At 67.7% G+C, this 57,671-nt stretch carries 44 protein-coding genes and 2 pseudogenes (2 of these 46 running past the window's edge); 28 read left to right on the forward strand and 18 right to left on the reverse strand.

Annotated elements, in window-relative coordinates; genetic code table 11:
- Together UAA55_RS07445 and UAA55_RS07450 are read right to left on the reverse strand one after the other, a co-directional pair.
- Positions 1 to 266: the 5' end (the start) of a hypothetical protein gene (locus UAA55_RS07445; RefSeq protein ID WP_322952046.1), read on the reverse strand. Its footprint begins 466 nt before the window's first position; the window shows 266 of its 732 coding nt (coding positions 1-266); the start codon lies at positions 264 to 266; its stop codon lies off the left edge, out of view.
- Positions 263 to 730, reverse strand: coding sequence for a hypothetical protein (locus tag UAA55_RS07450; protein WP_322952047.1), 468 nt, complete (start codon positions 728 to 730; stop codon positions 263 to 265). The genes UAA55_RS07445 and UAA55_RS07450 overlap by 4 nt, the downstream gene beginning before the upstream one ends.
- 261 nt (positions 731 to 991) lie before the next feature.
- Here UAA55_RS07450 and UAA55_RS07455 point away from each other — a divergent pair, with 261 nt between their 5' ends.
- The gene (locus tag UAA55_RS07455; protein ID WP_322952048.1) at positions 992 to 2,254 is read left to right on the forward strand and encodes a glycosyltransferase; all 1,263 of its coding nucleotides are present in this window, start codon (positions 992 to 994) and stop codon (positions 2,252 to 2,254) included.
- Positions 2,247 to 3,404, forward strand: coding sequence for a UDP-galactopyranose mutase (gene glf / locus UAA55_RS07460; protein ID WP_322952049.1), 1,158 nt, complete (start codon positions 2,247 to 2,249; stop codon positions 3,402 to 3,404). The genes UAA55_RS07455 and glf overlap by 8 nt, the downstream gene beginning before the upstream one ends.
- Here the strand turns inward: glf and UAA55_RS07465 are convergent.
- Positions 3,401 to 4,444, reverse strand: coding sequence for a patatin-like phospholipase family protein (locus UAA55_RS07465; protein ID WP_322952050.1), 1,044 nt, complete (start codon positions 4,442 to 4,444; stop codon positions 3,401 to 3,403). The two genes, glf and UAA55_RS07465, sit on opposite strands and share 4 nt — an antisense overlap.
- A 410-nt stretch (positions 4,445 to 4,854) precedes the next feature.
- On the opposite strand from UAA55_RS07465, the gene UAA55_RS07470 reads away from it, so the two are divergent.
- Entirely contained in the window at positions 4,855 to 6,354 is a 1,500-nt protein-coding gene (locus UAA55_RS07470) for an ATPase domain-containing protein (protein ID WP_322952051.1), read from the forward strand.
- Positions 6,351 to 8,819: a response regulator gene (locus tag UAA55_RS07475; RefSeq protein WP_322952052.1), complete on the forward strand. Its 2,469-nt coding sequence runs from the start codon at positions 6,351 to 6,353 to the stop codon at positions 8,817 to 8,819. The genes UAA55_RS07470 and UAA55_RS07475 overlap by 4 nt, the downstream gene beginning before the upstream one ends.
- Positions 8,820 to 8,890: 71 nt before the next feature.
- On the opposite strand, the gene UAA55_RS07480 is transcribed toward UAA55_RS07475, so the two are convergent.
- The gene (locus tag UAA55_RS07480) at positions 8,891 to 10,798 is read right to left on the reverse strand and encodes a hybrid sensor histidine kinase/response regulator (RefSeq protein WP_322952053.1); all 1,908 of its coding nucleotides are present in this window, start codon (positions 10,796 to 10,798) and stop codon (positions 8,891 to 8,893) included.
- A 358-nt stretch (positions 10,799 to 11,156) separates the two neighbouring features.
- Positions 11,157 to 11,567, reverse strand: coding sequence for a general stress protein (locus UAA55_RS31465; protein ID WP_322952054.1), 411 nt, complete (start codon positions 11,565 to 11,567; stop codon positions 11,157 to 11,159).
- A gap of 368 nt (positions 11,568 to 11,935) precedes the next feature.
- On the opposite strand from UAA55_RS31465, the gene UAA55_RS07490 reads away from it, so the two are divergent.
- Complete coding sequence (locus tag UAA55_RS07490; protein ID WP_322952055.1) at positions 11,936 to 12,445, forward strand: YciE/YciF ferroxidase family protein; 510 nt, start codon at positions 11,936 to 11,938, stop codon at positions 12,443 to 12,445.
- Positions 12,446 to 12,495: 50 nt separating this feature from the next.
- On the opposite strand, the gene UAA55_RS07495 is transcribed toward UAA55_RS07490, so the two are convergent.
- Together UAA55_RS07495 and UAA55_RS07500 are read right to left on the reverse strand one after the other, a co-directional pair.
- A complete protein-coding gene (locus UAA55_RS07495; protein ID WP_322952056.1) occupies positions 12,496 to 13,566 on the reverse strand; it encodes an alpha/beta hydrolase in 1,071 nt (356 codons plus the stop codon).
- 36 nt (positions 13,567 to 13,602) lie between these two features.
- The gene (locus UAA55_RS07500) at positions 13,603 to 15,726 is read right to left on the reverse strand and encodes an alpha-N-arabinofuranosidase (RefSeq protein WP_322952057.1); all 2,124 of its coding nucleotides are present in this window, start codon (positions 15,724 to 15,726) and stop codon (positions 13,603 to 13,605) included.
- 257 nt (positions 15,727 to 15,983) lie between these two features.
- Here UAA55_RS07500 and UAA55_RS07505 point away from each other — a divergent pair, with 257 nt between their 5' ends.
- Positions 15,984 to 17,639, forward strand: a complete 1,656-nt coding sequence (locus UAA55_RS07505) for a GH39 family glycosyl hydrolase (RefSeq protein ID WP_322952058.1) — start codon at positions 15,984 to 15,986, stop codon at positions 17,637 to 17,639.
- A gap of 49 nt (positions 17,640 to 17,688) precedes the next feature.
- A complete protein-coding gene (locus UAA55_RS07510; RefSeq protein WP_322952059.1) occupies positions 17,689 to 20,361 on the forward strand; it encodes a glycoside hydrolase family 3 C-terminal domain-containing protein in 2,673 nt (890 codons plus the stop codon).
- Positions 20,362 to 20,408: 47 nt separating this feature from the next.
- Here UAA55_RS07510 and UAA55_RS07515 read toward each other — a convergent pair whose 3' ends face one another.
- From UAA55_RS07515 to UAA55_RS07525, 3 genes are all read right to left on the reverse strand, one after another.
- Positions 20,409 to 21,146 carry a FadR/GntR family transcriptional regulator gene (locus UAA55_RS07515; RefSeq protein WP_322952060.1) on the reverse strand — a complete coding sequence of 246 codons (738 nt, stop codon included), beginning with the start codon at positions 21,144 to 21,146 and terminating at the stop codon, positions 20,409 to 20,411.
- Positions 21,147 to 21,253: 107 nt separating this feature from the next.
- The gene (locus UAA55_RS07520; protein ID WP_322952061.1) at positions 21,254 to 21,484 is read right to left on the reverse strand and encodes a tautomerase family protein; all 231 of its coding nucleotides are present in this window, start codon (positions 21,482 to 21,484) and stop codon (positions 21,254 to 21,256) included.
- A 1-nt stretch (position 21,485) separates the two neighbouring features.
- Entirely contained in the window at positions 21,486 to 21,884 is a 399-nt protein-coding gene (locus tag UAA55_RS07525; RefSeq protein ID WP_322952062.1) for a (R)-mandelonitrile lyase, read from the reverse strand.
- 653 nt (positions 21,885 to 22,537) lie between these two features.
- On the opposite strand from UAA55_RS07525, the gene UAA55_RS07530 reads away from it, so the two are divergent.
- The 4 genes from UAA55_RS07530 (at position 22,538) to UAA55_RS07545 (ending at position 28,850) form a co-directional block, all read left to right on the forward strand.
- The gene (locus UAA55_RS07530; protein WP_322952063.1) at positions 22,538 to 25,375 is read left to right on the forward strand and encodes a TonB-dependent receptor; all 2,838 of its coding nucleotides are present in this window, start codon (positions 22,538 to 22,540) and stop codon (positions 25,373 to 25,375) included.
- A 174-nt stretch (positions 25,376 to 25,549) separates the two neighbouring features.
- Complete coding sequence (locus UAA55_RS07535) at positions 25,550 to 27,085, forward strand: tryptophan halogenase family protein (RefSeq protein ID WP_322952064.1); 1,536 nt, start codon at positions 25,550 to 25,552, stop codon at positions 27,083 to 27,085.
- A gap of 15 nt (positions 27,086 to 27,100) precedes the next feature.
- Positions 27,101 to 27,814 (forward strand): SapC family protein, encoded by a 714-nt coding sequence (locus UAA55_RS07540; protein ID WP_322952065.1) that lies wholly within the window; start codon positions 27,101 to 27,103, stop codon positions 27,812 to 27,814.
- 28 nt (positions 27,815 to 27,842) lie between these two features.
- Entirely contained in the window at positions 27,843 to 28,850 is a 1,008-nt protein-coding gene (locus UAA55_RS07545) for a cupin-like domain-containing protein (RefSeq protein ID WP_322952066.1), read from the forward strand.
- Positions 28,851 to 28,875: 25 nt separating this feature from the next.
- Here the strand turns inward: UAA55_RS07545 and UAA55_RS07550 are convergent, their stop codons facing one another.
- The gene (locus UAA55_RS07550) at positions 28,876 to 29,697 is read right to left on the reverse strand and encodes an oxidoreductase (protein ID WP_322952068.1); all 822 of its coding nucleotides are present in this window, start codon (positions 29,695 to 29,697) and stop codon (positions 28,876 to 28,878) included.
- Positions 29,698 to 29,801: 104 nt separating this feature from the next.
- Here UAA55_RS07550 and UAA55_RS07555 point away from each other — a divergent pair, with 104 nt between their 5' ends.
- The gene (locus UAA55_RS07555) at positions 29,802 to 30,341 is read left to right on the forward strand and encodes a TetR/AcrR family transcriptional regulator (RefSeq protein WP_322952069.1); all 540 of its coding nucleotides are present in this window, start codon (positions 29,802 to 29,804) and stop codon (positions 30,339 to 30,341) included.
- 22 nt (positions 30,342 to 30,363) lie between these two features.
- On the opposite strand, the gene UAA55_RS07560 is transcribed toward UAA55_RS07555, so the two are convergent.
- A complete protein-coding gene (locus tag UAA55_RS07560; protein WP_322952070.1) occupies positions 30,364 to 31,914 on the reverse strand; it encodes a tryptophan halogenase family protein in 1,551 nt (516 codons plus the stop codon).
- Positions 31,915 to 32,053: 139 nt separating this feature from the next.
- On the opposite strand from UAA55_RS07560, the gene UAA55_RS07565 reads away from it, so the two are divergent.
- From UAA55_RS07565 to ku (UAA55_RS07585), 5 genes and pseudogenes are all read left to right on the forward strand, one after another.
- Complete coding sequence (locus tag UAA55_RS07565; protein WP_322952071.1) at positions 32,054 to 32,386, forward strand: hypothetical protein; 333 nt, start codon at positions 32,054 to 32,056, stop codon at positions 32,384 to 32,386.
- Between the two features lie 75 nt (positions 32,387 to 32,461).
- A complete protein-coding gene (locus tag UAA55_RS07570; protein WP_322952072.1) occupies positions 32,462 to 33,703 on the forward strand; it encodes a TolC family protein in 1,242 nt (413 codons plus the stop codon).
- Positions 33,700 to 34,872: an efflux RND transporter periplasmic adaptor subunit gene (locus UAA55_RS07575; protein ID WP_322952073.1), complete on the forward strand. Its 1,173-nt coding sequence runs from the start codon at positions 33,700 to 33,702 to the stop codon at positions 34,870 to 34,872. Before UAA55_RS07570 ends, UAA55_RS07575 begins: the two co-directional genes overlap by 4 nt.
- Positions 34,873 to 34,952: 80 nt before the next feature.
- Positions 34,953 to 38,104: pseudogene (locus tag UAA55_RS07580) on the forward strand (efflux RND transporter permease subunit).
- A gap of 59 nt (positions 38,105 to 38,163) precedes the next feature.
- Complete coding sequence (gene ku, locus UAA55_RS07585; RefSeq protein ID WP_322952074.1) at positions 38,164 to 38,976, forward strand: non-homologous end joining protein Ku; 813 nt, start codon at positions 38,164 to 38,166, stop codon at positions 38,974 to 38,976.
- Positions 38,977 to 38,986: 10 nt separating this feature from the next.
- Here the strand turns inward: ku (UAA55_RS07585) and UAA55_RS07590 are convergent, their stop codons facing one another.
- From UAA55_RS07590 to ku (UAA55_RS07605), 3 genes are read right to left on the reverse strand one after another with little or no spacing between them, the layout of a single operon-like run.
- On the reverse strand, positions 38,987 to 39,601 hold the full coding sequence (locus UAA55_RS07590; protein WP_322952075.1) for a glutathione S-transferase family protein: 615 nt from the start codon (positions 39,599 to 39,601) through the stop codon (positions 38,987 to 38,989).
- Positions 39,592 to 42,228 (reverse strand): DNA ligase D, encoded by a 2,637-nt coding sequence (gene ligD / locus UAA55_RS07600; protein WP_463667844.1) that lies wholly within the window; start codon positions 42,226 to 42,228, stop codon positions 39,592 to 39,594. Before ligD ends, UAA55_RS07590 begins: the two co-directional genes overlap by 10 nt.
- 3 nt (positions 42,229 to 42,231) lie before the next feature.
- Positions 42,232 to 43,116 carry a non-homologous end joining protein Ku gene (gene ku / locus UAA55_RS07605; RefSeq protein ID WP_322952076.1) on the reverse strand — a complete coding sequence of 295 codons (885 nt, stop codon included), beginning with the start codon at positions 43,114 to 43,116 and terminating at the stop codon, positions 42,232 to 42,234.
- A 121-nt stretch (positions 43,117 to 43,237) separates the two neighbouring features.
- Here ku (UAA55_RS07605) and UAA55_RS07610 point away from each other — a divergent pair, with 121 nt between their 5' ends.
- Both UAA55_RS07610 and UAA55_RS07615 read left to right on the forward strand, forming a co-directional pair.
- Positions 43,238 to 44,317, forward strand: a complete 1,080-nt coding sequence (locus UAA55_RS07610) for a zinc-binding metallopeptidase family protein (protein ID WP_322952077.1) — start codon at positions 43,238 to 43,240, stop codon at positions 44,315 to 44,317.
- 136 nt (positions 44,318 to 44,453) lie between these two features.
- A complete protein-coding gene (locus UAA55_RS07615) occupies positions 44,454 to 45,674 on the forward strand; it encodes an ROK family protein (RefSeq protein ID WP_322952078.1) in 1,221 nt (406 codons plus the stop codon).
- Positions 45,675 to 45,796: 122 nt separating this feature from the next.
- On the opposite strand, the gene UAA55_RS07620 is transcribed toward UAA55_RS07615, so the two are convergent.
- The gene (locus UAA55_RS07620) at positions 45,797 to 46,360 is read right to left on the reverse strand and encodes a TetR/AcrR family transcriptional regulator (protein ID WP_322952079.1); all 564 of its coding nucleotides are present in this window, start codon (positions 46,358 to 46,360) and stop codon (positions 45,797 to 45,799) included.
- Positions 46,361 to 46,461: 101 nt separating this feature from the next.
- Here UAA55_RS07620 and UAA55_RS07625 point away from each other — a divergent pair, with 101 nt between their 5' ends.
- Complete coding sequence (locus tag UAA55_RS07625) at positions 46,462 to 47,871, forward strand: amidase (protein WP_322952080.1); 1,410 nt, start codon at positions 46,462 to 46,464, stop codon at positions 47,869 to 47,871.
- 26 nt (positions 47,872 to 47,897) lie between these two features.
- Here the strand turns inward: UAA55_RS07625 and UAA55_RS07630 are convergent, their stop codons facing one another.
- Positions 47,898 to 48,206, reverse strand: coding sequence for a helix-turn-helix domain-containing protein (locus UAA55_RS07630; protein ID WP_322952081.1), 309 nt, complete (start codon positions 48,204 to 48,206; stop codon positions 47,898 to 47,900).
- Between the two features lie 85 nt (positions 48,207 to 48,291).
- On the opposite strand from UAA55_RS07630, the gene UAA55_RS07635 reads away from it, so the two are divergent.
- The gene (locus tag UAA55_RS07635) at positions 48,292 to 48,654 is read left to right on the forward strand and encodes a VOC family protein (protein WP_322952082.1); all 363 of its coding nucleotides are present in this window, start codon (positions 48,292 to 48,294) and stop codon (positions 48,652 to 48,654) included.
- A 149-nt stretch (positions 48,655 to 48,803) separates the two neighbouring features.
- Here UAA55_RS07635 and UAA55_RS07640 read toward each other — a convergent pair whose 3' ends face one another.
- Positions 48,804 to 49,835 carry an aldo/keto reductase gene (locus UAA55_RS07640; RefSeq protein ID WP_322952083.1) on the reverse strand — a complete coding sequence of 344 codons (1,032 nt, stop codon included), beginning with the start codon at positions 49,833 to 49,835 and terminating at the stop codon, positions 48,804 to 48,806.
- Positions 49,836 to 49,939: 104 nt separating this feature from the next.
- On the opposite strand from UAA55_RS07640, the gene UAA55_RS07645 reads away from it, so the two are divergent.
- From UAA55_RS07645 to UAA55_RS07670, 7 genes and pseudogenes are all read left to right on the forward strand, one after another.
- Positions 49,940 to 50,554 carry a TetR/AcrR family transcriptional regulator gene (locus tag UAA55_RS07645; protein WP_322952084.1) on the forward strand — a complete coding sequence of 205 codons (615 nt, stop codon included), beginning with the start codon at positions 49,940 to 49,942 and terminating at the stop codon, positions 50,552 to 50,554.
- A 324-nt stretch (positions 50,555 to 50,878) separates the two neighbouring features.
- Positions 50,879 to 51,193 (forward strand): annotated as a pseudogene (locus tag UAA55_RS31230) (LamG-like jellyroll fold domain-containing protein); the annotation flags it as partial.
- Positions 51,194 to 51,239: 46 nt separating this feature from the next.
- A complete protein-coding gene (locus tag UAA55_RS07650) occupies positions 51,240 to 54,245 on the forward strand; it encodes a glycoside hydrolase family 2 protein (RefSeq protein ID WP_322952085.1) in 3,006 nt (1,001 codons plus the stop codon).
- A 188-nt stretch (positions 54,246 to 54,433) separates the two neighbouring features.
- Positions 54,434 to 55,282: a universal stress protein gene (locus tag UAA55_RS07655; protein WP_322952086.1), complete on the forward strand. Its 849-nt coding sequence runs from the start codon at positions 54,434 to 54,436 to the stop codon at positions 55,280 to 55,282.
- A gap of 37 nt (positions 55,283 to 55,319) precedes the next feature.
- On the forward strand, positions 55,320 to 55,877 hold the full coding sequence (locus UAA55_RS07660; RefSeq protein ID WP_322952087.1) for an Hsp20/alpha crystallin family protein: 558 nt from the start codon (positions 55,320 to 55,322) through the stop codon (positions 55,875 to 55,877).
- Between the two features lie 131 nt (positions 55,878 to 56,008).
- Positions 56,009 to 56,842: a universal stress protein gene (locus tag UAA55_RS07665; protein ID WP_322952088.1), complete on the forward strand. Its 834-nt coding sequence runs from the start codon at positions 56,009 to 56,011 to the stop codon at positions 56,840 to 56,842.
- 68 nt (positions 56,843 to 56,910) lie between these two features.
- Positions 56,911 to 57,671, forward strand: partial view of a zinc-dependent alcohol dehydrogenase family protein gene (locus UAA55_RS07670; RefSeq protein ID WP_322952089.1) — the 5' portion only. Its footprint extends 277 nt past the window's final position; only the first 761 of its 1,038 coding nucleotides appear in the window; its start codon is at positions 56,911 to 56,913; its stop codon lies beyond the right edge, outside the window.

Consider the following 57,671-nt stretch of genomic DNA (forward strand, 5'->3'; position numbering starts at 1 on the left):
ATGTCCAGGTAGGCCGGCGCGCCGCCCAGGCCGGGTTCCTCCCGGCCGCTCAGCATGTCGTAGGTCTGGAACTGCGACAGGCGCCGCCGTTCCGCCGCCTCATGCTCTTCCAGCAGGGGGGCGGCCGCCGTCACGTGGATGGCGGGCTCGGCATAGACGAAGCGGGCCTTGGGATCGACGGCCCGAACGGCGTCGACCGCGGCGATGGCGGCGCGCACCAGCTGCGCCTTCAGCCGCTCGCCCTCCCCCCTCGCGAAGGGGTTCATGTAACCCTCGTCCCCCCGGCCCACGCCAGGAAGGAGATTTCATTTATCGGACAGAAGAAGGGCGTGGCGTCGCTTTCCGCGCGGATGAGCCGGGCCGCCGCCGCCGCGAAGCGGGCGAAACGGTCCACGAAAGCGGGTGACCAGACATCCAGGTCATCCGGCCAGCCATAGTGGCAGAGATCCCAGATCACCTGGACCCCCGCCGCCCTGGCCGCCCGCAGCTGGGGCAGGAGGGTCGACCAGTCATACCACCGGGGCCCGACCTCGACCCTGTGCCAGCGGATGCCGTCCCGCACAGCGTGGATGCCGGCGGACGCCAGCAGACGGTAGTCCGCCTCGGCATGGCGGTCGTGGCCGGTGGCGGCCAGAATGTCCAGCCGGCGCCCATCCAGGCGACGGTGGGTCGAGCACTCGAAGCCACCCAGAAAGAAACTTCGGAACAGATCCCCATCCTGCACGTCCATGTCACCTCCGCTCCCGGCCCGATCCCGGTCACGGGTCCGGCGGGGGCATAATTCCCAGGCGGCCCCCAAGTTCGGCCGCCGCCTTCATTTTTTTATTTCTTGAACGCATCCATTCCCAGACGGCCCCCCGGGGAACTTTCCCTCCGTCCTGTTCTTGGAGCTTCAAACGCCGGGACACGCCACTGGAACACGCCAAGGCGACCACCCGGCCACCTCCCCCCACAGCGAACCCCGGATTCCCCGGGCGACAGGAGTAATGCCATGCAGGATGCACGGGCAATCAGCCCTCGCCTTGACTCGATTGCCCCCGGCGCGGCCCGCGCGCCCGACCTGGTCTGCTTTTCCCATCTGCGGTGGGATTTCGTGCGCCAGCGCCCGCAGCATCTGCTGAGCCGCGCGGCCAGGCACTACCGGGTCCTATTCATTGAGGAAGCGATCTTCACGACCGATGACGAAACGGCCCTGCCCCGCATGGACATCACACCCCGGACCGACGGCGTTTCCGTCGCCGTGCCCATCCTTCCCTCGGGCCTCGATGGCGACGCCATCACCTTCCATCTGAGCCGGCTGACGCATGCGCTGTTGGCCGGCCGCGATCCGTCATCCCGGGTGCTGTGGTACTACACGCCGGCGGCCCTGGATTTCACGGGCGACATTCCTGCGGCCGTGACGGTCTACGACAACATGGACGAGCTGTCGGCCTTCCTCGGCGCCTCGCACCGCCTGCTGGCCCAGGAAAACGCCCTGTTCGCCAAGGCCGACCTGGTGTTCACCGGCGGCATGAGCCTTTACGCGGCCAAGCGTCATCGCCATCCCGCCGTGCACGCCTTCCCCTCCAGCATCGACGCGCGCCATTTCGCCCAGGCCCGGAGCTATGACGGGGTTGAGCCGCCGGACCAGGCGGACATCCCCCATCCGCGCATCGGCTTCTTCGGCGTGATCGATGAACGCATGGACCTGGACCTGGTGGGGCGGCTGGCCGACCTCAGGCCCGACTGGCACTTCATCATCCTGGGCCCGGTCGTCAAGATCGACGCGGCCAGCCTGCCCCGGCGGCCCAACCTGCATTGGCTGGGACCGAAGGGCTACGACGAGCTTCCCCGCTACCTGGCGGGCTGGGACGCGGGCTTCATGCCTTTCGCCTTGAACGAGGCGACACGCTTCATCAGCCCGACCAAGACGCCCGAGTTCCTGGCGGCCGGCGTGCCACTGGTGTCCACGCCCATCACCGACGTGGTCACTCCCTATGGCGCCAAGGATCTGGTCAAGATCGCGGACGACGCGGCGGCCATGGCGATCCACCTGGACGGGCTGCTGGCGCAGCCGCGGGACCTGTGGCGGGCGGCGGTGAAGCGCCAGTTGGCCGCGACCTCCTGGGACAAGACCTGGGCCGCCATGCGGGCCCTGGTCGAGGGCGTCGCCACGGCCAAAGCCCGGCCCGGGCGGAAAAACCCCCCGGCCGCGCAGCCGGCCAGGCAAGTGTTCCCGACGGCGCCGGCGGAGCAGGAGCCCGCCCATGTTTGATTGGTTGATCGTCGGCGCCGGCTTCGCCGGCAGCGTGCTGGCGGAACGCCTGGCCAGCCAGCGGAACGAGCGTGTCCTGCTGATCGACCGCCGGCCCCACATCGGCGGCAACGCCTATGACCATTACAACCGGGACGGGCTGCTGATCCATGAATATGGGCCGCACATCTTCCACACCAACAACCGCCAGATCGTGGACTACCTGTCCGCCTTCACCGGGTGGCGGGACTATAGCCACCGGGTGCTGGCGTCGGTGGACGGCACGCTGGTGCCCATCCCCATCAACCGGACGACGCTGAACACGCTGTACGGCCTATCCCTGGCCGATGACGCGGCGGCGGCGGCCTTCCTGCGCGCCAGGGCCGAACCCGTGGAGGTGATCCGCACGGCGGAGGACGTGGTGGTCAGCGCCGTGGGACGTGAGCTGTATGAAAAGTTCTTCCGCGGCTACACCCGCAAGCAATGGGGCCTGGACCCCAGCCTGCTGGACAGGTCCGTCACCGCCCGCGTACCCACCCGCACGAACACGGACGATCGCTACTTCACCGACAGTTTCCAGGCCATGCCGCGCGACGGCTACACGCGCATGTTCGAGCGCATGCTGCGCCACCCCAACATCAAGATCATGCTGCAGACCGATTACGCCGACCTGCGCGGCGTGGTCGCCCACAAAAGGCTGGTCTACACCGGACAGATCGACGAGTTCTTCGGATACCGCCACGGCCCACTTCCCTACCGGTCGCTGCGGTTCGAGCATGTGACCCTGGACCGGACGCTGCACCAGCCGGTGGCGGTGGTGAACCACCCCCAGGACCAGGCCTACACCCGGGTGACGGAGTATAAGCACCTGACGGGCCAGGTGCACCCCAAGACGGCCCTGACCTACGAATACCCCAGCGACGTCGGCGACCCGTACTATCCCGTGCCCCGACCCGAGAACCAGGAGCTTTACCAGCGATACGAGGCGCTGGCCGACGCGACGCCGAACACCTGGTTCGTCGGCCGCCTGGCCACCTACCGCTACTACAACATGGATCAGGTGGTGGGCCAGGCCCTGGCCACGTTCCGGCGCATCGAGGAGCGTGTGCCCCGGCCAAGCACCCCCGCCGCGCCGGCGGGGGCCGCCCTGGAAATGGCCGGTGACGGTTAAGAGGGGCGGCCGGCGCCGTCCCTGCCCGGCCGGGATGGCGCGATATGGGTGAAGCCCTCCCCCGCCGGCGTGGACCGCCATTGGCCGAGGGCCGCCCGCATGTCCTCCAGCCCGGCCCGCCACCGCTCGGCGATGGACTGGGCGGAGAAATTGAGGCTTTTGCCCACCTTTTCATGCGCCGGGGCCCGGTGGGTGGCGTGGACCAGGGTCAGGCCACCCGGCAGGCCCGCGCGCCGCCGCAGGGCATACTCGCGGCGCAAGGCCGCCAGCGCGCGCTGGGCATGGCCGGCGCACTGCAAATCCTGGCACCGGGCCAGCGTGGCCGCCATGTCGGCCGGCGGCGGCCCGTCGATGGAGAACAATTCGCTGGCGAAGCACAGCAACCTGCCCTCCGGCATTTCCAGCACGGGCACGTCCAGCGGCATGTTGTTGCGGTGGACCGGGTCGCACAGCAGGCGGCCACCCAGGTCCACCGGCGGGAACAAGGGCATGGCCGCGGTGCTGGCCAGCAGGTGCCCGCCGGTGATGGGTTCCGCGGCGCTGTCGAAATAGACCTCCTCCCCCGTCACCACGTCCAGGCAGCCCACGGTCAGCCGGATGCCGCCGCCGTTCAGCAGGCCATAGTCCAGCAAGCCTTCCAGCGTGGCGGCCAGGGGATGGTGGTCCATGAGGGCGGTGTCGTCGGGCAGGCCCGGCAGCAATGTCAGGAGGCCGGGGAAGCGCCGCGTGAAAAATCCCGGCCGGCCCATCACCAAGGTCCCCAGGGTGTGCGCCTCGTTGTAGTCATCCCGGCCGGCGGCCGCCAGCCAGGGCGGACTGACCGCGCTGGCCAGTTCCCAGTATCGCCGCAGCCGCGGCAGGCGCAGTTCGGCCGGGTTGCCGGGGATCAGCGCGCCCGTGACGGCGCCAATCGATGCCCCGACGATCCAGTCAGGCTGGACGCCGGCTTCGGCCAACGCCTCATAGGCGCCACCATGATAGGCGCCCAGCGCGTTGCCCCCGCCCAGGACCAGGATGGTCGCGTCCGCCTGCCTGTCCATCGGAAGGAAATCTCCACCGCCACGAGGATATGGACGTGACAAGAAGCCGAAGCTCCTTCGCTTCCCATGGCGGGGCGTCCCGTCGTCGGAGGTATTTCGGAAGACATTCGGGGAGAAAGGTGCCCTTCATATTCCGGCTTATGTCCCTTTGGCTAATATCCCTTGGCGCCTTTCAATGTTTCCCTTCGCACCGAACGGGTAGCAATTCTCCCACTCTTCCTCTCTGAGGAGGCGCTTCGAAAAGTACCACCCTCTTCCTTTCCACGGTCCTAAACCGGTTTGGCCGGAAACCGCGCCGCATCCCGATGGCGATAGGGCGCGAGGTTTCAGGGAACGGCCGACGAAATCCCGAGTTGGGAGACCTCAGCTTCGGGAGTATCAGCAACCTGTAATTCGCAGCGAGGGCCGCCTTGGCTGAAACGAAGACCCTATCGCCCAGGGCCGCAACCGGCATCACCGGTCTGGACGATGTCCTGGTCGGCGGACTTTCGCGCCGCCATGTGTTCCTGATCGAAGGCGAACCTGGTTCGGGAAAGACGACCATCGCCCTGCAGTTCCTGCTTCAAGGCGCCGCGGAGGGGGAGCGGACCCTGTACGTCACCATGTCGGAGACGGAAGACGAGCTGCGCGAGGGTGCCGCGGCGCGGGGATGGAACCTGCCGTCCAGCATCCAGATATTGGAGCTGGTGCCCCCCGAAGCGCTTCTGGACGCGGAGCAGCGCCAGACCCTTATCCACGCCTCGGAACTGGAACTGGGCGAGAGCATGGAACGCCTGGTCAAAGAGGTCGAACGCGTCAAGCCTGACCGCATTGTTTTGGACAGCCTGTCGGAACTGCGCCTTCTCGCCCAAAGCTCCTTGCGGTATCGGCGCCAGGTGCTGACGCTGAAGCACTATTTCGCCCGCCTGGGCGCCACGGTCCTGCTGCTGGACGACCTGACCACCGACACCTGGGACAGGACCGTTCACAGCGTCGCCCACGGCGTCGTCCGCCTGGAACAGCTGGCCCCCGCCTATGGCGCCGAACGGCGGCGGCTGAGGGTGCTCAAATATCGGGGAACGGCCTTCCGGGGCGGTTTCCACGACTTCGTCATCGGCGCCGAGGGCGTCCGCGTCTTTCCCCGCCTGGTCGCCACCGAACACAAGACGCGCTTCGCGCGCGACGAGTTGAAGAGCGGCAACGCCGCCCTGGACCAGCTTCTGGGTGGCGGGGTGGAAGCCGGCTCCAGCACGCTGGTCATCGGTCCGGCGGGAACCGGCAAGTCGCTGCTGGCCCTGACTTTCGTCGCCGCCGCCATCGCGCGCGGCGAAAAGGCAGCGATCTTCGTCTTCGACGAGGAAGTCGGCCTGCTCTTCAAACGGATGAAGGCCTTCGGCATCGATCTGGAGACGCTGCGCAAGAGGGGGGACGTGTTCGTCGAGCAGGTGGACGCGGCCGAACTGTCGCCCGGTGAATTCTCGCACCGGGTCCGCGCCGCCGTCGATGAACGGGATATCAAGACCGTCGTCATCGACAGCCTCACTGGCTATGAAGCGGCCATGCCGGAAGAACGGGCCCTTGTCCTTCACCTTCACGAAGTCATGCTCTACCTCAATCGCCAAGGGGTGACCACGTTCGTGACGGTGGCGCAGCATGGCTTGTTCGGCACCATGGAAAGCCCGGTCGACATCACCTATCTGGCCGACACGGTGATCCTGCTGCGCTATTTCGAGGCGGACGGCGATATCCGCAGGGCGGTATCCGTCGTGAAGAAACGGACGGGCGCGCACGAAAGCACGATCCGGGAATACCGCATCGGGGATGGCGGCCTGCAACTGGGCGAGCCGTTGCGGAGTCTTCAGGGCGTGTTGCGCGGCACGCCGCTCTATACCGGCGCGCGCGAGGCCCTGTTTGGCGGAAATCGAACGTGATTCCCGGCCCGCATTCCCTCTGCACCCTTATCCTGACCCCCACGGGGCGCGACGCGACAATCGCCGCCGGCATCCTGCGCGACGCCGGTCTTTCCTCATCCATCTGCCACGATGTGGGTGAGCTGCATCAACAAATCGTTGCCGGCGCCGGCATGGCGCTGGTGGCCGAGGAGGAATTGCTGAAGGCCGATCTCGCCCCCCTGTTCCGCTGGGTGGCGGAGCAGCCTTCCTGGTCGGATCTGCCCTTCATCGTGCTGACCCTCCGCTCCGCGCCCACCACCGGACCGGCGGCTGAAATGCTGGCCGATGGATTGGGCAACGTCACGTTCGTGGAACGGCCATTCCGCCCGACCTCGTTGGTCAGCCTGGTCCGGTCCGCCAGCCGGGGGCGGCGGCGGCAGTACGAGGCCCGCGGCCGCATCGAGGAGCTGCGGGAAAGCCGCGACCGGCTGGCGCGCGAAACCCACATGCTCGAACTTCTGAACCAGACCGCCATGCGGATCGCCGCCGGCCTTGATCCGCAGACGGTGGGGCAACGCGTCGTCGACGCCGGCGTGGAACTGACCGGGGCCGCCTATGGCGCCTTCCACGACACCACCGGTTCGGCCGGGGCTTCCCGCCCGCCCTATGCCTGGTCGGGCCCGGCGGCGGACATCTTCGCGGCGTTCCCGATGCCCCGGGACCTCGTGCGCCATGACGACATCACCCAGGACCCACGGTATGGCCGGAATGATCCGGATCGCGGCGGGCCGGGGATCGCCAGCTACCTGGCCCTGCCCGTCCTCTCGCGCTCGGGCGACATGCTCGGCGGCCTGTTCTTCGGCCACCCGGACGCCGGCATGTTCGACGAACGGTCGGCGCAGATGGCCAGCGGCCTGGCCGCCCAGGCGGGCGTCGCCATGGACAACGCGCGTCTGTTCCGGGAGGTGCGGGGCATCAACGCCACCTTGGAGGCGCGGGTCGCGGAGCGGACGCGCGAGCGCGACCGGATGTGGCGCCTGTCGAATGACCTGATGGCGGTCCTGGATGCCGAGGGCGCGCTGCTGGCCATAAATCACGCCTGGACGGCCGTGCTGGGCTGGCCGGAGGAGCGGCTGCGCGTCACCAACCTGTTCGACCTGGCCCATCCGGAGGATGTCGGGGGCATCAAGCACCAGATGAGGCGGCTGAAGCGGGGGGACCCGATATCGAACTTCGAGGGCCGGCTGCGCGCAGAGGATGGAAGCTTCCGCAGGATAGCCTGGACCGCGTCGCCCGATGAAGGCCTGCTCTACACCGTCGGGCGTGACGTCACGGCCCAGCGTGAGGTCGAGGAGCAGTTGCGCCAATCGCAGAAGATGGAGGCCGTGGGCCAGCTCACCGGCGGCATCGCCCATGACTTCAACAACCTGCTCCAGGGCATCACGGGCTCGCTGGATCTCGTCAACCGCCGGCTGACGCAGGGGCGGACCAGCGACGTGGAGCGCTTCACCGCCGCGGCGATGGCCTCGGCCCATCGCGCGGGCGCTCTGACGCACCGCCTTCTGGCGTTCTCCCGCCGTCAGCCGCTGAAGCCGACGCCGGTCGATGCCAACATCCTCATCGCCTCCATGGCCGATCTGCTGCGGCGCAGCCTTGGGGAGCGCATCGACCTGGAACTCGTGCTGGCGGACGGCCTGTGGCCGACGCTGTGCGACCCCAATCAACTCGAGAACGCCATTCTCAACCTGTGCATAAACGCGCGCGACGCCATGCCGGATGGCGGCAAGCTTTCCATCGGGACCTGCAACGCCCATCTGGACGATCGGCACGCCGCGGGCGCCGGCGATGTGCGGCCCGGGCGCTATGTCTGCATTTCCGTGACCGACACGGGCGTGGGCATGTCCCCGGAGACGATCCGCCGGGCCTTCGATCCCTTCTTCACGACCAAGCCGCTGGGCCAGGGCACGGGACTGGGCCTGTCCATGATCTACGGCTTCATGCGGCAGTCGGAAGGGTACGCTCGGATCGAGAGCGAGCTGGGGAAGGGCACCACGGTCAAACTCTACCTGCCGCGTCACGACGGGCGGGGGGAAGCCGCCGAGGCGAGCCTGGGGACGGTGGAAGGCCATCATGCGCGCCCGGATGAGGTCGTCCTGGTCGTGGAGGATGAGCCCGTGGTGCGCGGGCTGATCGTCGAATTGCTGGGCGAGTTGGGGTACCGGGTGCTGGAGGCCCACGACGGGCCCTCGGGCCTGGCCATCCTGCAATCGGACCAGCAGGTCGATCTGCTCATCACCGACATCGGGCTGCCGGGGCTCAACGGCCGGCAGATCGCCGAGGCCGCGCGGCCGGCGCGGCCCGGGCTGAAGGTCCTGTTCATGACCGGCTACGCCGAAAACGCCATGCCGGCGCAGGGCTTCCTGGAACAGGACGTGGAGTTGATCACCAAGCCCTTCCCCATGGAGGTCCTGGCCCAGCGCCTCAGCAAGATGATGGCGAGATAAAACGGCGTTTCCGGAATCAAGGCCCCCCAAGTCGGGTTGAAACGCGACCAGGGCCTGGGGGATGGGAACCGTCAAGCGGCCCCAAGCGCGTTGCCGATGGCCAGGGCAAGCTCTTCGATACGGTAGGGCTTGGCCAGCACCTGGTATCCGTGCTGCGCGGCGGCCTCCTCGCTGTAGCCGGTGGACAGGATGACCGGCAGGCCGGGACGCAGGCGCTTGACCTCCCGCGCCAAATCCAGCCCGTTCATCGCGCCCGGCATGACGATATCGCTGAACAGCAGGTCGAAGTCCCGCCCGGCCCGGACGAGGTCCAGCGCCTCCTGGCCGTTGGGCGCGTGCGTCACGTTATAGCCGAGGTCCTCCAGCGCGGATCCGATGATCGGCGCCAGGATGGGGTCGTCCTCGGCCACAAGAATCCGGGCGGTGCCGCGGGGGGCCGAGCCTTGGAGCGAACCCAGGGACCCCTTGGGCGCGTCCATCGCCCGGGGCAATATCAGGGACACGGTCGTGCCGGCCCCCACAGCGCTGTCGATCCAGGCGCCGCCGCCCGACTGGTGGGCGAAACCATAGACCTGCGACAGGCCCAGCCCGGTTCCCTTGCCCGTCGCCTTGGTGGTGAAAAAGGGGTCGAAGGCCCGTGCCACCACCTCGGGCGGCATGCCATCCCCGGTATCGGACAAATAGACCCGTACCGCGTCGGTTCGCCCTTCCCAGGCGCTGACGTTCTCCGCGCCCAGCACCAGCCTGCCGCCCGCCGGCATGGCGTCACGGGCGTTCGCCGCCAGGTTCAGAAGCGCCACCTCCAGTTGGACGGGATCGGTTTGGACCGGCCAGACGCCGCCGGGGAGATCCAGCGTCACCTCGATATCGCCCCGGACCACCTGCTTGATCAGGCCGATGCAGCTCAGCAAGGCGTTCCGCAGGTCGACCGGTTCCACATCCATCTGGCGCTGGCGCGAAAAGGTCATCAGTTGCTGTATCAGCTTGGCGCCCCGGTCCACCGCCTGCATCCCGGCTTCGACCAGCCGCGCGTTGCGTCTTCTGTCCCCACCGCGGCCGATCATCTGCAGGCAGCCGGAAATGGCCTGCAGCAGATTGTTGAAGTCGTGGGCCATGCCGCCGGTCAGCTGGCCGATCGCCTCCATCTTCTGGGCGTGGCGCAGCTTTTCCTCCAGCTCCCGGCGCTCGGTGTTGTCGCGCGTGATCTTGGCGAAGCCCACCAGCTTGCCGTTGTCGTCGCGGATGGGATCGATGATGACATGCGCCCAGAAACGGCTGCCGTCCTTGCGGACGCGCCACCCCTCCTTTTCGTAACGGCCTTCGGCTTCCGCGACGGCCAGGGCGCGCGCGGGCAAGCCGGCGGCCAAGTCCTCCTCGGTATAGAAGCGTGAGAAGTGTGCGCCGACGATCTCTTCGCTTCGATACCCCTTGATCCGCTCGGCTCCGGCGTTCCAGTTGGTCACATGGCCGGTGGGATCCAGCATGTAGATCGCATAGTCGGTGACGCCCTGGACCAGCAGGCGGAAGCGCGCCTCGCTCTCCCGCAGGGCCTGCTGGGCCTCGCGCCGCTCTGTGATGTCCCGAGTGACCTTGGCGAAGCCGATCAAGGTGCCAGCCTCGTCCCGGACGGGGTCGATCACGACGCTGGCCCAGAACCGGGTGCCATCCTTGCGCACGCGCCAACCCTCGGCCTCGAACCGGCCCTCGTTGGCGGCGATGGCCAGGGCTCGCTGAGGCACCCCGGCCTCGCGATCCTCCTGGGTGTAAAAACGGGAAAAGTGCTGGCCCAGTATCTCACTGGCCTCATAGCCCTTGAAGCGCCGGGCGCCAGGGTTCCAGCTGCTGACCACGCCGGTCGCGTCCAACATGTAGATCGCGTAGTCGTCGATGGCGTCCACGAGAAGCTGGAACCGCCGGCTGTCGCCCCCAGGTGCTTCGCCGGTCGCGATATCCGTTTCCAACGGCAAACCCTCAATCATGCCCTCGATCCCGCGACGGCCGCGAAACAAGGCCACCGTCGCCCAATCCGGACGCCATTTAGATCATGATCCGGATGAACAATACTATTAATAAAAGGGGGATATTTATTTTGGTATAAATAGTAATAAATTAAATAACGTTGATTTCACAAACATCTAAAGCAACTTCCGCTCTGATCCGGCGCCATGGGAGGGGGGTTCTGGCCACGCCGCCGACGTGGCCAGAACTGCCGTCCGCCCCGAGGGAGCGAAGGCGGCCGGCTTCGGATGGCCATTTGGCTATCCGAACAGGATCACTGCCAGTGTTTTTGATTTGCCGAATGACCTACGGTCCAGGGCGGTGTCCCCCCAAAGCGCCCTAACGATGACCGTGGGACGCCTCGCCGCCCTTGCGGCCAGCCTCCGACGCCCGTTCCGGATTGTCCGCGAAGTTGCCGCCCCCACCCCGGTTGCCGCCGCCGGACGCCTCGCCCCCCTTGCGGCCAGCCTCGGCCGCCCGCTCGCGGTCGTGGGCGAAGTTGCCGCCGGAGGCCTCACCCCCCTTGCGGCCGGCTTCAGCGGCCAGTTCACGGTCCTGGGAGAAACTGCGCTTCTCGTCCGGAACGCTGGCGCCCCCCTTGCGGCCAGCTTCGGCGGCCAGTTCATGATCCTGCGAGAAGCTGCGCTTCTCATCGGGCACGCTGGAGCCGCCCTTGCTGGCGATATCCCGCTGCTTGTCCTCGTCCATCGAGGCGAAGCCGCGATTGGAAGTTCCATTGTCCTTGCTCATGACGTCCTCTCCATTCTGGGGAAGCACCGCCGTCTCCGGAATCGGCACATCAAGCGCACCAAGCCCGGATGTCTTATCTTTTTGACGGTGTGCCATATAAAGGACACGCGTTCCTATTTGTTCCAACTTTGGCGGAATAAAGCCATAAAATGAAGTACAGATAAGTCAAAGCTGCGCTTACATCTCAGATATACATGGATTTCCACTTGCACGCGATCGGGCTGGACCGTTCACACCCATGCTTTCATCCTGATCATTTGATGAAGATTTCATTCCGTATGGAACGGAAGCCGGCGTCGGCGCTTTTCCGCCAGCAAGCCCTGGGGCGGGACCATACCGAACCGTCCCATCAGACCGGAGAGCAAGCCATGGCGCAAAAGACACTGCAAACCATGTTCATCGAGGAACTGCGGGACCTCTACAGCGCGGAACGCCAGATCATCCGCGCCCTGCCGAAACTGGCCAAGGCGGCATCGGCCGACGATTTGCGCCAAGCGCTGGAGACCCACCTGGAAGAAACCCGGGGCCAGGTGGAGCGGCTGGACAAGGTGTTCGAGACGCTGGATACCAGCAGCCGCAGCCGCGGCAAGAAGTGCGAGGCCATGGAGGGCATGCTGTCGGAAGCCAATGAGCTGCTCGACCTGGGCCTGTCGCCGGAGGCCTTGGACAGCGCCATCATCGCCGCGGCCCAGAAGGTCGAGCATTACGAGATCGCCAGCTACGGCTCCGCCATCGCCTGGGCGACGGCGCTGGGGTACGACGAAGCCGCCGACATCCTGGCTGAAACGCTGGAGGAGGAAAAGAACGCGGACCAGATCCTGAACAAGGCGTCCCGCACCGTGAACGACACGGCGGCGGAACAGGTCCGCGCGGCCTGACAGGCCCGGAACAAAGGTCCCGGTCAACCTCGACCGGGACCCCTGGCCCGTCAGGGCGCCTCCCCGAAATCCAGGTTCCGGCTGAAGAAGGGGATGACCTGTTCCTGGATGCGGAACGCCACGTGGCTGGTGTGGGTGCCCGGGTAAATCTCAAAGCTGTTGGGAATGTGATAGGTGTCCAGCGCGTCATGCAGCTTGCCGGCATCGACCTTGAGCCCATCCTGGTCGCCCACATCGATGGCGATGGCGCGGTAGCGGCGCAGCGCCCCGACATATTGGTCCATGAAGGCCAGCGGAGCGTTGGCCGCCCATTTGGCCAACACCTCCGGCCGCTGCTGCCCATCCTTGACGGGCAGATCCAGGTACAGCGGCGGGTTCTGCGGGTTGGGCGACCAGGCGGCGGCGGTGGCCAGTTGCGCCCGCGCCATGAACGGCAGCGCGCTGGAATCCGCCGGCGCCTTCGCCGCCTCCAGCGCGTCCCAGATCTTGGGATCGATGGGGCCCAGGGCGCGCGGCGACAGACAGCAGGGGCTGAGCATATAGAGCGCGCCGAAGACGTCGGCGTGCTTCATGCCGATGCGGCTGGTGCCGTAGCCGCCCATGGAGTGGCCGGCCAGGCCCCGGCTCTCCCGCTTGGCGATGGTGCGGTAATGGCCATCGATATAGGCGACCAGGTCGCGGGAGATGAAGGTCTCGAAGTCCCCCGTGGTCACCGAGCTTGAATACATGGAGCCGTTGTGGACCGTCTTGCTGTCCGGCAGGACGACGATCATCTCGCGCGCGCCTTGGGCGTAGGCGCCCTCGACCGTCTGGGGCACATGGATTTCCGCCATCCACTGGGCGGCGCCGATGGAATAGCCGTGCAGAGCATAGACCACCGGATAGCGCCTCTTCGGGTTGGCGGCATAGCCGGGCGGCAGCACCACGTAGACGTCGCGGTCCACGGCATCGCCTTCGAGATTTCCTTCCAGCGTGGGGGCGTGCACGGTGATGTGTTCCACCGTCACCGCGCGGGCGCCGGGCACCGGGTCCGGCGCCTCCGTCGCCACTTGCGCTCGGGCGGGGCCGACGCCCGCCCCCACCGCCAACGCCATGGCCAGGCAATAGGCCGCTTTTCTCATTCGTTCCTCCCTGGGGATATCATTGGCCTGGGAATATCATTGGCCGGCGACCCGGGCGGGGCCGCGAACCGGAAACTCGTAGATCGAGGTGGAGAGCGCCGGCACGGTCAGCGGCTCGCGCAAGGACGGGGCCGGCGCCTCGATGATCGTCACCTGCGGGGCGGCCCCAACCTTGTTCTGCGCGTCCAGGGCCGGGCCGCTCAGCCGCCAGACGCGGCCGGCGCCATCCGCCTGCGCTCCCTGCACCGCCAACGACAGCGGCTGCGGCTGGAAGGTGGCGTTGACCACGGCGACCCGCAGCGACCGCCGGTCGGGGCTGAGACCGGCGACGATGTCCAGCGGATAGGTCGGGCTGCCCGACTTCACCAGGGGATGATCGTAACCCACCGCGAACTTGGGGTCCGGTTGCGGCGCGTCGCCCGTCACCGCCACGGGGATGACACCGGCGCCGAACCGTTCCCCATACAGTTTGAAGACCTGGCCGGTCGCGTTCAGGGTGGCCCCCGCCGGCGTCGCGTCCAGGGTGGAGATGCCGAAGGTGAAGGCGCTCATACGGATGAAGTCGGAATGGCGCAGCATCTCCTGCAGCACCATGGAATACGCCAGGGCCAGCTTCAGCGTGGGCTTGTTGCCGGCCCCGATGTAGGCGTACTCGTCGATGGACAGGAAAATGGGCTTCTGCGCCATCGCCGGGAAACGCCGCTGGTAGATGGCCCATTCCTCCGCCTTCATGCGCACCTGGTTGGCGGGGGCGCGGGCGAATTCCATCAGCTCATCCGCCGGCGGGGCATCGGGGCGCTTCTCCACCGTGTCGTACCAGTGCTCGCTCAGGCCGTCGAAATCGCCCCAGGCCTTGGCCAGCAGCCCGCCCGTCCAGTCGTTCTCCGTCCCGAACTTGGGCTGGATGCTGTCCAGGCTGGCGTTCTCCTTGGCGTCACGCGGGTGCATCTGGTCCGGCATAGCGCCGGAGCCGATCAGGGTGATGGTCGGATCCACCGCCCGCATCGCGGCGGCGAACTCGCGGTGCTTGATCATGAAGTAATCCAGCGAGGTGCGGCCGATCTGCCACCAGCCGTAAGGCTCGTTGCCGATGTTCCAGTAGCGCACGCCGTAGGGCTCGGGATGGCCGTTGGCGGCGCGCTTGGCGCCCCATTCGCTGGTCGCGGGGCCGTTCAGGTACCCCACCTCCTCCGCCGCCGAATGGGCGTCGCCCAGGCCGGCGTTGACCGTCACATAGGGGTCCACCCCCAGCAGGCGGGTCAGCGCCATGTATTCGTCCATGCCAAGGTCATTGGGCTGCATGGCGCTCCAGGCGTAGTCGTAGACGGGGGGCCGCCGGTCGCGCGGGCCCAGGGCCTGATGCCAATCCCAGTTCGACAGGAAGTTCCCGCCCGGCAGGCGCCAGAAGCCGGAGTGCAGCGACTTCAGCACGGCGATGGTGTCGGCCCGCCAGCCGTCCACATTGTCCGCCGGCATGAGGGTGACGGTGCCCACGCGGAAGAAGCCCGTGCCGGTGCCTGTCACCTCGAACCGGGCGTCCGTCGTGTCGGCGCCCGGCTTGAAGGCGAAGTCCAGGCTCTGCCATTCCGCCGTCAGCGGCGGCAGGGTGACCGCCTGGCGGTCGCCCGCGCCCGGCCCCCAGACCAGCGCCACCGTCAGCACCGTGCCGGGGGTTCCGTTGGCGACGATATGTCCGACATATTCACGCCCCTGCGCCACGCCCAGCCCGCCCTGGCCGAAGCCATGCGGCGCAGCCGCGTCCACCGCCACGCGAACGCTCTGCGCACCGACATAGGGCTGGGCCCGGTCCATGGTCACCGCCGCCTCATCGCCGATGGGGCGCCATTTGCGATTGACCAGGGCCGGCTTGCCCTCCACCGACAAGGGCTGCGGCGGGTCCTTTCCCTCGGCGACGACGGGGAAGTAGAATTTCCGGTCGTCCAGCAGTTCCGCCCACAGCGCACGGTTCATGAGGCCGCCGATGGGTTCGATGAACATGCCATAGGCGTAGGGCGTGACGGCGGCGCTGGCCCGCGTGGCGTCAACCCGCGCGATGACGGGGCGCGTGGCTACGGGTTCCGCCGCCGCGTGCGCTGCACTACCCAACAATATTGTCGAAAGCGCGAAAACCGCCCCCAGGCGGCTGTGCGTGGCTGCCATCGTTCCCTCCCAGGTGGGCCCTTCCCTGACGGGTCGCCCGGTTTTTGCCCCCCGTCCGTGACGGCGGGAGGTGTGCATGTCGCGCAATGTGAGCGCTAACATGATTTAATTGTCTGAGTATTTGATTTGGAGTCAAGATGTGTCAGGGTGGCGCCACAAAAAACGGGCAGCCACAAAAACGGGAGGAACGGGTGGCGTCGGGCGATTGGCGGAGCGAGGACGGCCGGAGGGGCCGGGCGGCCGGGCGGCGGGGGCGAATGCGCACCGTGGCGGCCGGCCTGCTGGCGCTGAGCCTTTCGTCCGGGCCGGGGCTGGCCCAACCCGTGCCGACACCGGTGTCCATCACCGTGGATCTGGCCCATCCGGTGGGCCCGGCCCATCCCCTCTACGCCTGGTTCGGCTATGACGAGGCCAACTACACCACCATGCGGGATGGCCGGGCCCTGCTGACCGAACTGCACGACCTGGCGCCGGTGCCGGTGCACGTCCGCACCCATCATCTGCTGAGTTCCGGTGACGGCGTTGCGGCCCTGAAATGGAGTTCGACCAACGTCTATTCCGAGGATGCGGCCGGCAACCCCGTCTACGACTTCCACATCCTGGACGGGATTTTCGACGCCTACCGCGATGCCGGCGTGGTGCCCATGGTGGAGCTGGGCTTCACCCCCAAGGCCCTGGCCAGCGGCACAGGAACCTATGAGGACGTCTACCCCGACGCCGCCATCGGCGGCACCGTGCACAGCCCGCCCAAGGATTACGCCAAGTGGCGGGCGCTGATCCGCACCGTGGTGGCCCACCTGGCGGACCGCTATGGCCGACAGACCGTGGCCGGCTGGTATTTCGAGGTGTGGAACGAGCCGGACATCCCCTACTGGCACGGCACGCCCGCCCAGTATTTCCGGCTGTACGACACCACCGTCGCGGCGGTGCGGGAGGTGCTGCCCCAGGCCAAGGTGGGTGGCCCCGCCACCACCGGGCCCGGCGGGGCCAGCGGCGCCCAGTTCCTGAAGGACTTCCTGGACCACGTCGCCGCCACGCGGGTGCCGCTGGACTTCATCTCCTTCCACGCCAAGGGACAGCCCACCATCCAGGACGGGCAGGTCACCATGGGCCTGGCGCAGGAACTGACGGACGTGGACAAGGGCTTCGCCTTGATCGCCGGCCACCCGGAATTCCGTTCCCTGCCCATCATCCTGTCAGAGGCCGACCCCGAGGGCTGCGCCGCCTGCTCCATGACCGTCAACCCCGCCAACGCCTATCGCAACGGCGCTCTCTATCCCGCCTATACCGCCGCCGCCTACAAGCGCCTGTTCGAGCTGGCCGACCGGCACGGCGTCAACCTGCTCGCCATGCTGAGCTGGTCGTTCGAGTTCGAGGGCCGGGCCTATTTCGAAGGTTTCCGCGACCTGTCGACCAATGGCGTCGACAAGCCCATCCTGAATTTCTTCCGGATGGCGGCGATGCTGCGCGGCACCCGCGTCGCCACCGCCGGCCCCCAGTCCCACACGGCGGCCGACATCATCGCCCACGGCGTGCGCGACGCGCCGGATATCGATGCCCTGGCCACCGCCGACGCGCGCGGCGCCGCCGTGATGGTGTGGAACTATCATGACGAAGCGAAACCGGCCGGCGGTACGGCCGTGGCGTTGACTATCACCGGCCTGCCCAAAACGGCGGCGCGGGTGCGGCTGAGCCACTACCGCATCGATGACCGCCACTCCAACGCCTACACCGCCTGGCAGGCCATGGGGTCGCCACAGAACCCGACCCCGGCGCAACTGGCGGAGCTGAAGGGGCAGGCCGGGCTGCAGCTGGCGGAATTGCCGCGCTGGCTGGCGCCCTCGGGCGGCGTCGTCCCCCTCACCCTGGACATGCCGCGCCAGTCGGTCTCGCTGCTGGCGCTGGATTGGTAACGACGGCCCCGGCCGACCTGTAAAAGAACAAGGAATGGGAAGGAAAAGAATGCGTTATCGCCCCCTGACACGCGCGCTGCTGCTCGGCGCCGCCTTCTTCGCCGCCAGCACCCAGGTGCGCGCGGACCAGCCCGCCTCCCCCGCCGTCGGCGAGGCGTGGCAAAAGGCGCAAAGCCTGGTCGCCCGCATGACCCTGGATGAGAAGCTGGGCCAGCTGGTCAACGTGGCGCCCGCCATCCCCCGACTGGACATCCCCGCCTACAACTGGTGGACGGAATCACTGCACGGTGCCATCGGCGCCGTCCCCACCACCAACTTCCCCGAGCCCATCGGCCTGGCCGCCACCTTCGACGCGCCGCTGGTGCACGACGTGGCGGAGACCGTCAGCGTGGAGGTGCGCGCCCTGCACACGCTGGGCCGCGCCACCGGCCACCTGGGTCGCATCGGCACCGGGCTGGACACCTGGTCGCCCAACATCAACATCTACCGCGACCCGCGCTGGGGCCGCGGCCAGGAGACCTATGGCGAGGACCCCTATCTGACGGCGCGCCTGGCGGTGGCCTTCGTCGGCGGCATGCAGGGGCCCAACCCCGACCTGCCGGACGTGGTAGCCACACCCAAGCATTTCGCCGTGCACAGCGGCCCGGAATCGACCCGCCATGCCGCGAACGTCTACGTCTCGCCGCACGACCTGGAGGATACCTACCTGCCCGCCTTCCGCGCCGCCATCGTGGAGGCACGGGCCGGATCCGTCATGTGCGCCTACAACCGCATCGACGGGCAACCGGCCTGCGCCAGCGACCTTCTGCTGAAGGACCATCTGCGCGGTGCGTGGCACTTCACCGGCTATGTCGTGTCGGACTGCGACGCCGTGAAGGACATCGCCGACAATCACAAGTACGCGCCCGACCAGGCCGCCGCGGTGGCCGCCGCCCTGAAGGCTGGCGTGGACAACGAGTGCAACGTCGCCACGCTGTTCGGCGGGGGCGGCGGGCTGGCGGCGCGCTACAAGGAGGCGTACACGCGCGGCCTGATCGGCGCAGCGGACGTCGACCTGGCGCTGGTGCGCCTGTTCTCCGCCCGCTACCGCAACGGCGACCTGCCCGGTCTGGACCGCCCCAAGCAAAACGTGCCCGTGCAGGCCATCGGCACGGCCGAACACCAGCAGCTGGCGCGCAAGGTGGCCGGTGAAAGCATGGTGCTGCTGAAGAACGACGGCGTGCTGCCCCTGAAGCCCGGCGTCAAGGTGGCGGTGATCGGCCCGCACGGCAATTCCACCCGCGTGCTGCGTGGCAACTATTCCTCGGCCCTGTCGGCCCCGCCCGTGTCGGTGCTGGACGGCTTGCGCCAGGTGATGCCGGGCGCCCGCATCACCCACGTCCCCTTCAACGAGACCGTCATGGACGGTGACCCGGTGCCCACGTCCGCCCTGGTGACGCCCGATGGCAAGCCGGGCGTGCGGGCGCAATATTTCAACGCCAACGGTTCGGTGAAGGCCCCGGCGCCGGACGCGCCCTTCGGCTCCATGCCGCCGCTGGAGGTGACGTCCAAGCCCGTGCTGACGCGGGTCGAGGCTGGCGTGGGCGGCAGCGGCCATGACCAGAAGTCGGTGACGGAGAATTACCGCGTGGTCTGGACGGGCTTCCTGGTGCCGCCGGAGTCCGGCACCTATCGCCTGGGCCTGACCGGCTTCTCCGGCGGGGAGTTCGAGTTCGACGGCCGGCGCGTGGACCTGGGCACGTTGCTGTGGGGTGACCTGCCCAAGCTGGAAACCGTAACCCTGGAAAAGGGCAAGCGCTATCCCATCCGCATCGCCACCGACGTGCACGGTATGGGCGGGGTGGAGTTCCTGTGGAAGAGGGTAGCATCCGCCGCCGACGACGGTGACCTGGCCGTGGCCGATGCCGACGTCATCGTCGCCGCCGTGGGCCTGAGCGCCGATCTGGAAGGTGAGGAGATGAAGCGCCAGATCGAGGGTTTCGCCGGCGGCGACAAGACCTCCCTCGACCTGCCGGCGGAGCAGCGCCGCCTGTTGCAGGCCGCCAAGGCCACCGGAAAGCCGGTGGTGGTGGTCCTGTTGAACGGCAGCCCGCTGGATCTGTCCTGGGCCAAGGACAACGCCGCCGCCATCGTGGAGGCCTGGTACCCCGGCCAGGCGGGGGGCCTGGCGGTCGCCGACGTGCTGTCGGGCAAGACCAACCCCGCCGGCCGCCTGCCGCTGACCTTCTACCGCAGCGTGGCCGACCTGCCGCCCTTCGACGATTACGCCATGACGGGTCGCACCTACCGCTACTTCACCGGCCAGGCCGTCTACCCCTTCGGCTACGGCCTGTCCTACACCCGCTTCGACTACGGCCCCGTGACCGTGCAGCCGACGCATGGCGGCGCGGAGAACGGCGTGCGCGTGACGGCCACGGTGACCAACACCGGCGACCGCGCGGGCGACGAGGTGGCGCAGCTGTACCTGAAGCCGCCGGCGTTCGAGGGCGCACCCCGCCTGGCGCTACGCGGTTTCCAGCGCCTGTCCCTGGCGCCGGGCGAAAGCCGCACGGTGTCGTTCGAGCTGTCGCCCCGTGACCTCAGCTTCGTCACCCGTGACGGCGACCGCCAGGTCATGGCCGGCACCTACCAGGTCAGCGTCGGCTCCGGCCAGCCGGATAGCGGCGTGCCCGTCCAGCAGGGGCAGTTCACCACCACGGGGGCGCTGTCCATCGAGCGGTAGGCGAACGGGCGCGGCCCGGTCCTTCCAGGGCCTAGGCGTTGCAAGTCCTAGGCCTTGAAGGATTGGGCCGTATCCCGCAGCGCTTCGGTGATCAGCAGGCGCATGGCGTCGCGCGCCGTCTCGGCATCGCGGGCGGCGACGGCGTTCAGGACATGGCGATGCAGGGGGATGGGGTCGCGCAGCACCACCCCCTCGCGCAGCTTGTGGATGGTGCTCCACCGCACCGCCGCCCCGATGCTGACGGCCAGCGACCCAATGAGCGGATTGCCGCTGGCCTCCAGCAGGGTATCGTGGAAGTCGGCGTCGGCGGTCTGCCCCTTTTCCGCCGCCAGCGTGTGGCGATCCATGATGTCCAGCGCCGCCGTCATGCGGGCCAGCTGTTCCTCGGTGCGCCGCTCCGCCGCCAGGGCGGCGATGCCCGGTTCCACGATCATGCGCAGCTCGAACAGGCTGTAGATGAACTCCTTGCTGGGCTCGGCGGCGAAATGCCAAGCCAGGATGTCGGGGTCCAACAGGTTCCAGCGCGATCGGGCGCAGACCTGGGTGCCGCTCTTGGGCCGGCTTTCAACCAAACCTTTGGCCGCCAGGATGCGCAGGGCCTCGCGATAGGCGGAGCGGGAGACCTTCAGCCGCTCGGCATTGACGATCTCGTTTTCCAGGACATCGCCCGGCCGGTAGCGGCCGGTGACGATGTCAATGCCCAGCTGACGGGCCACGGCGCCGTGCAGCCGCCCCATCGGGGAGCCCCGGCCCAGGCGGGTCAGCCCGGCGATCAACTCATCCATGCAACATTCCGCCGGCGCTGACGTCCATAGGTGGCCCATCCAGGGGCCGCCGCCCCACCGTTGTAACATTCGGGGCGGCAACGGCGCCAGATATCGACCGCCCCCCTTCAGCGGGGATCGTAACCCGGCTTCTTATAAAGGGTCGCGGGCTTCTCCACGATGTCGGGCTTGTAGACCGTGTCCACCCAGTCGTGGGGCTCGACGTCCTCGATGCTGACGGACACGGACGCCTCGCTGCTGCCCATGTGGATCATGAGGGTGCGGGTCAGTTCCTCGGCCAGCTTGGCCTTCTGCGCTTCGCTGCGGCCGGCATACATCTTCACGATGACGTGGGGCATGTCAGGCGGCTCCGTACTGATCGTCGCTGACCGGTTCCAGCCAATCCACCGCCGTGCCGTTCAGCTTCTCCTGGATGGCGATGTGGCTCATGGCCGTGGTCGCGGTGGCGCCGTGCCAGTGCTTCTCCCCCGGTTCGAACCAGACGACGTCGCCCGGCCTGATCTCCTCAATGGGGCCGCCCACGCGCTGTGCCCAGCCGCAACCGGCGGTGACGATCAGGGTCTGGCCCAGGGGATGGGTGTGCCAGGCGGTGCGCGCACCCGGCTCGAACGTCACCAGGGCGGCGACCACCCGGGCGGGGTCGGCGGGCGAGGCCAGTGGGTCGACCCGCACCGAGCCGGTGAAATAGTCGGGCGAGCCCTTGCCTGAGGGCTGTGCCCCGGCGCGCTTGATCTCCATCGTCGTCGTGCTCCGCTGATCTGATCGGCTGGCCATCTTAGCAGAGGCCGGGGGCGCCACCAGGGGCCCGCGGTCACGCATGGCCTTATGAGTTGGGCTCGTGAATGGCCGCCCTTCGCGGCGGCCCAACTCTTCCCCTACAGGTTGCTGCGCTTGCGAAAAGTGCCGGAGTCCCGATGCCGCGCCGCCGTTGTCCGGCAGCCGAGGGCCGGTGAGACCGCTCTCAGCACCCCATTGCCGTCCGGGATGTTGGTACAAATGACACACTCACCGTCTCAAAAGCGCAATCTTCAGATTTTTGTCGCCCCTTCCGGCACCCTGTGGTAGCGTTACCATTGCATAGGGTTGAGGGCTTTCCACGGCAGTGGCAGCTTAGAATTACTCTAGCGAACGGGAGGATGAACGCTGGCCGGCAAATCATGCCGCTTGGCCGCCAGCCATAAGTTATACACGGGATTTTGCATATAAATATGATAGCGCTAACAGCAGCTGTTGGCGTTTCCGTATTTCTATGTCCCGTGCCCGGTATCACAAACAAAACCAGCGCCTTAAAACTAGGGAGGGATAATATGGTGAGTTTCCAAAGAAAAAAGGGAGCGCCCAAGTCACCGACGGCGAATTTCCGCACGGCCGTTCTGGCCGGTGTTTCGCTGATGACCATCGCCGGCCTCGCGGCGCCTGCATTCGCGCAAACGACCCAGCCCAGCCCGGGCAAGGGCGGCGCGAATTCCGACACGCTGGAAGACATCGTCGTCACCGGCATCATCGGGTCTTTGCAACGTAACCTTGATATCAAGCGCGAGGCGGACGGCATCGTCGACGCCATTTCGGCCGAGGACATCGGCAAGTTCCCCGATTCCAACGTCGCGGCCTCCATGCAGCGCATTCCCGGCGTGTCCATCAGCCGCGGCACCAGCAGCATGGGCGGCGTACCCACCTCCACCGGCGACGCCACCGCCATCACCGTCCGCGGCTTCGGCCCCAGCTTCAACGAAACATTGTTCGACGGCCGCGTGTCCGCCTCGGCGGCCAGTTCCGGCCGCGGCTTCGACTTCAGCTCCGTCAGCTCCGACTTCATCGGGCAGATCGATGTCCTGAAGTCGCCGGACGCGTCGCTGTCGGCCGGCGCCATCGGCGCCACCGTCAACATCAAGTTCCCCAAGCCGCTGGAACATTCGGGATTCCGGGCCGCCGGCTCGGTTTCCGGCTCCTACGCCTCCGACGCGGATGGGGCTTCTCCCAACGGCGCCATCCTGGTCAGCGACACCTTCGCCCACGACACCTTCGGCATCCTGGTGGCCGCCGGCTTCAACGAGACCCAGACCCTGGGCAACCACGTGAACAGCCAGGGCTGGATCGGCACCACCAGCGACAAGTTCGGCAGCCTGGCATCCGGCACGCCGTCCGGCGTTCCGGCCTGGTTCATCCAGGACTACGGCCTGTACCAGGAACACAGCGACACCATCCGCAAGTCCGGCCGCCTGGCCCTGCAGTGGCAGCCGTCCGACCAGATCGAAATCACGCTGAACGACGACTTCCAGCGTGAGGACGCCCACCAGAACCAGTACGGCTACAGCATCTGGTTCAACTCGGGCGCCCTGCAGAACGTGAAGCTGAACAGCAACGGGTCGGTGGTCGATTTCGTCCAGCCCAACACGCCGACCGACTTCCAGGCCCAGTACAACAGCCAGGTGCTGGAAAACAACCTGTACGGCCTAAACATCAAGTGGACGCCGACCAACAACTGGAAGATCACGGTCGACGCCGCCCGCTCGGAATCCTGGCAAAACCCCGACGGCCAGCTGACCAGCCTGGACGCCGACGTGGGCTACGGTTCCTGCGCCAGCGGCACCTGCATCAACACCAACAATGTGGGCATCACCGGCGTCGCGGCCGGTGCCCTGCCCTACCCCACTGTCTACGGGCCGAACGGCGACACGTCGCACTTCACCAACGGCTTCATCGGGTCGCACGTCTTCCCGATGAGTTCGACCCGCAACTACAACGTCATCGATCAGGGCAAGGCCGAGGCTGAATGGAAGAGTGGCGACACCACCATTCGCTTCGGCATGCAGTACATCGATAACAAGGAAGATCTGGCCAGCTACGACAGCTTCACCAACAGCGATTGGCAGGCGTACAGCGGCTATGGTCCGGCGTCGGGCTCGCCCACGGGCGTGGCGTTGCCGCAGGACTGGTTCACCAAGACCTTCAGCACGTCCAACTTCATCCCGGGCTTCGCCAACAACGGCAACCTGCCGCCGCAGATCCTAATGGCCAATCCGGGCCAGATCCTGAACTACCTGCAGGGCCTGGGCAATCCGCAGACCAAGAACATCCCGGGCTTCAACTACGGCTGCTGCACCCCGCCCTTCGACGGCACCTATCGCCTGATCCTGTCCCCGGGCTCCAAGCGCAATATCGAGGAAGAGACCTACGCGCCTTATATCTCGACCACGTTCAAGACCCAGGTGGCCAATATGCCGCTGAAGGTCAACCTGGGCGTTCGCGAGGAAATCACCCACGTCATCTCCTCTGGCCTGGGCCAGACGCCGACCGCCTTCACCGTGACGCCGGGCGACAAGACCGCGTTCACGGTGGCCTACGGTCCGGTCAGCACGGTCGAAGGCACCAACAATTACCAGTACATGCTGCCCAACCTGGACTTGACCTTGGGCGTCACGGACGACTTGCAGGTGCGCTTCAACGCGTCGCGCACCCTGACCCGTCCGCCGCTGAACAACATGACCCCGGTCTACAGCATCACCACGCAGCGCGTCGGCACGGTGTCGGCCTCGGGTGGCAACCCCAACCTGATGCCCTACCTGTCCGACAACCTGGATATCGGTGCCGAGTACTACTATCAGCGCAACTCCTACGTCGCCCTCGATGGTTTCATGAAGAGCGTCAGCAACTTCGTGATCGGCGGCACCTCGCAGAAGACCTTCGCCGGCGTCATCGACCCGACCACCGGCAAGGACATGCAGTACAGCTACAGCACCTACGTCAACGGACCGACGGCCGAGGTTTACGGCCTGGAAATGTCCATCCAGCATGTGTTCGATGACACCGGCTTCGGCTTCCAGGCGAACGCCACCGTCGTCGGCACCAACAAGCCCTACGATCCGCTGAACCTGGCGGTTAGCAACTTCGCCGTCACGGGCCTGGCCAACTCCGCCAACTTCGTCGGCTTCTACGACAAGTACGGGTTCCAGGCGCGTATCGCCGTCAACTGGCGCGATGAGTACCTGGACCACTTCGGCCAGGCGCAGGGCGGTTCCATCTACGGGTCCGAACCGACCTTCGTCGATCCGGCCTGGGAAGTGGACTTCAGCACCAGCTACGACATCAATGAGTATGTGAGCGTCTACTTCGAAGCCTTGAACCTGACCAATGAGACCTATTCAACTCATGGCCGGTACCAGGAACAGTTGCTGGACGCCGTCGCCTACGGGCAGCGGTACACCATTGGCGCGCACTTCAAGTACTAAGGTTTGTTTGTGAGCGTACCTTCCTCCTAAACTCCTGGGGGGCCGCCGTGGCACGTGGCGGCCCCTTTTTCCCTCTGAAGGAGCGGGAGAAAGGCCTTACACTGGACCGATGCCGGACGCCGCATGTCCCCGCCAGGGAGGGGGGCCGGCGTCCCTGAAAACCAGGATGCCTTCATGGATCGTCCCATCCAGCATATCGTCATCGTCGGCGGCGGTACCGCCGGCTGGCTGACCGCGGGCGTCATCGCCGCCCGGCACAAGGCGCGCATGGCCTCGGGCTTCAAGGTCACCTTGGTGGAATCCCCCAACGTCGCCATCATCGGCGTGGGCGAGGGCACCTGGCCCACCATGCGCACCACGCTGGAAAAGATGGGCGTCTCGGAGACGGAGTTCTTCCGCCATTGCGACACCGCCTTCAAGCAGGGCGGCAAGTTCGTGGGCTGGACCACGGGCGCCCCCGACGACGCCTATTACCACCCGCTGATGCTGCCCCACGGCTGGTCGCAGGTGAACCTGGTGCCCCACTGGCTGCAGGACGCGCGCGGCCGCACCTTCTCCGCCGCCGTGTGCCCGCAGGAAGCCATCTGTGAGGAAGGCCTGGCGCCCAAGACCATCGCCACCCCCGAATACCGAGGTCTGGCCAACTACGCCTATCATCTGGACGCCGGCAAGTTCGCCAGCTTCATGCAGAAGCACTGCACGCAAAAGCTGGGCGTCCACCATGTCCTGGCCGACGTCACCCAGGTGAAGCAGGACGAAAGCGGCGACATCACCACCCTGGTGACCGGGCAGGCGGGTGAGATCACGGGCGACATGTTCGTGGACTGCACCGGTTTCCGCGCCCTGCTCATCGAAAAAACCTTGGGCGTGGGCTTCAAGGACTGCCGCGACGTGCTGTTCTGCGACACGGCGCTGGCGGTGCAGGTTCCGCACGAGAGCGACGACGCCCCCATGGCGTCGCAGACCATCGCCACCGCGCAGTCATCCGGCTGGATCTGGGACATCGCCCTGCCCACCCGGCGCGGCCTGGGCTATGTCTATTCCAGCGACCACATCGACGAGGAGGCGGCACGGGCCGAACTGGCGCGCTACGCCGGCACCCAGGCCGAGGCGCGCAAGATCCCCATCCGCGCCGGCCATCGCGAGATGTTCTGGAAGAACAACTGCGTGGCCGTGGGCCTGGCGGCAGGTTTCCTGGAGCCGCTGGAGGCTTCCGCCATCATGCTGATCGAACTGTCGGCCAAGATCATCGCCGACCAGCTGCCCGCCCGGCGCAGCGTCATGGACATCGTGGCCCGCCGCTTCAACGAGGTGACACACTACCGCTGGGGCCGCATCATCGATTTCCTGAAGCTGCACTACGTCCTGACCCAGCGCACGGACACGGCCTTCTGGCGCGACAACGTCGACCCGGCCAGCATACCCGAGCGCCTTCAGGATCTGCTACGCCTGTGGAAGTACCGCGCCCCCTGGTTCCTGGATGAGTTCGATCGGCTGGAGGAAGTGTTCCCCGCAGCCAGTTACCAGTATGTGCTGTACGGCATGGGCTTCCGCACCGAGGTGGATTTGGCGGACAACGGCGCCAGCGCCACCCTGGCCAGCCGCATCATGGAAGAGAACGCCGCCATGGCCCAGAAGATGCGGGCCAACCTGCCCAAGAATCGCGACCTGGTGCGCAAGATCCGCGACCACGGCATGCAATCGATCTGAGCCCGGATGGGACCCATGACCAATATCGCCATCGTCAACGCCCACGCCCACCGCGACCTGCAGGTGAAGGCCAAGGCCAGCCCCGCCTTCGACGCCAAGCATTTCGTCGCCGTCATCGTGGCCGAATTCCCCCTGCTGGCCGTGCAGTGTCCCATCCTGCTGTCCAAGGACGCGGAAACCGGCGCTTTCGTCTGTGGCGCCGTGCTGGGCTTCGCCCAGAATGAGAACCTGTTCCTGACGCAGGACGGCTGGCAGGGCTATCGCCCCCTGACCCTGCAGCGCGGCCCCTTCTACACGGTGGGGGAGGATCTGGCCATCGACCTGGACGATGCCCGGGTGGGCACCGACGCGGGCGAGCCGCTGTTCTCGCCGAACGGGGAGATGACGCCCTATCTGCGGGGCATCATCAACGCCATGCAGGAGCTGCGTCCGGGGCTGGAGCGTACTAAGCGTTTCATCGAAACGCTGATGAACCTGAAGCTGATCGAGCCTATCGACATCAGCCTCAGCTTCGACGACGGCAGCCAGCATGAGCTGGCCAACCTGTACACCATCGATCGCGAGGCCCTGCGCGCCCTGCCCGACGCCGCCGTGCTGGACCTGTTCCGCCGCGGCTACATGCAGCTGATCTACCTGATGATCGCGTCGCTGAAGCACGTGCCCCTGATGGCGGAACGTAAAAACAAGCAGCTGACCGCCGGCCTGGCGTCGGCCCCCGCCTGGGGCTGACGGACGGCGGCCTGAGGATCGCACGGCCATGACGACCGCGGTCGATGAACGCGACGGCAGCGCCATCACCTCGCGGGAGCAATTCCTGACCGAGGTGGTGGCGGGCGGCCGGCCCTTGGTCCTGCGCGGCCTGGTGGCGCGCTGGCCGGTGGTGGCGAAGCCCACGCCCGCCGCCCTGCGCGACTATCTCGGCGGCTTCGGACCTGGCGTCGCCATGGAGACCTTCGTCGGCCCGCCGGAGATCCGGGGCCGCTATTTTTATGGCGCGGACCTCAAGGGCAACAATTTCGAGCGCCGCACCCTGCGCCTGGGCGAGGCGCTGGACCAGATGGTGCGGGGCCTGGACGACCCCGCCTCCCCCACCCTCTACGCCGGGTCGCTGACCCTGGACGACCATCTGCCGGGCTTCGCGGCGGAAAACGCCATGCCCCTGCTGCCAGCCGGCGTGGCGGGGCGCATCTGGCTGGGCCACGCCTCCACCGTCGCCACCCATTACGACGCCTTCGAGAACCTGGCCTGCGTGGTGGCCGGCAAGCGGCGTTTCACCCTGTACCCGCCGGCGGCTGTGGGCGACCTTTATGTCGGCCCCATCGACAACACCCTGTCGGGCCAGCCCATCAGCCTGGCCGCGTCCGACCCTGACAACCCCGCCTACCCGCGCTTCCACGCCATCCGCGACCAGGCGCTGGTGGCCGTTCTCGAGCCCGGCGACGCCCTGTTCCTGCCCAAGCTGTGGTGGCATCAGGTGGAAGCGACCGCCCCCTTCAACGGCCTGGTCAACTACTGGTGGGACGCCTTCGCCACCGGCCCGGACGCCCCCTTCACCAGCCTGCTTCTGGCCATGATCACGATGGCGGAGCGGCCGGAGGCGGAGCGGCAGGCCTGGCGCGCCTTCTTCGACCATTACGTCTTCCGCCCCCAGGGCCATCCCCTGGCCCACCTGCCGGCGGAGCAACACGGCGTGCTAGGCCCGTTGAAGGCTGGCAACTACGGCCGCATCCGCGCGCGGGTGATGCAATTGCTGCGGGGGGGATAGTTCCCACGGGCGCAGCCCCGCCCTCTCAGCCCGCCATCGAAACGATCATCCGGTCAAACAGGCGGTCAGGCAACAGCCAACGCATGAACAGGACCGTTCTCGCCATATAGCCCACCGCATAGCGTGTCCGGGGACGAGCCGCAGTCACAGCCCTGGCAATGGTCTGTCCGACGACCGAAGGATCCGAGAGTTGATTGCCGGCGTAAAGTTTGGCCATGCCGTCAGCCACCTTCCTCACCGCGGCGGCATACGCGCTGGAGCCCGACGTCCTGCGGAGATGATCGACGGCGATGCCACCCCACGGAGTCCTTATCCCGCCCGGCTCAACAATGATGACGTCGATACCGAAAGGCGCCGTTTCGATCCGCAGAGCATCCGACCAGCCTTCAAGCGCATGCTTGGTGGCGTGGTACCACGCACCGAAAGGCGAATAAATCTTTCCCCCAATCGATGTGACATTGACGATTTTCCCGAAGTGGTTTTCCCGCATCGCCGGCAGGACAAGCTGGGTCAGGCGCGCAAGGCCGAAGATATTGACCTCGAACTGGCGGCGCGCTTCCTCCAAGGGCACCTCTTCGACAGCGCCGTAAGATCCGTAACCGGCGTTGTTCACCACAATATCGATCCGGCCTTCGCGCGCCTGGATGGCTTCGACGCAAGCGTGGACCGACGCCTCGTCGGTGATGTCGAGCGGCAGGACGCGGATACCTTCCTCCTCCAGGGGCTTCATCAATTCAACCCGTCGCGCGGCAGCATAGACGGTGAAGCCCTCCTTCTTCAGAAGACGCGCCGTGGCGGCGCCGATGCCGGACGAGGCGCCCGTGACCAATGCGGTTTTGGCTTTCATGGTGATCTCCTGGTCTATGTCATTTAGACATTTATCGTCTTTTTGTCAAAATTGACATTTGGCACTCGTTTGTCAATATGTCCGCCATGAAAGAGAGAGAGGAAATGATCTGCGAGGCGGCCGCCCGCCTGTTCATGCATTACGGCGTGAAACGGACTGGCATGAACGACATCGCACAGGAAGCCGGCGTCGCGCGGCAGACGCTCTATAATATCTTCCCGAATAAGGAAGCGGTCCTGCTGGCGACAAGCCGCCTTTTTATGGATCGAGCACTCGAAGAAGCCGAGAGAGAGCTGCTAAAGGGCGGCGACTTGGGTACTCAGATCGATATCGTCTTCGAGTACCTGGCCAGGCGTCCCTATGCGATGCTGCACGCCTCCCCCCACACCGAAGATATCCTGGAGGGCGTAAGCGCTGAAAGCCGGAAGGTGATCGCCGAAAGCCACGACAAATTTCGCGCGGTCATCGAAAGGCTGCTGACACCGGCGGAACAAAAAATCCATGCGTCCGGAACGACCGTTCCCCACCTTGCCGACGCGGTACGAAATTTCGCGTCCGCCGCGAAATACGAGGCGCGCGATCAAGCCCACCTCGATGAATTGCTCAAAAGCCTGGCGACGATGGCCTTGCGTTGCGCGACGTGACGGGATCGGCAACCTTTGACCGTCAGCTTCCCGCCGAACAGTGCCGGTCGATGAAGGCTTGGTGGTGGGGCATGGTCTGGACCACGCGGCCGATGACGTCGTGGATGTTGGCCAAGGCACCGCGCATCTTCTCCGGATCCAGCAGGTCGGTCAGCGGGTCGTAGCGGCGCGGGATCAGGCCCTGGCCGGTGAAGACGTAGAGCCAGCTTTGCTCGGGGAACAGCTCGGTATCCTCGCGCTGGATACGACCATGGCTTTGGAACAGCTCGATCTTGGACTTCAGGCTGTCCGGCCACTCGATGCCGGCGCAATGGCGCCAGAAGTCCGTATCCCGCCGTTCGTTGGTGGCGTAGTGCAGCACCAGGAAGTCGCGGATGCGCTCATACTCGAACGCCACCATCCTGTTGTAGCGGGCGATGTCCGCAGGCTCGCACCGCCGGTCGGGCAGCATCTGGATGAACAGGGCCAGGCCCCGGTGCACCATGTGGATGCTGGTGGACTCCAGGGGTTCCAAAAAGCCGCTGGCAAGGCCCAAGGACAAGCAGTTGCGCTTCCAGGTTTCACGGCGGCGGCCGGTGACGAAGCGCAGGATGCGGGGGTCGGCCAGCGGCTTGCCCGCCAGGTTGGCCAGCAGGGTCTCCCGCGCCGCGTCGTCGCCCAGGAAGTCGCGGGCGTAGACCACGCCGTTGCCTTCACGGTGCTGCAGCGGGATGCGCCATTGCCAGCCGGCGTCCCGCGCCGCCGCCAGCGTATAGGAGGGCGGCGCGCCCGTCCGCTCGCTGGGCACGGCGACGGCACTGTCGCACGGCAGGTAGCTTTGCCAGTTCTCATAGCCGGCCTGCAGCGCCTCTTCGATCAGCAGGCCGCGGAAGCCGCTGCAGTCGATGAAGAAATCGCCTTCAACCCGGCGGCCATCCTCCAGCCTCAGGGCGTCGATGAAGCCATCCTCGGGCCGCAGGTCGACCTTCACCACCTTGCCCTCCACCCGGGTGACGCCCCGCGCCTCGGAGTAGGTGCGCAGGTATCGGGCGAACAGGGCGGCATCGAAATGCAGGGCGTAGGTGATACCCTCCAGCGGCGATCCCGGCGCCTTCACCGGGCGCATGAAGCGATTGTGCGCGGCCGCCTGGGCCTGCAGCGAATATTCCTCCAGCGGGGCGGCGGCGCCGGCCAGTCGCTGCCGCATCCAGTAGGCGGGGAAGCCTATCCCCTCCATCTCGAAGCCGGTGTGGCCGAAGGGATGGAAATAGGAATGGCCCAGGCGGGTCCAGTCCTGGAAGCGGATGCCCAGCTTGAAGGTGGCGTTGGTCTGGCGGATGAGGTCGTCCTCATCGATGCCCAGCACGCGGATGAAGTTCATGATGGGCGGGATGGTGGCCTCACCCACGCCCACGGTGCCGATCTGCTCGGATTCCACCAGCTGGATATCGCACTTCAGGTTGCGCAGGAACCTGGCCAGGCTGGCGGCCGCCATCCATCCGGCGGTGCCACCGCCGACGATGACGATGCGGCGCAAGGGCGCGTTGGTAGCGGTATCATTCGAGATCTGCGGCGAAGTATGCGGCGCGGCCATGCGTTGGGTCCCGGCGATGTCTCTCCCTGTTCCTCCTTTCTATCGTGGCGCGACACGCGGCGTCACAACTTTTTGTGGCGCGCCCCATAAATCGCCGAAAGACTTGAAGCCGGCGGGCCTAATCGCCAGATTGGCGGCCATGCGCTGGTTGCTCGCCCTTCTGCTGCTGTTCACGGCGGTGTTCGACGGCCCGTCCCTTACCGAGATGGCGGGCGGCGCGCCGACGTGCGGCATCGTCCAGGAGCATGTGGCCGTGGACGGGGCACCCGACCCCACCGATGGCCTGCGCCACAGCGCCGTGCATTTCCACGCCGGCCAGGGCCCCTGCGGCCATGTCCATGTGGCCGATGCCGTCGGGCCCACGCCCATGCCGGGGCCCAGCGTCATGATGCGCCTTGCGGCCCTTCCGCCGCTGGACCAGCCCTACACCACCCGCGCCCTGGCCCCACCGGACCGGCCCCCGGCCGTCTGATCGATCCCCGCGCTTTCGCGCCCTAGCGCCGCCCCCCAGGGGTGGCCCGATCGATCCTGCCTGTCCGGAGCCTTTATGCGCATCCCGATCTTCGGGCTGGCCACGGCACTTGCCGTTGGCCTGGCCACGCCCCTATGGCCCGCCTGGGCCACACCCCCAAGCGACACCCCCCTCACCGCCCTGGTCGCCCAGGCGCTGGCCACAAATCCGCGCCTGAAGGCCGCCGAGGCCCGCGCGGCCGCCGCCCAGGGCGACGTAATGCAGGCAGGTGTGCTGCCCAATCCGCAGGTCTCGCTGCAAACGGAGAACCTGGCCGGGTCCGGCCCCTATCGCGGCACCCGCGCCATGGAAACGACCATAGGCCTGAACCAGATGGTGGAGCTGGGCGGCAAGCGCGGCAGCCGCCAGGCGGTGGCCACGGCGGCCGGGAACCGTGCCCGCCTGGACGCCGACATCGTGCGCCTGGACCTGGTCCGTGATGTGCGCGTGGCCCATGCCGCCCTGTTGGCCGCCACCGCCCGCCGCGCGATCGTGGAGGAACAGCGCGGCCTGGCGGCGGAAACCGCCCGCGCGGTCGCGGCCCGGGTACGATCCGGCCACGACAGCGCCATTCAGGAGGATCGCGCCGCCACCGACCTGCGCCAGGCGGAGATCGAGGCGGCCCGCGCCATGCGTGACGAGACCGCCGCCCGCCGCAGCCTGGAACTGTTGGTGGGCGGCCCGGTGCCGCCGCTGGATCCGGCCGCCCTGCGCGACTTGGGCGCCGCCCTGCCCGTCGCTGCCGGCGGGACCACCCCCGACGTGGCCCGATGGCGGGCGGAGGTGGGGCGCACCCGCGCCGCCATCGCCGTGGAGCGGGCGCGGGCCGTGCCCGATGTGACCGTGGGCGCCGGCGTGCGCCGCTTCAACGACGGGCGCGACACCGCCCTGGTGCTGGGCGTCACCATCCCCATCCCGGCCTTCGACACCAACCGGGGCGGCATCCATCGTGCCTATCAGGAGAGCACCGAGGCGGAGATGGAATTGGACCGCGCCACCCGCGACCAGGACACCGCCCTGGCCATCGCCCGCGATCGCGTGGCGGTGGCCCGGACCGAGGCCGAGACACTGGCCGGACAGGTCGTCCCCGGGGCGGAACAGGCCGCCGCCGCGACCCGTGAAGGCTACCGCCAGGGCAAATTCCCCTACCTGGATGTGCTGGACGCCCAGCGTACCCTGCTGGCCACCCGCCTGACCCTGGTCGCCGCCTATCAGGACTATCACCAGAGCCGTGCCGACCTGGACCGGCTGACCGGCGCCGAGGAGGCCCAGCCATGACCCGTATCTCCACGCAGACCCTGTCGCGCCTGGGTGCCGGTGCGCTGGCCCTGGGCGGGCTGGCCGTCTGGATCGCCACCGGCGAGGCGCCCAAAGGCCAAGAGCCCGCCGCCCATGAAGCGCATGATGACGGACTGGTGCGCCTGACGGCGGAGCAAGCCAAAGCCGCCGGCATCACCACCGCCATTGCCGGCCCCGGCCGCCTGGTCCGTCAAGTGCGCGTCACCGCCACGGTGACGGCCGACCAGGACCACATCGTCCATATCGCCCCCCGCATCGCCGGTGTGGTGGCGGAGGCGCGCAAGAAGCTGGGCGACGCCGTCGCGGCCGGCGAAGTGCTGGCCCTGATCGACAGCACGGAGGTCGCGGACGCCCGCGCCGAGTACCTGGCGGCACGGGAAAACGAGGAGCTGGCCCGCACCACGGCGGCGCGGGAGGAGGCGCTGTGGCGGCAGCGCATCTCGCCCGAGCGGGATTACCTCCAGGCCAAGGCGGCGGCGGCGGAAGCCGGCATCCGCACCGGCCGTGCCCGCCACAGCCTGCAAGCCTTGGGGCTGGATGAAACCAGCGTGAGGTCCAAGAGTGCCAATCTGCAGCGGCTGGACCTGCGCAGCCCCATCGCCGGGCACGTCATCGCCCGGGGCGCCACCCGAGGCGACCGCCTGGCGGCCGACGCCGACGCCTATGTCGTGGCCGACCTGGCCAGCCTGTCCCTGACCTTCCCCGTCTATGCCCGCGACCTGCCCTTCGTGGCGGTGGGCAAGGAACTGGGTGTCAGCGGCGCGGACGGCCGCACGGCCACCGCCCGCGTCACCCATGTCGGTCCCGTGCTGGATCCGGCCACCGGCGCCGCCCCCGTGGTGGCGACCCTGGAAAACCCGGACGGATCCTGGCGGCCCGGCGACTTCGCCACCGGCACGCTGGCCGCGGACGCGCAGGAGGCCGCCCTGCTGGTGCCGGAGGACGCGGTGGTGACGCTGGAGGGCCGGACCCAGGTGTTCGTGCCCGTCCCCGGCGGCTATGAGCGGCGCCCTGTCACCCTGGGCCGGGGCGATGGCACCCGCGTGGAAGTGCTGGCCGGCCTTCAGCCCGGCGACAGCGTCACCGCCGGCAACGCCTTCATCCTGAAGGCGGAGGCAGGCAAGGGCGACGCCGGCCATGATGAGTGAGGAGCCTATCCATGCTTGAGCACATCCTCACCCTGTCCGTGCGCCACCGCTGGATGATGGTGGCGCTGGCCCTGCTGGCGATGGCCGTGGGCGGCTGGACGGCCCTGCGCTTGCCCATCGACGCCGTGCCCGACATCACCAGCAAGCAGGTGCAGATAAACACCACCGCCCCGGCCCTGTCGCCCGTGGAGGTGGAGAAGCAGGTGACCTTCCCCATCGAGACGGCGCTGGCCGGCATCCCGGAGTTGGAGGGCACCCGCTCGCTGTCGCGCAACGGCTTCTCCCAGGTCACCGCCCTGTTCGCCGAGAACGTGGACATCTACTTCGCCCGCCAGCAGGTCGGTGAACGCCTGGGTGAGGCGAAGGCCGCCTTGCCCGAGGGGGCGGAGCCCCACATGGGGGCGCTGTCCACGGGCCTGGGCGAGGTCGCCATGTGGACCGTGTCCCTGGCCCCCTTCGACCCCGCCAAGGTCACGCCGGGCGCCGCCGGCTGGCAGGCCGACGGCAGCTACCGCACGCCGGAGGGCCAGGTGCTGACCACGGAGGCGCAACGGGCGACCTATTTGCGCACGGTGCAGGATTGGATCATCCGGCCGCAGGTGAAGGGCGTGCCCGGCATCGCCGGGGTGGACGCCATCGGCGGATACGTGAAGCAGTACCAGGTGGCGCCGGATCCGCAGCGGCTGGCCGCCCGGGGCCTGACCCTGACGGATGTCGCACAAGCGCTGGAGCGCAACAACACCAGCGCCGGCGCGGGCTACCTGGAACGGCGGGGGGAGGCCTACGTGGTACGGGCCGATGGCCGCCTGCGCGATACGGAGGACATCGCCGCCGTGCCCATCGCGACCCGTGACGGCACCCCCGTCCTGCTGCGCGACGTGGCCGCCGTGACCCTGGGTCATGAACTGCGCAACGGCAGCGCCAGCGAGAATGGCCGGGAGGTGGTGGTAGGCACCGCCCTGATGCGGGTGGGGGGCAACAGCCGCACGGCGGCCGCGGCCGTGACGGCCAAGCTGGCCGACGTGGCCCGCACCCTTCCCCCGACATCAAGGCGGAGGTGGTGCTGAACCGCACCAAGCTGGTGGACGCCACCATCCACACCGTGGGCAAGAACCTGGCGGAGGGCGCCCTGCTGGTGATCGTGGTGCTGTTCGCCCTACTGGGCAATATCCGCGCCGCCCTGATCACCGCCGCCATCATTCCCGTGACCATGCTGCTGACGGCCACGGGCATGGTGCAGGCCGGCATCAGCGCCAACCTGATGAGCCTGGGTGCGCTGGACTTCGGCCTGATCGTCGACGGCGCCGTCATCATCGCGGAGAACTGCCTGCGCCGCCTGGGCCACCGCCAGCAGGCCCTGGGCCGCCCCCTGGCGACACCGGAACGGCTGGCGGAGGTGGTGGCCGCCTCGACGGAGATGATCCGCCCGTCCGTCTACGGCCAGGCCATCATCATCCTGGTCTATGTGCCGCTGCTGACCTTCACCGGGGTGGAGGGCAAGATGTTCCAGCCCATGGCCCTGACGGTCATCACCGCCCTCGTGGCCGCCTTCGTCCTGTCCCTGACCCTGGTGCCGGCGCTGATCGCCCTGGTCATCACCGGGCTGGTCAGTGAGAAGGAAAACCGTGTGGTGGCGCAGGCCAAGGGCTGGTACGCGCCCATCCTGGAAAGGGCCTTGGCGGCACCATCGCCCTGGATCTTCGGCGCCGCCTGCCTGTTCCTGGCCAGCGTGGGCCTGTTCACCCGCATGGGGCAGGAATTCATCCCCACGCTGGATGAGCAGGACATCGCCGTGCAGGCGGTGCGCATCCCCAGCACCTCGCTGTCCCAATCCACCGCCATGCAGAGGGAGGTGGAGCGGGCGGTCGGCGCGATGCCCGAGGTGGCCTTCGTCTTCTCCAAGACGGGCACGGCGGAAATGGCGGCGGACCCCATGCCGCCCAACGCGTCAGACACCTTCATCATCCTGAAGCCGCGTGCGCAATGGCCGGACCCGGCCTTGCCCAAGACCGCGCTGGTGGCCCGTGTCGAGGCGGCGCTGGGCCAATTGCCCGGCAACGCCTATGAGTTCACCCAGCCCATCCAGATGCGCTTCAACGAGCTGATCTCCGGCGTGCGCAGTGATGTGGCGGTGAAACTGTACGGCGACGACTTCGAGGCCCTGCAGGCCTCGGCCAACCGCATCGCCGGCGTGCTGCAGGGCATCACCGGCGCGGCCGACGTGCGAGTGGACCAGGCGGCGGGCCTGCCCACCCTGGACATCCGCGTCGATCGCCAGACCGCGGCCCGCTTCGGCCTCAGTGCCCAGGACGTGCAGGACGTCGTGGCCATGGCCGTGGGGGGGCGGGCCGCCGGGCAGGTCTTCGAGGGCGACCGCCGCTTCGACGTCACGGTGCGGTTGGCCGACCCCTTGCGCAACGACCTGGATACTTTGCGCGCCCTGCCGGTGCCCTTGCCCGACCAAGGCAAGGGGGGCCCGCGCTTCGTACCGCTGGGCTCCGTCGCCAGCTTCACCTTGGCGGAAGGACCCAACCAGATCGGGCGGGAGGACGGCAAGCGGCGCATCGTCATCCAGGCCAATGTGCGCGGCCGGGACATCGGGTCCTTCGTGGCGGAGGCGCAGGCGCGGCTGACCACGGTGTCCCTGCCGCCCGGCTACTGGGTGACGTGGGGCGGGCAGTTCGAGAATTTGGCGGCGGCGCGCGACCGGCTGGCGGTGGTGGTGCCGGCCTGCTTCGCCGCCATCTTCCTGCTGCTCTATGGCGCCCTGGGCTCGGCCCGCGATGCCGGGCTGGTGTTCAGCGGCGTGCCGCTGGCCCTGACCGGCGGCATCGCGGCCCTGTGGCTGCGCGGCATGCCCTTCTCCATCTCCGCCGCGGTGGGCTTCATCGCCCTGTCCGGCATCGCCGTGCTGAACGGCCTGGTCATGGTGTCCTTCATCCGCCAGGCCATCGCCGACGGCGACGATCCCCTGGCCGCCATCCGCAACGGGGCGCTGACCCGCCTGCGGCCGGTGCTGATGACGGCGCTGGTGGCCTCGCTGGGTTTCGTGCCCATGGCCCTGGCCACGGGCCCGGGGGCGGAGGTGCAGCGGCCGCTGGCCACCGTCGTCATTGGCGGCCTGATCAGCGCCACCGCGCTGACCCTGGTCGTCCTGCCGGCCCTCTATCGCCGCTTCGCCGTGCCCCGTGAGGCGGAGGTGGGGACGGCCGTGCCGACGCTGGCGGAGTAAAGGAACCCGGCGTCCCATCCGGCGGTTTCCTTGGGTCTAACGCCACAGGAGATCGCCGGATGGCGCCGCGTTCATTCTGGAAGGGCTATCTCAAACTGTCCCTGGTCACCTGCCAGGTGGCCATGACGCCGGCCACGTCGGAGAACGAGAAGGTCCGCTTCCACACTCTGAACCGTGATACCGGCAACCGGGTGGTCAGCCATTATGTCGACGCCGTCACCGGCAAGCCTGTGGACGAGGACGATGAGGCCAAGGGCTATCCCCGGGGCGAGGACGATTACCTGATCCTGGAGGATGACGAACTGGACGCGGTGGCGTTGGAAAGCACCCGCACCATCGACATCGAGATGTTCGTGCCCCGCGATAGCATCGAGTGGATTTGGTACGACACCCCCCACTACCTGACGCCCAGCGATCCCGTTGGGGAGGAGGCGTTCTCCGTCATCCGGGAGGCCATGGCCGCCACCGGCAGGGTCGGCATCTCCCGCCTGGTGATGTACCGGCGGGAGCGGGCCGTGATGCTGGAGCCGCAAGGCAAGGGCATCATCGTCTGGACCCTGCGCTACGGCGATGAGGTGCGCGACGCGGACGCCTATTTCGGCGGCATCCGGGAGGAGAAGCCCGAGCCCAAGCTCATGTCCCTGGTGAAGACCCTGATCGAGGAGCGCACGCGGCCATGGGACCCTTCGCTGGTGGGCGACCCCGTGCAGGACCGCTTGCTGGACCTGATCGCCGCCAAGAAGAAGGGCCGCAAGCGCCCCGCCAAGGCCAAGGCGCCAGAGGCCGACACGCCCAGCAACGTCATCAACATCATGGACGCGCTGAAGAAAAGCCTGGCCGCCGAGGGCAAGGGCGCGCCCAAGCGACGATAGACACGCCCGCTCAGGCGTACGGCACGGCCTGGAATTCGGGCAGCGCCTCGGCCCGGTCGGACAGGCGGACCAAGCCGGGATGCTTGGCCGGGTCGATCAGGCCCGGGGCCATGTTCTGGGCGAAATACCAGGCGACGGCGGTGGTGATGTCGGCCTGGTTGGGACGGTCGCCACCCATCCAGGCGCCACCGTCCCCCACCTCGCGCTCCAGCAGGTCGAAGGCGGTGATGGCTTGGGCGCGCACCCGCTCCAGCCAGGGTTGATGCTGCTTGTCCTCGGGGCGCAGCTCCAACTCATAGACCACCTGCACGGTCTTCTCGCACGCCACCAGCGCCAGGCCGATGAGGCGCTGGGCGCGGATGAAGGCGGCCAGGTCGGCGGGCATGAGGTGCTTGTCCGCCGGCACCAGACGCTCCAGCGCGTCCAGGATCAGGGTGCTGTCCATCAGCACCGTGCCGTCGTCCAGCACCAGGGTCGGCGCCTTCACCACCGGGTTGATGGCGGCGAAGGTGTCATAGTGGCGGAAGACGGACACGCGCTCATGCTCGAAGGGCAGGCCCATGACCACCAGCGAGATCCCGACACGGCGGACATAGGGTGAATCCGGCATTCCGATCAGGCGCACGACGGGACCTCCTGGGCTATTGGGAGGCGCATTCTGCCTGAAACCAGGCGCGGCGCCAGCCCCTTGACCGCCGCCCCTAACCGACCCGCTTCCGCGCCGGCCTTTTCACCTCTTCCAGGGGCCGGGCAGCCGCCCGGAAATCCGCCCAGGGGTCGGCCGACAGGGCCGCCAGCCGCGTGGGCGCCGTCATGACCGTGAAATAGGCCGGGCCGATGGCCGGGCTCAGTTCCTCCCACGCCAGGGGCATGGAGACGGCAGCACCGGGCCGCGCGCGGGTGGAATACGCCGCGACCGCCGTGGCGCCCCGCTGGTTGCGCAGATAATCGACCAGGATCTTGCCGGTGCGCTTGGCCTTGGTGATGGTGGCCACGAAGCGGGTCCGGGCTGTCGGCGGCCATGGCGTCGGCGATGCCCTTGGTGAAGGCCTTCACGGCCGTCCAGTCGGCCTTGGGCTTCAGCGGCGCCACCACATGCAGGCCCTTGCCGCCCGTGGTCTTGACGAAGGCCGCCAGGCCCGCCCGCTCCAGCCTGTCCTTGACCTCGCGCGCGGCGTCGATGACGGCCTGCCATGCCACGCCCTCCCCCGGGTCCAGGTCCAGGGTTATGGTGTCCGGCCGTTCCCAATCCTTGAGGGTAGAACCCCAAGGGTGGATTTCCAGCACCGCCGCCTGCACCAGGCCCAGCAGGCCATCCAGGTCGTTGACCGCGATCAGCGGCCCTTCCACCGGCTCCGTCGGGTCGGACACCTGGACGATGGCTTTGCTCAGCCCCTTCCAGGCATGCTTCTGGAAGAATTTTTCACCGGCGATGCCGTTGGGGCAGCGCAGCAGGGCCAGCGGCCGGCCGACGATGAAGGGCGCGATGGACCGCCATACCTCCGCGTAATAGTCGGCCAGGCCCGCCTTGGTCACCCCCTCGTCCGGCCAATAGAGGCGGTCGGGGTGGCTCAGCTTCAGCAGGGGCTTGGGCTCCGCCCGGCCTACCGCGCGGGCGGTGCCCGCCGGCGCATTGGCGGCTGGTTCACGCACGACGTCTTTCGGGTCCTTGTCTTCCCGCAGGCCGCGGAAAGCGGCATGCCGGATGTTACCGTCGCCCGTCCAGGTGCGGAAGTCCACCTCCGCCACCAACTCCGGCCGGACGTAGCGCACCAGGCGCCGTTCCTCCGCCGTCAGGGTGTCGTCGAAGGGGCTGTCCGGCACCCGCATGCGTTCCAGCCGGCGGAACAATTCTTCCGCCACCGAAACGGTATAGCCGGTGCCGACGCGACCGACGTGGCGCAACTTGCCCTCGTCATAGACCCCCATGACCAGGGAGCCGATGGCGCGGCGCGCGGTGGTGGAGGGGACATAGCCCGCCACCACGAATTCCTGCCGGTTGCCGCACTTGGACTTGATCCAGCCCTTGCCCCGGCCCGGCCGATAGGCGGCGTCTCGCACCTTGGAGACGATGCCTTCCAGGCTCAGGCGGCAGGCGTGGTTCAGCACCAGGCCGCCGGACTCATCAAAATGCTCGCTGTACCGCAGGGGATCGCCGGCTTCCGCCAGCAGGTTCTTCAGGGCCGCCTTGCGCCGTTCCAGCCCCACGCCGCGCAGATCCCGGTCCTCCAGATAGAGGAGGTCGAAGGCGTAGAACAGGAAGCGGTCGTTGCGGCCCTCGCTGAGGTCGGCCTGCAAGGCGGAAAAGTCGGAGGCACCGGCCGCGTTTTCCACCACCAGTTCGCCATCGATCAGCGCCTTGCCCACCGGCAGCGCCGCCAGCGCCTCCGGCACCGCCTTGCCGAACTTCTTGGTCCAGTCCAGGCCGCCCCGGGTCAGCAGCTTCACCCGCCCCGCCTCGACGCGCGCCTGCAGGCGGTAGCCGTCGAACTTGATCTCATGCACCCAGCGCCCACCCACCGGGGGCTTGGCCTGCAGCGTGGCCAGGGCTGGCTCCACGAAATCCGGCAGCGGGCCGGCTTTGGCACCCTTCAGGGTGGGCGTCGCCGGCGTTTCCGCGCCCTTGGGCGCGGCCTTCTTCTCGATCTTGCCCGTTTTGGACGACCAGCCCGGTTCCTCCCCCGCCACCTCATTGATGACGCGGCCGGTCTTCACCAATTCCGGCCGCTCCTCCAGGATGTCGGGGTCACCCTCGCCGCGCGCGACCTCGTCCTCGCCCTTGATCAGCAGCCAGTTCTCGCGCTTTTCCCCGGGTCGCTTGTGCATGCGCACCAGGTGCCAATGGCCGCCCAGCTTTTCCCCGTGCAGCTCGAAATCCAGATGGCCCTTGGCATAGCCCTTATGGGCGTCGCCGATGGGCCACCACTCACCCCGGTCCCAGACGATGACCGTGCCGCCGCCGTATTCACCCTTGGGGATGGTGCCTTCGAAGTCGCCATAGTCCAGCGGGTGGTCCTCGACATGGACGGCCAGGCGCTTTTCGCCAGGCACCAGGCTGGGCCCGCGGGTGACGGCCCAGCTTTTCAGCACGCCGTCCATTTCCAGCCGAAAATCATAGTGCAGGCGGGTCGCGTCATGCTTCTGGATGACGAAGCTGTGGCCCGCCTTGCGGCCCTTGCGACCACCCTCGCGTCCCCTGGGCTCGGGCGTGGCCGTGAAGTCGCGCTTCTTATGGTAGGTCTCCAGCGCCATGGCTCAGCTGGCCTTCCGTCGGGCGGGGGCCGCCTTCGGCTTGGGCGCCGCCCGGGTGGAACGGGGTTTGGCGCGGTTGGCGTTGGATGCGGCCTTCTTGGCCGACGGCTTGCCGGCCAGCCCCGCGCTTTCCCGCAAGGCCGCCATGAGGTCGGTGGTCCTGGCCGGCGGCGCCCGTTTCCGCGCGGGCAGGGCCTTGCCCTCCAGCTTGGCCTTCACCAGGTCGGCCAAGGCCGTCTCGTACCGGTCGTCAAAGTCCGCCGGATTGAAGACACCCTTCTTGGTCTCGATGATGTGCTTGGCCAGGTCCAGCATCTCGCCCTCGATCTTAATGTCGGTGATCTCATCGAAGGCCTGGGCGGCGGATCGCACTTCATAGTCGAAGTTCAGGGTGGTGGCGATCAGGCCGGCGCCGTGGGCGCGGACCAGCACGGTGCGCACCCGGCGGAACAGCACCGTCCGCGCCAGCGCCGCCACCTTCTTGGCGCGCATGCCCTCGCGGATCAGGGCGAAGGCCTCGTCCGCGTGCCGGTCGCTGGGCGCCAGGTAATAGGGCTTGTCGAAATAGACGTCGTCGATGTCGGCGCAAGGGATGAAGGCCAGGACGGACAAGGTCTTGTCGCTTTCCGGCACGACGGCGGCCACCTCGTCCGGCTCCAGCACCACATAGTCGCCGCGGGCGACCTCGTACCCCTTCACCTGGTCCTCGCGATCCACCGGCCTCCCCGTCTCGCTGTCCACGAACCGCCGGTGCACGCGGTGGCCGGTGGCCCGGTTGACCGTATGGAAGGCGATGCGTTCCGATGAGGAGGCGGCGGTGTAGAGCGCCACCGGGCAGCTGACCTCCCCTATCTTCAGGAACCCCTTCCAGTTCGCCCTGGGTGCCATGGCCGCCGCCCTCCCTACGCCGAGACGTCAACTCAACGCCGGCGGCGCCGCGCGGGTTCCGGGAACCGGACGGGCCCAGGCACGGTTGTTCGCGCGCGCCACCAGCGGGGGAGATCCAAGCGTGAAGCTGTTCAACTGCCAGTCCTGCGGCCAGATGCTGTATTTCGAGAACCGCGTCTGTGAGCGTTGCGGCCACCGGCTGGGCTATCTGCCCGATGATGACAAAATGCATGCGGTGGAGGCGGCAGGGGACGTTTGGCACGCCCTGGGCGCACCCGAAAAGCTCTACAAGTTCTGCGCCAACGCCGCGTTGGATGCGTGCAACTGGCTGTTGCCGGCGGGGTCGGAGGAAACCTTGTGCGCCGCCTGCCGCCACAACCGCACCATTCCCGACGTGTCCTGTCCCACCGCGCTGGCGCAATGGCGCAAGATCGAGCTGGCCAAGCACCGCCTGTTCTACACCCTGATCAAGCTGGGCCTTCCCCTGGCCAACCGGACGGATGACCCGGAGGGCGGCCTGGCCTTCGACTTCCTGGAGGACCCACCCCAGGGGGCATCCGAGGGGGCGGTCATGACCGGACATGACAACGGCCTGATAACATTGGCCTTGAAGGAGGCTGACGATGCGGAGCGGGAGACGCGCCGCACCCAATTGCATGAGCCCTACCGCACCCTGCTGGGCCATTTCCGGCATGAGATCGGCCATTACTATTGGGACCGGCTGGTGCGCGACGAAAACCGGCTGGAAGCCTGCCGCGCCCTGTTCGGCGACGACCGGCAGGATTACGGCGCGGCCCTGCAGCGTCACTACGACCAGGGCGCCCCGGCCGATTGGCAGCAGACCTATATCAGCGCCTATGCCGCCAGCCACCCGTGGGAGGACTTCGCCGAGACCTGGGCGCACTATCTGCATATCGTCGACACGCTGGAAACGGCCCATGCTTTCGGCATGCGGGTCCGCCCCGCCACGGATCGGACGGGTGATCTGTCGGCCCATGTGGATTTCAACCCCTATCGCCACGGCACCATCGCCGACATGGTGGAGGCCTGGCTGCCCATCGCCTTCGCGGTCAACACCATCAACCGCAGCATGGGCCTGGCGGACGTCTACCCCTTCATCTTGACGCCGGCCGTCATCGCCAAGTTGGGCTTCATCCACGACCTGGTGGGGGCCGACCGGACAGCCAAAGCGGCGGCCTGAGGGTTGTCGCCATCGTTCCGGCCGCGCATCTGTCTTGCCAAGACAGATGCGACTTTTCCTGTGACTTGGCGATTGTAACAAGCCAGACTGGGGTGTAATCCGACAGCGATGTCATCACCAGGACAGGCAACAGGCCATGCTCGACGGCCACAGTCACGTTGACGCCCTACACGCCATCGCCGCCAGCCTGTCCGGCACCAACCTGGAGCGGGCCAGCGACCACAACCAGCGCGTCACGCTGCAAGCCATCCGCGTCGGCGGCCAGACCACCCGCGCCGAACTGGTGGAACTGACTGGCCTGACCCTGCCGGCCATCGCCAACATCACAAAGCGCCTGCTGGCCGATGGGTTGATCGTGGAGGCGGGGCGCCAGCACGGCGGCCGGGGCCAACCCGCCATCCTGCTGGAGATGAACCCGGACGGCTGCTTTTCCATCGGCGTCACCATCGACCGCGACCACATCACCCTGGTGGTGCTGGACCTGCTGGGCACGGTGCGGGCCCGCGCGTCGCGCGAGGTCGACCTGGCCCCGCCGGAGGTGGTGGCCCAGTTCTTCCGCACGGAGATTTCCGCCATCCTGGCGGCCACGGGCCTGCCCCTGTCGCGCTTCATTGGCATCGGCGTCGCCATGCCGGACGATATCGGCCGCGTGCCCTTGGCGCGCTGGCCCCAAGCGTACGCAGCCTGGCGCGACGTGGACGTGGCCCGCCTGTTCGCCGACGTGCTGCCCCTGCCCGTGTTCGTGGAGAACGACGCCACCGCCGCCGCACTGGGGGAGTTGCAGTTCGGCCACGGCCTGCGCCACCGCAGCTTCTTCTACATCCTGATCAGCGGCGGCCTGGGCGGCGGCATCGTCGTGGACGGCAGCCAGTTCCGCGGCGCGCGGGGCCGCAGCGGAGAGATCGGCTTCCTGCCCGTGCGGTCGGACCGCACCACCGCCCGCACCCTGCAGGAGGCCGTGTCCCTGTCCGCCCTGTATGAGCGCCTGGCCGCCGCCGGCTGCCCCGTGGACCGGCCTGACCAGCTGTGCCACCTGGCCGGCACCCCGGGCGAAGCGGTGGTGGAGGAGTGGATCGAGCTGGCGGCGGACCTGATGACCGACCCATTGGTGGCCACCAACTGCCTGGTCAACCCCGACGCCATTTTCCTGGGCGGCCGCCTGCCCGCCCCACTGGTGGACAAGCTGGCCGCCGCCCTGAACCATCGCCTGGGCGAGCTGCGGGACATCCCCCAGATGGCGCCCGTGCTGCGCGCCGCCATGGCCGCCGACGCCCCGGCCGTGGGTGCCGGCATGCTGCCCTTTACCGACCGCCTGCTGCCCAGCCGCGCCGCCCTGATGAAGACGGCGGACAACTGAGGCCGGCCTCTGTCCTGTCATGACAGAAGGTGCCCTATTGGGTCGACTGCGCCCGCAACAGCGATCCCGACGGCCAAGGCCAAGACCGGCCTGCGCGGCCCGTTGCGCAGCCTGAACACAGGTCACGCCGGCAGCAGGCCCGCCGCGCGGTAGCTGTCGACCAAGGTGTCGTACAGGGTGATGTCCGCCCGGCTGCGCGCCATCAGCTGCGCGCCGGAGATGGCGGCGAAGATGGCGCGGGCCCGCGCCTCCGCCTTGTCAGGCGCCACGATGCCGGCGACCGCCAGCCCCTTGGCCAGCCAGGCGACGTTGACGTCGGCGAAAGCCCGCACCTCCGCCCTGACGATGTCCGGCAGATCGTCAACCTCGGCGGACATGAAGCTGCACAGGCAGAGGCGGTTGTCGTTTTCCAGCGCGCGGCGGAAAGCCTGCGGATACCGCCGCAGGGCGGCGGTGGCATCCGGCGCGTGGGCCGCCATGGCCTCCAGTTCCACCGCCGTATCCTCCCAATAGCGCCTGGCCACCGCGGCGGCCAGGTCGGCCTTGCTGGGGAAGTGGTGATAGATGCTGGCCGCCTTGATGCCCACCGCCGCCGCCAAGTCCCGGAAATTCAGGCCGCCATAGCCGTGCGCCTGCGCGATCTGCCGGGCCGCGGCCAGGATCGCTTCCTTGGAGTTCGTGCTCATTCTTTCGCCCCGTCAACCTAACAACCGTTAGATAGGCCTTGACGCCCAAAAAGGAAAGCCCTATCCATTCACCTACCAAACGTTAGGTAGGATATACCGACATGACATCCGACATCCTGTTTTCCGATGCCACCACGCTGGCCCAGCTGATCCGCAGCCGTGAGCTTTCACCGGTCGAGGTGGTGCAGGCGCACCTGGACCGCATCGCCGCCGTGGACCCCAAGGTCAACGCCATCGTCACCGTGGCCGCCGGGGCGCTGGACGCGGCCAAGGCGGCGGAAGCGGCCGTGCTGAAGGGTGAGGAGCTGGGCCCGCTGCACGGCGTGCCCTTCACCGCCAAGGATTCCATCGACACCGCCGGCGTCGCGACCCAGCGCGGGTCGCCCATTTTCAAAGCCCGCGTGCCGGACACCGACGCCGTCAGCGTGGCCCGGCTGAAGGCCGCCGGGGGCATCCTACTGGCCAAGACCAACCTGCCGGAGTTTTCGTACTCGATCGAATCCGACAACCTGCTGACCGGCCGGTCCAACAACCCCTGGAACCTGGACCGAACCCCCGGCGGGTCCAGCGGTGGTGAGTCCGCCGCCATCGCCGCCGGTATGTCACCCCTGGGCCTGGGCACCGACCTCGCCATCTCCGTCCGGGGGCCGGCGGCGCAGACCGGCATCATCGGCCTCAAGGCCACCCATGGCCGCGTGCCCATGACGGGCATCTGGCCCCGGGCGCCGCGCCGTTTCTGGCATGTGGGCCCCATGGCGCGTAGCGTGCGTGATGTCGCCCTGGCCTATTCGCTGCTGGCCGGCGCGGACGGCGCCGACGCCTTTTCGAGCATCACGGGCCCCGTCGACACCGGCATCGGCGCAGCCCCCACCCGGCCGCTGCGGGTGGGCTGGCTGGTGGAACCGGGCTTCGGGCCCATTGACGCGGATGTGGCTGCGACCGTGCAGGCGGCGGCCGAAGCGCTGAATGGCAGCGGCTGCGTTGTGGAACCGGTGCGCATCCCGGCGCTGGAACGCGACTTCGCTTTGGACGTGTTCATGCGCCTGCACATCATGGAGATGAAGCCGGCCTTCGTGGAGGCCACCGCCGGCCAGCCCGAGGAGAAGCTGTTCCACATCGCCCGAGGCATGCTGACGGCGCCCGAGACGTCCATGGCGGATTTCATCGCGGCGGAACAGGCGGCAGAGCGATTGAAGGACGGCTTCGCCGACTATTTCAGCCGCTATGACGCCCTGCTATGCCCCGTGCTGCCCCTGCCGGCCCATGGGCACGGGGTCACGGAGGTCACGATCAACGGCCAGACGGTGAGCGCGCTGAACGTCATGGCCGCCACGTCACCGCTGAACGTGACCGGCTTGCCCGGTCTGTCCTTGCGCTTCGGCACCAGCCGGGACGGCCTGCCCATCAGCGTACAGCTGGTGTCCAGCTGGATGGCGGAATCGACCATCCTGCACCTGGCGTCATTGCTGGAGGGGGTAAGCCCCGTGCGTGGCCTGCATCCCGCTCTCTGACCATCGCCGGCCGCCGCGGTGCCGTCCTAATTGGCGGCGCCGCGGCGGCCGCGCCAGGGGAAGCGGGGTTCCACCACCGCCGCCTCCGTCCGGCGGGCGCGGGTGATGGTCACCAGGTCGCGACCGCCCAGGTGGCGCAACGCGTCCTGCACCGCCCGCTTGGACAGGCCCGTGCGTTCCGCCAGCTCGGCATGGCTCAGCATGGTGCGCCCATTCACGGCGTCCGCCACCAGCGCCAAATAGACGAGGTAGGCGGATGGCCGGCGGTCATGCCCCACCAGATCACGCATCAGCGTGTCCAGGATGTAGGGATCGATTTCTATCTTGGCATTCATTGCTATAGCAATGCCTGCTTATCTACCGACATTCAAGGGCCCATGATAGTCGTGGGGAACCCAAGAAAGCCGGGAGACAGCGGGCATGATCAGGCACCTCAAATTCGTCGGCGTCCCCACGGCCGACCAGGACCGGGCGCTGGAATTCTGGACGGAGAAGATGGGCTTCAAGGTCGCGACCGATCAGCCCATGGGCAGCCAGCGCTGGATCGAGCTGACCATCCCCGGCGCCCAGACCGGCGTGGTGCTGTTCACCCCGCCGGGCCAGGAAGACAGGGTGGGCACCTTCTTCAACGGCAGCTTCCATTGCGACGACCTGGAATACACCGTCGCCAAGCTGAGCGAGCGGGGCGTGGTCTTCGTCTCCGGCATCGAGAAGCAGCCCTGGGGCAGCTACGCCCGCTTCCAGGACCCGGACGGCAACACGTTCGTGCTATCCAGCCGGTGAACCGGCGGGCGTGCTATCCAGCCGGTGAACCGGCGGGCGTGCTATCCAGCCGGTGAACCGGCGGGCGTGCTATCCAGCTGGTGAACCGGCGGGCGTGCTATCCAGCTGGTGAACCGGCGGGCGTGCTATCCAACCGGTGAACCGGCCGCTCACGCGGCGGGGCGCTCGGCGGCCGGGCGGCGGCGCAGGTCCGCCTTCTGGATGGCCGGCGGGTCGTAATTCGCCTCCAGCGCGCCCAGGTCGGTGCCCGGCGGCACGATGGCGTCGATGCGGTCCAGGATCTCGTCCGACAGCGACACCTCGGCCCCGGCCAGCAGGTCATCGAACTGCGCCAAGGTGCGCGGACCCAGGATGGCGGCGGTCACGCCCCGATGGGCGATGGCGAAGGCCATGGCCAGGTGGGTCAGCGACACGCCGGCATCGTTCGCCACGCCGATCAGTTGTTCCACCGCGTCCAGCCGGCGCTCGTCCGACATCTGCTTGGGGAAATATCGGACGCGCAGGCTGTCGGGCATGGCCTGGCCCTTGCGGTAGCGGCCGGTCAGCATGCCCATGGCGAGCGGGCTCCACACCATGGCGCCCATGCCGTAGCGTTCGCACACCGGCAGCACCTCACGCTCGATGCCGCGGTTCAGGATGGAATAGGGCGGCTGTTCGGCGCGGAAACGGGCCAGGCCCCGCCGCTCCGCCACCCACTGCGCCTCCACGATGTCGGACGCCGGGAAGGTGGAGGTGCCGATGGCCCGCACCTTGCCCGCGCGCATCAGGTCGGTCAGGACGGACAGCGTCTCCTCGATATCGGTATCCGGTGCCGGCCGGTGGATGAGGTAGAGGTCGACGTGGTCCGTCCCCAGCCGGCGCAGCGAATCCTCCAGCGCGCGGGTGATCCAGCGGCGGGAATTGCCTTGCTGGTTGGGATCCTCGCCCATGGGCAAGTGGGCCTTGGTGGTCAGCACCACCCGGTCGCGCCGGCCCTTCAGCGCCTTGCCCACGATCTCTTCGGACTCGCCGCGGCTGTAGAAATCGGCCGTGTCGATGAAGTTGATCCCGGCGTCCAGCGCCTTGTGGATGATGCGGATGCCCTCGTCATGGTCGGGGTTGGCTATGGCGCCGAACATCATGGCGCCCAGGCAATAGGGGCTGACCTTCATGCCCGTGCGGCCCAGGGTGCGATACTGCATCGCCCTCTCCTTCTCTCTTCCGTGGATGGATGCTATATGGGTAAACGGAACAATGTTCCGATCACATATACGGAACGTTGTTCCGTTTTTCAAGCGAGGATATGGTGAGCGGCAAGACGGCAGGAATCCGTCCGGAAGAGGAAGGCAAGCGACGGGTGCGGGCCGACGCGCAACGCAATCTGGACGCCTTGCTGCGGGCGGCCATGGCGGTGTTCGCGGCTTCCGGGGTGGACGCCCCGGTGCGGGAGATCGCGGAGAAGGCCGGCGTGGGCATTGGCACCGTCTACCGCCACTTCCCCCAGCGGTCGGACCTGATCATCGCCGTCTTCCGGCAGGAGGTGGACGCCTGCGCCGAGGCCGCGCGCACGCTGGCGGCGGCCCATGAACCGGGGGAGGCGCTGGCGCGCTGGATGCGGCGCTATCTGGATTTCATCGCCGCCAAGCGCGGGCTCGCCGCCGCCCTGCATTCCGGCGACCCCGCGTATGAGGTCCTGCCCAGCTATTTCCAGAAGCGCCTGGTACCGGCGCTGCAGTCCCTGCTGGACGCGGCGGCAGCGGCGGGCGTGGTGCGCGCCGGCTTCGCCGCCACCGACCTTCTGCGGGCCGTCGCCGTGCTGGCCGCCCCGTCGCAGGAGCTGGGGCCGGAGCATGGGCGGCGCATGGTTGATCTGCTGCTGGATGGCCTACGCTATGGCGCCGGCCCCTCCCCAGGCGCCTGATCCGCCTCAGGGTCCCAGCCCGCCGGGCCATTTCCTCCACCGGACGCGGTGGCGGTGCTGACAAGCATAAACGCCATGGCCCCGCCTCCTTCTCTCTTTTTTATTTAAAAAAGTTGTTTTATTAAATTAGCCTCACCTGTTTGTCGGATAACCAAAGAATAATGGTCCGCCCCGACGGGGTCGACCTGGGAGGGAGGCCTTAAGATGCGGATGCCTAAAAACCATAGTCGCGCCCAGAAGACGGGCCGGGGCCTGCTGTGGGCCGCCCTGATGCTGTCGGCCGCCTGGACCGCGCCCGCGACCGTAACCGCGGCCACCGCCACCATGACCGTCGCCAACGACCGAACCCCTGTCTACGGCCCCTACAACGCCGCCTTCCTGGCCGGCGGCGACGGCCTGATCAAACCCCTGAACGGTGCCACCCTGCGCATCGACGGTGCCCGCACCCTATCCACCTGGTTCCAGGCCGACGAGATTGGCTCCGGCACCGTGTTGCTGGCGGGCGTGGGGGCTCCCGCCCAAGGCTTTTACCTGGCGCTGAAGGGCGGCCGGCTGGCCCTGTACACAGGTACCACCGAGACCATCAGTGGCGGGACGGCGGTGAAGGCCGGAACCTGGCACCACGCCCTGGCCACCTTCTATGACAAGACCGCCCACCTTTACCTGGATAGCGCCGAGGTGGCGCATGGCTCGCTGGGGCAGCTCAACCTCGCCCCTGTGCTGGGCCTGGCGCCCCGGACCGGCTGGCGGCGCCTTCGCCGGCCGCATCGCCAATTTCGTCTTCAGCCCACAGATGTTGTCCCCGGACGATGCCAGGACCACCGACCAGGGCAAGCCCGTCACCGAGTTGATCAATTTCGAGCCCGCCAGCCCGACCTGGCCGGTGCAGGTCAGGCAGATGATGGGCCAGGTGACACCACAGGATCCGTGGACTCTGCCCAAGAGTACTGCCCCCTTTTCCAAACCCGTGGCGAAACCTCTCCCCACCGGCCCGGCGTTGAAGCCCGATGGCGCCGACAATTGGACCGTGGGCGGCTGGCGTCTGGCGGAGGCTCCCAAGGTGCGGGGCGACGGCGCCCAAATCTCCCAGCCGGGGTTCGACACCGCGTCCTGGTATGTGGCGACCGTGCCCGGCACGGTGCTGACCACCCTGGTCGACCGCGGCGTCTACCCCGACCCGGATTACGGCCTGGACAACCTGGCCATCCCGGAAAGCCTGAACAGGCAGGACTACTGGTATCGGACGGAGTTCGACGCCCCCGCCGACCTGCAGGGCCGCCACCCGCTGCTGACCTTCAAGGGCATCAACTACGCCGCCGAGGTGTGGCTGAACGGCGAACGGCTGGGCGGCGTGCGCGGCGCCTTCATCCGGGGGCGGTTCGACGTCACCGGCCATCTGCGCCCGGGCCAGAAGAACGTACTGGCGGTCAGGATCACCCCGCCGCCCCACCCCGGCCTGCCGCATGAACAGTCCATCACCGCCGGCGTGGGCGAGAACGGCGGCATGCAGGCGCTGGACGGTCCCACCTTCATCGCCAGCGAGGGCTGGGACTGGATCCCCGCCGTCCGCGACCGCAACACCGGCCTGTGGCAGGACGTGACCCTGACCGCCACCGGCCCGGTGCGCATCGGCGACGCCCAAGTGGTGACCAAGCTGCCCCTGCCCGACACCAGCAAGGCCGACGTCACCATCACCGTGCCGGTGGAGAACCTGACCGGCCAACCGGTGCAGGCCGAGATCCGCGCCGCCTTCGATGACGTGACGGCCGCCAAGACCGTGACCCTGGCGCCCGGCGCCGGCAGCGTCACCCTGAGCCCGGCCGAGTTCCCGCAGTTGAGCGTGAAGAAGCCGGCGCTGTGGTGGCCCAACGGCCTGGGTGATCCCACCCTGCACACCCTGACCCTGACGGTCGCCGCCGGCGGCGCCCAATCGGATGAGAAGCGCACCCGTTTCGGCATCCGCGAAGTCAGCTATGAGCTGTCGCTGATGGACAGCGGTGGCCACCTGCGCCGGGTGGAGGTGGACCCCACAGCCGCCTTCCAGCGGGGCGAGCGCGTGGTCGATGGCAGCCACACCGGCATCCACAAGATCGCCGGCGGCTGGGTCTCCTCCTTGGTTCCGGGTGCTGAGAAATCCCCGGCGGTGAAACCGCTGGAGGATGCCAGCCTGGCCCCCTACCTGATCCTGAAGGTCAACGGCGTGCGCGTGCCGGCGCGCGGCGGCAGCTGGGGCACCGACGACTGGCGCAAGCGCGTGTCGCGCGACCGGCTGGAGCCCTTCTTCCGCCTGCACCGCGAGGCCCACGTCAACATCATCCGCAACTGGGTGGGCCAGAACACCGAGGACGTGTTCTTCGACCTGGCCGACGAATACGGCCTGATGGTGCTGAACGATTTCTGGGAAAGCACCCAGGACTACAACATCGAAGCCCAGGACGTGCCCCTGTTCCTGGACAACGCCGCCGATGTCATACGCCGCTATCGCAACCACCCCTCCATCGTGCTGTGGTTCGGCCGTAACGAGGGCGTGCCGCAGCCGGTGCTGAACGAAGGATTGGAAAGCCTGGTCGCCACCCTGGACGGCACCCGCTATTACAGCGGAAGTTCCAACCGCGTGAACCTGCAGGACAGCGGCCCCTACGACTACCGCGACCCGTCGCAGTATTTCACCACGCTGTCCCGCGGCTTCGCGGTGGAGGTGGGCACGCCCAGCTTCCCCACGCTGGAGGCGTTCGAGGCGGCCGTGCCCCCCGCCGACCGCTGGCCGGTCAGCGACACCTGGGCCTATCACGACTGGCACCAGACCGGGAACGGCGACACCCACGGCTTCATGGCCGCCATGGAGCGCAAGCTGGGGGCGGCCACCAGCCTGGCCGACTTCGAGCGCAAGGCCCAGCTGATGAACTATGAAAGCCACCGGGCCATCTTCGAGGGCATGAACGCCGGCCTGTGGACGGTGAACAGCGGCCGCCTGCTGTGGATGACCCAGCCGGCCTGGCCCAGCACCAACTGGCAGATCATGAGCCACGACTACGACACCCATGGCGCCTTCTACGGCGTCCAGAAGGCGGCGGAGCCCCTGCACGTGCAGCTGAACGCACCGGACGATGGGATCAGCGTGGTCAACAACACCCGCGAATCCCGGAAGGGCCTTTCGGTGCGCGCCCGCGTGCTGACCGTGGCGGGCCAGGTCATCAGCGACAAGACCCAGAAGGTCGACGCCCCCACCGACGCAGCGACCCCCGCGCGGAGGCTGGACCTGGCCGCCGCCATCCAGGCCCATGGCTTGGTGCTGGTGGAGTTGGAGCTGTCGGACGCCACCGGCACGCTGTCGCAGAACGTTTACTGGCGCGGGACAGACGAGGCCGCCACCCGGCATCTGAACGACCTGGCGCCGCAGCCCGTCACCCTGGCCACGCGGACGGAACAGGCGGGCGACGAGGTCAAGGTGCATGTGACCCTCACCAACACCGGCACCGTCGCGTCGCTGATGAACAAGCTCACTCTGCAGAACGCCGACGGCAGCCGCCTGCTGCCGGCCTACGCCAGCGACAACTACGTCTCCCTCCTTCCGGGCGACCGGCGGGAGGTCACCATCGCCTACCCCGCAGCCCTGGCCCAGGGGCAGCCCAAGGTGGGCTTACGCGGCTGGAACACCCAACCCACCACGGCGGCTGTCACCCCGCCCTGAAGCCTACGGGTCGTCCCCATTTCCAATGGGAATGGGGACGCCTGTTGTGCGTATCCCCTCCGGCGGGAGCCCCCTTGACCTGGGTCAATGCGGCCCCAGCCCTGCATGACAGACTGCGATCAGAGCTGGCGACCCGGCATCGTGCCAAGGCACGGACAGGCCGCTCCCCCGTGACGAGGGCGGGTGTCATGATCACGGAAATACTGGTTCATCTGGACGGAAGTTCCGACGACGAGTTCCGGTTGCTGCATGCCGAGCACCTGGCGACCGCGCACAGGGCCCACATCCGGGGACTTTACTGTGAAAGCCTGCCCGAGATCGTCCTGACGCTGCCGCAGTACGCCGTCAGCCGCGGCGCGGCATCCGAGCAAATGACCGAGTTGAAGGCCCAGGCGGACAGGACGGAACAGGCCATCCGCCTTCGGCTCGACAAGCTGAGTGTTCCCTATGACCTTCGCCGGTTCGATGTCCTGATGGACGGCGTGGACCGCGTCGTGGCCAGCCAGGCGCGTACGACCGACCTGACCGTGGTGCGCACACCCTACCAGCCTGGCTTCGCCCTGCCGGGCCGGGCGCCCGAATTCGTGGAAGCCGCCCTGTTCGGATCCGGGCGCGGTGTGTTCGTCGTGCCGGAGGAAGAGCCGGCCCGGCTCCGGCCCCAGGACACCGTCCTTGTCGCCTGGACCGACAGTAAAGAGGCAGCGAACGCCGTGGCCCAGGCCATGCCTTTCCTGAAAAAGGCGACCCAGGTGGTGGTCGCCATGGTGGAGGACGACAAGCCGGCGGAGGCCGGCGGCACGGAACCTGGCGCCGACCTGGCCCGGTACCTGGACCGCCATGGCGTGACCGTCGAACTGCGCCACCTGCGGGAATGGAACACTGTTTCCGAGACCCTGTTCAATGAGGCGGAGCGTCTGGGCGCCGGCTTGCTCGTGGCCGGGGCCTATGGCCACTCCCGCCTGCGGGAATGGATTCTGGGGGGAGTGACCCGGGACATCCTGACAAAAACGCCCATTCCGGCCCTGCTGGCCCATTGAAAGTTTCACCTCCTACCCCCGTGAAAGGAGAAATGCCATGCCTGAAGCAGCCGCCCCGACCGAACCGGCCAAAGCCACGGCGCCGCAACCCGTTCCGGTCAACACCGATGCCACCGCCGCCTCGCCCTTCCATTTCTGGAATTCCTTTCGTGACGAGTTGGATAGCGCCTTCAGCCGCTTCTCTCGCTCACTGCTCACCGTCCCCGCCCTGTGGCGGTCTCCGGACACCGACCCCTTGCGCCATTTCGAAGGCGCGTTCGGCGTGACCATTCCCGCCGTCGACATCACCGAGCGGGACGCGGACTACCAGATCACCGCCGAGTTGCCAGGCATCGAAACCAAGGACATCAGCGTGTCCCTCGCCGACAACGTCCTGACGTTGAAGGGGGAGAAGACCATCAATGTCGATGAGAAGCGGGGGGACGTGCACCTGACCGAGCGGCGCTACGGCAGCTTCCGCCGGTCCTTCCATGTTCCCAGCGACGCGGACGTGGAGAAAATCTCCGCCGCCTTCGACAAGGGCATCCTGACCGTGACGCTGCCCAAAGCCGGCACCGGCGCGAAGCAGGAGCGGACGATCCCGATCGCCCATTGAGCTTCGGGCTTATGGCCCCTTGAGCCAGGTCAAGGTCCCGCCAGCCCGCCTGCGGCAAGCTGTGTTCCAGAGCTGGCGACCGCCTCCATGCCCCCATGGACAGGCCGCTTCACCGAAGGAGGGCCGGCACGATGATCAAGGAAATTCTGGTTCACCTGGATGGCGGCGACGACGACGAGAGCCGCATCCTGCATGCCGACCATCTGGCGATCGTGCATCAGGCCCACGTCCGGGGCCTGTACATCAACATCCTGCCCGAACCGCCGGAGAGCATATCCCATTACGCCGTGAGCCGCAGCCTGTTGTCCCAGCACCTGGATGAGGCCAAGACCCAGTGCCGGCTGGTGGAACACGCGCTGGAACAGCGCCTCGCGAAACTGGCCGGTCCCCATGACCTGCACCGCATCGACTGCCGGGCGGCGAACGTCCAAGGACTGGTCGCCACCGAGGCGCGCATGGCGGACCTGCTGGTGGTGCGCACCCCCTATCGCGTCGCCGAACCCAACCGCGCCAGCGATGTGGTGGAGGCGGCATTGTTCGGATCGGGCCGCGGCGTGTTCGTCATTCCCGAGGAGGACCCGTCGCGCCTGCGGCCGTTCGATACCGTCCTGGTCGCGTGGAAGGACAGCCGGGAGGCGGCGAACGCCGTGGCCCAGGCCATGCCGTTCCTGCGCCGGGCCGGCCAAGTGATCATCGCCACGATCGACAACGGCGGGTCCAGGGACACGCCGGGCGACCGCAAGCTGGCCCGCTATCTGGAGCGGCATGGCGTGGCCGCCGAGAACCGGCGGCTGGGCAAGTGGGACAACATCGCCGCTGGGCTGTTCAACGAGGCCGAGCTTTCGGGCGCCGGCCTGATCGTGGCGGGCGCCTATGGCCATTCCCGCCTGCGGGAATGGGCGCTGGGCGGCGTGACCCGGGACATCCTGACCAAGACCCCGGTCCCGGCGCTGCTGGCCCACTGACGCCGGCGCCCCGCTGACCGGACCCATCAACCTGAGACGTCACTAACCTGAGACAGGGGAAAACCGTCATGAAGGCGCTCGTCTATCAGGGCCCCGGCCGCAAGGCGCTGGAACAGCGGCCCAAGCCGGAGATCAGGGACCCCGGCGATGCCATCGTCCGCATCACCAAGACCACCATCTGCGGCACCGACCTGCACATCCTGAAGGGCGACGTGCCCACCTGCGCGCCGGGCCGCATCCTGGGCCATGAAGGCGTGGGCGTGGTCGATGCGGTTGGCCCGGGCGTCACGACGTTCAGGCCAGGCGACCGCGTGCTGATTTCCTGCATCACCGCCTGCGGCACCTGCGACTACTGCCGTCGCGGCATGTATTCCCACTGCCGCACCGGCGGCTGGATCCTGGGCAACGTCATTGATGGCACCCAGGCGGAATATGTGCGCATCCCCCACGCCGCCACCAGCCTCTATCCCATCCCCGACGGGGCGGATGAAGAGGCGCTGGCCATGCTGAGCGACATCCTGCCCACCGGCTTCGAATGCGGAGTGCTGAACGGCAAGGTGGCGCCGGGCGCGACCGTGGCCATCGTGGGGTCGGGGCCGATCGGCCTGGCGGCGTTGCTGACCGCCCAGTTCTATTCCCCGGCCGAGATCATCATGATCGACGTGGACGACAACCGGCTGGAGGTCGCCCGCCGCTTTGGCGCCACCCGCACCCTGAACAGCGCGCAAACCAACGTGCCGGAGGCGGTCAAGGCCTGGACCGGCGGCCTGGGCGCCGACACGGTGATCGAGGCGGTGGGCGTCCCGGCCACGTTCGAGCTATGCCAGGA

Origin of the sequence: Nitrospirillum guanabarense (assembly GCF_034653355.1) — a bacterium.
In the GTDB taxonomy this organism is placed as follows: Bacteria; Pseudomonadota; Alphaproteobacteria; order Azospirillales; family Azospirillaceae; genus Nitrospirillum.

Coding starts and splice junctions, on each gene's coding strand:
- UAA55_RS07640 (WP_322952083.1), bottom strand. CDS start 49,835: ATGCAGTATCGCACCCTGGGCCGCACGGGCATGAAGGTCAGCCCCTAT.
- UAA55_RS07655 (WP_322952086.1), top strand. CDS start 54,434: ATGATCACGGAAATACTGGTTCATCTGGACGGAAGTTCCGACGACGAG.
- UAA55_RS07480 (WP_322952053.1), bottom strand. CDS start 10,798: ATGATTGAGGGTTTGCCGTTGGAAACGGATATCGCGACCGGCGAAGCA.
- UAA55_RS07545 (WP_322952066.1), top strand. CDS start 27,843: ATGACGACCGCGGTCGATGAACGCGACGGCAGCGCCATCACCTCGCGG.
- UAA55_RS07450 (WP_322952047.1), bottom strand. CDS start 730: ATGGACGTGCAGGATGGGGATCTGTTCCGAAGTTTCTTTCTGGGTGGC.
- UAA55_RS07615 (WP_322952078.1), top strand. CDS start 44,454: ATGCTCGACGGCCACAGTCACGTTGACGCCCTACACGCCATCGCCGCC.
- glf (WP_322952049.1), top strand. CDS start 2,247: ATGTTTGATTGGTTGATCGTCGGCGCCGGCTTCGCCGGCAGCGTGCTG.
- UAA55_RS07620 (WP_322952079.1), bottom strand. CDS start 46,360: ATGAGCACGAACTCCAAGGAAGCGATCCTGGCCGCGGCCCGGCAGATC.
- UAA55_RS07555 (WP_322952069.1), top strand. CDS start 29,802: ATGATCTGCGAGGCGGCCGCCCGCCTGTTCATGCATTACGGCGTGAAA.
- UAA55_RS07660 (WP_322952087.1), top strand. CDS start 55,320: ATGCCTGAAGCAGCCGCCCCGACCGAACCGGCCAAAGCCACGGCGCCG.
- UAA55_RS07505 (WP_322952058.1), top strand. CDS start 15,984: ATGCGCACCGTGGCGGCCGGCCTGCTGGCGCTGAGCCTTTCGTCCGGG.
- UAA55_RS07560 (WP_322952070.1), bottom strand. CDS start 31,914: ATGGCCGCGCCGCATACTTCGCCGCAGATCTCGAATGATACCGCTACC.
- UAA55_RS07565 (WP_322952071.1), top strand. CDS start 32,054: ATGCGCTGGTTGCTCGCCCTTCTGCTGCTGTTCACGGCGGTGTTCGAC.
- UAA55_RS07510 (WP_322952059.1), top strand. CDS start 17,689: ATGCGTTATCGCCCCCTGACACGCGCGCTGCTGCTCGGCGCCGCCTTC.
- UAA55_RS07465 (WP_322952050.1), bottom strand. CDS start 4,444: ATGGACAGGCAGGCGGACGCGACCATCCTGGTCCTGGGCGGGGGCAAC.
- UAA55_RS07665 (WP_322952088.1), top strand. CDS start 56,009: ATGATCAAGGAAATTCTGGTTCACCTGGATGGCGGCGACGACGACGAG.
- UAA55_RS07520 (WP_322952061.1), bottom strand. CDS start 21,484: ATGCCCCACGTCATCGTGAAGATGTATGCCGGCCGCAGCGAAGCGCAG.
- UAA55_RS07650 (WP_322952085.1), top strand. CDS start 51,240: ATGGCTCGCTGGGGCAGCTCAACCTCGCCCCTGTGCTGGGCCTGGCGC.
- UAA55_RS07540 (WP_322952065.1), top strand. CDS start 27,101: ATGACCAATATCGCCATCGTCAACGCCCACGCCCACCGCGACCTGCAG.
- UAA55_RS07490 (WP_322952055.1), top strand. CDS start 11,936: ATGGCGCAAAAGACACTGCAAACCATGTTCATCGAGGAACTGCGGGAC.
- UAA55_RS07515 (WP_322952060.1), bottom strand. CDS start 21,146: ATGGATGAGTTGATCGCCGGGCTGACCCGCCTGGGCCGGGGCTCCCCG.
- UAA55_RS07535 (WP_322952064.1), top strand. CDS start 25,550: ATGGATCGTCCCATCCAGCATATCGTCATCGTCGGCGGCGGTACCGCC.
- UAA55_RS07625 (WP_322952080.1), top strand. CDS start 46,462: ATGACATCCGACATCCTGTTTTCCGATGCCACCACGCTGGCCCAGCTG.
- ku (WP_322952074.1), top strand. CDS start 38,164: ATGGCGCCGCGTTCATTCTGGAAGGGCTATCTCAAACTGTCCCTGGTC.
- UAA55_RS07570 (WP_322952072.1), top strand. CDS start 32,462: ATGCGCATCCCGATCTTCGGGCTGGCCACGGCACTTGCCGTTGGCCTG.
- UAA55_RS07630 (WP_322952081.1), bottom strand. CDS start 48,206: ATGAATGCCAAGATAGAAATCGATCCCTACATCCTGGACACGCTGATG.
- UAA55_RS31465 (WP_322952054.1), bottom strand. CDS start 11,567: ATGAGCAAGGACAATGGAACTTCCAATCGCGGCTTCGCCTCGATGGAC.
- UAA55_RS07525 (WP_322952062.1), bottom strand. CDS start 21,884: ATGGAGATCAAGCGCGCCGGGGCACAGCCCTCAGGCAAGGGCTCGCCC.
- UAA55_RS07530 (WP_322952063.1), top strand. CDS start 22,538: ATGACCATCGCCGGCCTCGCGGCGCCTGCATTCGCGCAAACGACCCAG.
- UAA55_RS07550 (WP_322952068.1), bottom strand. CDS start 29,697: ATGAAAGCCAAAACCGCATTGGTCACGGGCGCCTCGTCCGGCATCGGC.
- UAA55_RS07495 (WP_322952056.1), bottom strand. CDS start 13,566: ATGAGAAAAGCGGCCTATTGCCTGGCCATGGCGTTGGCGGTGGGGGCG.
- ligD (WP_463667844.1), bottom strand. CDS start 42,228: ATGGCGCTGGAGACCTACCATAAGAAGCGCGACTTCACGGCCACGCCC.
- UAA55_RS07500 (WP_322952057.1), bottom strand. CDS start 15,726: ATGGCAGCCACGCACAGCCGCCTGGGGGCGGTTTTCGCGCTTTCGACA.
- UAA55_RS07575 (WP_322952073.1), top strand. CDS start 33,700: ATGACCCGTATCTCCACGCAGACCCTGTCGCGCCTGGGTGCCGGTGCG.
- UAA55_RS07455 (WP_322952048.1), top strand. CDS start 992: ATGCAGGATGCACGGGCAATCAGCCCTCGCCTTGACTCGATTGCCCCC.
- ku (WP_322952076.1), bottom strand. CDS start 43,116: ATGGCACCCAGGGCGAACTGGAAGGGGTTCCTGAAGATAGGGGAGGTC.
- UAA55_RS07635 (WP_322952082.1), top strand. CDS start 48,292: ATGATCAGGCACCTCAAATTCGTCGGCGTCCCCACGGCCGACCAGGAC.